This window comes from Kribbella sp. ALI-6-A, assembly GCF_001984195.1.
In the GTDB taxonomy this organism is placed as follows: Bacteria; Actinomycetota; Actinomycetes; order Propionibacteriales; family Kribbellaceae; genus Kribbella.
On sequence record NZ_MTQN01000006.1, the window covers coordinates 1 to 56,738 of the forward strand.

Sequence of the window (56,738 nt, forward strand, 5' to 3'; positions counted from 1 at the left end):
TGCTCCTTAGAAAGGAGGTGATCCAGCCGCACCTTCCGGTACGGCTACCTTGTTACGACTTCGTCCTAATCGCCAGCCCCACCTTCGACGGCTCCCTCCACAAGGGTTAGGCCACCGGCTTCGGGTGTTGCCGACTTTCATGACGTGACGGGCGGTGTGTACAAGGCCCGGGAACGTATTCACCGCAGCGTTGCTGATCTGCGATTACTAGCGACTCCGACTTCATGGGGTCGAGTTGCAGACCCCAATCCGAACTGAGACCGGCTTTTTGGGATTCGCTCCACTTTGCAGTTTCGCAGCCCTTTGTACCGGCCATTGTAGCATGCGTGAAGCCCTGGACATAAGGGGCATGATGACTTGACGTCATCCCCACCTTCCTCCGAGTTGACCCCGGCAGTCTCCTATGAGTCCCCACCATAACGTGCTGGCAACATAGGACGAGGGTTGCGCTCGTTGCGGGACTTAACCCAACATCTCACGACACGAGCTGACGACAGCCATGCACCACCTGTATAGGACCCTTACGGACCCCCCATCTCTGGAGGATTTCCCTATATGTCAAACCCAGGTAAGGTTCTTCGCGTTGCATCGAATTAATCCGCATGCTCCGCCGCTTGTGCGGGCCCCCGTCAATTCCTTTGAGTTTTAGCCTTGCGGCCGTACTCCCCAGGCGGGGCGCTTAATGCGTTAGCTGCGGCACGGAGGACGTGGAATGTCCCCCACACCTAGCGCCCAACGTTTACGGCGTGGACTACCAGGGTATCTAATCCTGTTCGCTACCCACGCTTTCGCTCCTCAGCGTCAGGTAAGGCCCAGAGAGCCGCCTTCGCCACCGGTGTTCTTCCTGATATCTGCGCATTCCACCGCTACACCAGGAGTTCCGCTCTCCCCTGCCTACCTCTAGTCTGCCCGTATCGGAAGCAGGCTCGGAGTTAAGCTCCGAGTTTTCACTCCCGACGTGACGAACCGCCTACGAGCCCTTTACGCCCAATAATTCCGGACAACGCTCGGACCCTACGTATTACCGCGGCTGCTGGCACGTAGTTGGCCGGTCCTTCTTCTGCAGGTACCGTCACTCTCGCTTCGTCCCTGCTGAAAGAGGTTTACAACCCGAAGGCCGTCATCCCTCACGCGGCGTTGCTGCGTCAGGCTTTCGCCCATTGCGCAATATTCCCCACTGCTGCCTCCCGTAGGAGTCTGGGCCGTGTCTCAGTCCCAGTGTGGCCGGTCGCCCTCTCAGGCCGGCTACCCGTCGACGCCTTGGTAGGCCATTACCCCACCAACAAGCTGATAGGCCGCGAGCCCATCCCCAACCGCCAGAACTTTCAACCCCAAACCATGAAGTCCGAAGTGATATCCGGTATTAGACCCCGTTTCCGAGGCTTATCCCGAAGTTGAGGGTAGGTTGCTCACGTGTTACTCACCCGTTCGCCGCTCGTGTACCCCCGAAGGGGCCTTACCGCTCGACTTGCATGTGTTAAGCACGCCGCCAGCGTTCGTCCTGAGCCAGGATCAAACTCTCCGTTGAAATCTATATATCCACCACAACCCCAAAAGGCCATGGAGAACAGACTACTTTGAGTGATCCTTTGAATCAGAAACAAATCAAACTGACTTGAATCCAGAAATTACATTCAAAGGAATCCGCGACAGAACAACAGACGACCCACCACCCAAAATCTCGAAGAGACCAGGGTAGAAGACACATCCGAAGCCTGTGCACGGGGTTAATGCATATTTCGGCATTGACTTTCGGCACGCTGTTGAGTTCTCAAGAATCGGGCGCACACCGCGCTCCACACTTCCGCGTGAAGCTCCGGGGCAACTCGACCAACCTTACCGATTCGCTCAAGCCCGGTCAAATCCGGCCTTTCGAACCAGTCCCCCTGCGTGTCTCAGCGACCCAAACCCGCTTACGCGTGTTCCGGCTCTAAGGACCTTCAGGGAGTTTGCCGGAGCGACCGGCCGCTTCCGCGTCCCGCACTCGCTCCAACAAGAAGAACATTACTGACATTCACGGTGAAGATGCAAATCGAGCTCCGGCCCTTCGTCAGGACCTGTACTGCGCACTGCTCGACCGCATCGGCGCGATGCCTAACGTCCCTCTGGTCACATCTGTCACCCGCGTCTCCGCGGGGCCGGCCCTCACGTCTCCGCGAGGTCCACCATCCATAGTGCCGCACCCGTTCAAGTCCGGCTCTTCAGATGGTGACGGGTGGGCGACGATCGCTCGTCACCCACCCATCGAGTACCGCACCGCCCAGCAGACGCCTCTCGGCGAGTGGCCGCTCGTAGCGGCTGAGTGTGAGGCCCGGGGGTCATGTACCAGGTGGCATCAGGTGTAACCGGTCCCCCACTCGACCTATTCCCGGCACGGAGTGACCCCTCAGCCGATACGCGAGCAGAGGGTCTGCGTGCCGTTCTGCTCGAACGCCAGCCCGTCCTCGCGCAGCCGCAGCCGAGCACTCACCATCGAGCTGGCGAACACCGTGCCGTCGATCGGCATGAACGTCATCGGCGCCTGGTGATCGAAGGTCACCTCGATCCCGCCACCCAAGCGATCGACCGTGAAGCCGAACCCGTCGCGCAGCCGATAGCTCCCGACCAGCCCGTCAAGCGCGGCATCCGTCGGGAGGTCCCAGTCGTCCAGCGGCTCGTCGTACCCACTCCACCCGTACGCCGACGCCAGTGCGGCGAATGCTCGCTGCACCACCCACATGCCGTTGGCGCCGTTCGTCATCACCGCGGCACCATGTCCGGAGTCCCGATCAGCGAGTAGATGGCACTTGAACCCCTCGTTCCCACCGCTGTGCCCGAACCGCGTCGCCTCCGCTCCGAGGAACCAGCCGAGCCCGAGGTGGTCCAGTCCTCCCAGCCGATCACTAGAGCGAATCTGCGGCGTCAACATCTCTCGCGCGAGTTCAGGTGAGAGCAACGCGCCGTCAGCACCGCCGTACGCCGCCCGCACGGCCAGCGCGAACCTGCAGAGATCGCTCGGTGTCGTCCACAACCCCGCGGCCGCCAGCTCGGGATAGCTGTGCCAGCGTCCCGGGACTACCTGCCCCTGCTCGTCGTGAGCGCTCGCCGCGCGGCCATGGAGATCCTCGGGCAGCGGCTGCGCGTAGTCGCTGGCGGCCATCCCCAACGGCTCGAGCACGAGCTCACGCATCAACTCCCGGAACGGCGTACCGGTGACGTCTTCGAGCAGTTGCTGCATCACCAGGGTCCCGCCGCCGGAGTACCGGAACTGTGCTCCGGGCACCGTGTCGACGCGGACTCCGAAGGTGTTGGCCGGCTGCAAGCCGTCGAGGACCTGGATCGTAGTCGGCAGCGGCTCGCCGTACGGGTAACCGGGGAAGCCGTGCACTGTCAGGCCGGCGCTGTGGCTGGCCAGTTGGCGCAGCGTCACGACGGGTTGCCAGTTGCCCGTCGGTGGAACGCGCCACGACGTCAACCGGCGATTCACGTCCTCGTCGAGATCGAGCAGTCCGCGGTCCACGAGCCGGAGCATCGCGAAGACGGTGACCGGCTTGCTGATCGAACATGCTTGGAAGAGCGTTTCCGACGACACCGCGTCGACGGCCCCGGCATCCACGAGCCCCGCAGCTCCGGTCCCCACGATGCCGCCACTGCCGATCACCGCCCAACTGATCCCCGGGACCGGGAAGCGTTCCAGCTCCTTGGCGATCTGCTCACCCAGCACGTCGGTCTCTGTTTCCACCCCTGCTCCTCACGGTTGTCGCTTCGGAGCCTAGGCGCGCGCGGACCCGCGTGCCTCGACACGCGCTGCACTCCACACGGCAGCACCGAACCTAGCTGGGCAAGCTCCGGCCACGGATGCCGATGCATCCGTGGCCGGGACGTGCTGGCGGTGTCGCTGAACTCGTTTACTTGGAAGGCTGCGGGGCTTCGCAGTCCACCTTCGGGTTGGCGCCGATGTAGTTCAGCGGTCCGGCGACGATGGTGACCAAGGTCGTCCCCACCTTCGCGCAGGTGGCGTCGGAACCTCCGAAGTAGTTTCGCTGCGCGGCGGCCGCAAGGCCGATCAGCAGCCAAACCACGACAACGATCGTGATGACGCGAGAACCGGTCGTAGAGGCTCTACGAGTGCGCATGTCCACCTCCTGAATGAGCACCCCCGTGGATCCACCTTCTGGTGCCCTCCGGTGACATCGCGAAAACCCCAGCCTCGTTGCCGCACGCGCGGTCATCGTTCAGAGCTGCCGGACGTCCCGCCGTCGCACCTCCGGAAGCGCGGCGTCACACCTCCCGGAAGTCGTGGTGCGGCTTGATCCGGGTGTTGATGAATCTGCCGATGCTGTCGGCTCGCACCAATCCGGCGTACGTGAACTCGGAGACGCCGTAGTACTGGTAGACGTCGCCACCCACGAACTCCACCTCGAGCGTCCCGTCGTCCCACCCGATCGATCGCACACTCGACGAGTCCACCGGCCTTCGCCGCATTGTCAGCTCCTCACCTGTAGGCCGTCCGGATCGTAGTCAGTGTGCCGAAGGCTGTTGCAGCGCGCCCAACTCGATTCGGGCCAGCAGCCGGGCCAGGTCGGTGACCGCGGCGTTGAGCTGCCCGATCGACGTTTGATCCAAGGCGATCCGTTGGTCCGGCAGACCGAGATTGGCCGTGAATCGGGTGAGTACGTCGACCGGCGCCTGCGCCAGCTCGGTGTCGAGGGCGTCCTGCAGGTAGGGGCTCGGCACCATCTCCGGCCGCTCCTTCCACTTCGTGATCGTCCGCGGTGCGACCCCGAGGCGTCCGGCGAACGACTCGTTGGTCAACCGCAGCGCCTCTCTCAGGGCATGCGCGTGCCGGCCGGTCCACTTCTCGATGACTGCCATCGCCCACTCCTTCGCTGTGTCGGTCTGTCTGCCAAGGAATGTACGAGGATCGAGCGCTCTCGGAGTGCGCAAAAAGTGCCCTGTGGATACCGGTTCAGTTCATGGTCCGCCCGGTTCGCGAAGCGTTCACTTGATCCATGACCAGCTTCCCCACCACCCGCCGCCGGCAACTCAGCCGCGCCACCAGAAACCCACCGCGCCGCTTCCACCTCGTGCGCCACGTCGACATCTCCGGGGTCAGCGGCACCGGAATCGTCGCCGAGGGCGTCGAGTGGTCCGACAGCACCGTCACCCTCCGCTGGACCGGCGACTACCCCACTACCACCGTCTGGCAAGACGGCATCCCGGCCCTCCTCGCCGTCCACGGCCACCAAGGCGCCACCGCCATCCACTGGCTCGACCCCTGACGCCCCTGATCGCGGTGTGGCCGGCGAGTTCCCCTGCACGCTGCGCCGGCCACACCGCCCGTCATCACTCCAACGAGTCGGTAGTCACGGATGTCTGGCCGTTGTGGTGGACGTCGACAACCTCGCTCAGTCTCTCGACGTGAAACTTCCGACGGATCAGACCAGCGTCCTTCGCGCAGCCGATCTCCTCGAGGATGGAAGCCACCTGTTCAGCCTTGTGCCGTCGCCCCGGCGGATCGACCAGCTCCAGAGCCTCCACGAGCCCGGCGCCAACCTTCTCGTCGGACCCCGCAGTGGCACGGCCGGTCGCGAGATCGGACAGGCGAGTCAGGACGTCGGACAACTCGACCGCGTGCTGGACGCCACTCTCGTTCCGGGAGAGCCACCAGACGATCGCGGCTTCAGGAGTGCTCAGAGCATCGTTTCTCAGATAGGACCTCACCTTGCGTTCGCGCTCGATCGTCAGTTCCCAGAGCTCGATCTCTCTGATCGCGGCCTGCTTCAGTTCCAGGTGCTTCAGGTCGGTCTTGGACAGCTCCAACCGGACGTCGGTGACACAACCCGAACCGGATCGGTGCCCGTCCAGGCGGATACGTGACAGTTCGACCGCCAGATGATGCTGGGCAGTGCCTACCTGATCCGGGCGCCAGGAGACGCTGAGACCCGCCGCCCGCCGGAGTACCGCATCGCGTGCCGCGGCCGCGCTGATCTGCCGATCATGCCATCGAACCACCGCGCAGAACCTGAAGCTCGTTCCCGTTTCGGCTGAAGGAATCTCTACGTCCGTGATTTCCGCTACCACGCTTTCACCTCTGCCCAGCCAAGCCGGCGCTTCCTTCAGGGATCGGAAAGCAAGGACGCCGACGGCGATGGCAGCGGTCTCCAGCACCAGTCCGACCCATCCGAGTCCGGCGGCCAGCCAGACGACGACAACGATCACCGGCGGCCCGAACAGAGCGAAGTATGCTGCCTTGCTGGTCGACGATGTCATCGGGAAGCCTTTCGGGGCGAGGTATCTGTCGATCTGGCGATCTCACGGATGGTCTGCTCGACCAGGATCGCTGTCCGAAGTCTGCGTTGGAGCACCTCCGCGTCAGCGGCAGCGTCGATCCATTCGCGGTTCGTGGTGAAGAGCGTGTCCAACCGAGTCGAGGCTCCTCGGCAGACTGCCGCCAGACGCCGAAGAAGCCGCTCGGCGTCGTGGGCTCGGCCCTCGTCCAAGAGATCCGCATGACAGTCCAGCCAAGCCACCAGGAAACGACCGGCCGGCCCCGCGTCGGATGCGTCAAGGACTCGCTGCCACCCGCGAACGGCGGTCGACATGCTGCCATCGTCCGTCGTCGGCAGAGTGGTCGCCACGATCGGCGGGACGACCGATGCGAAGGTCTGAGCTCGGAACCGACTGCCCTCGAGCAGCAACTGCAGCACTTCGTCGCGACGATCTTCGCGTTCAGCAAGCTTTTTCAGGGCGTCGCGGGCCTGGTACCGCACCGAGCCGTTCTCGTGCTGGGCGAGCCAACTCAATCGCACCACCGCCTGATCGAGGTACATCTCGGCCAGCACTTCAACACAAGCCGCGATGACGATCGAGGAGAGCCGTGGTGACAGCTGCCGATCCCGTGACCACCAGTAGAGGTGGTGTCGGGTCGGGGCGGCGGTCCGTTCGTCCGACAGCAAGCGGCCGAGCAGCTGATACCCCGCCGATCTCACCTCCAAGGAGCTGTGGTCGGCCCACTCTCGGGCAAGCCGTACCGCCAGTTCGGATTGCCGATTCCGAATGCATTGGTCGGCCACGCGATCCGCGATCAGTGTCAGGTCGCTGGTCCGGAGTGAAACGTCCGCGACAACCGATGTCAGCCAGTCGGCGAGTGCATTCCTCAGCCAAGGCAGCTCGTCCCAGAAGTACTCCACGATCCTCGGCGCCAGCTCCTCGTCCTCGAAGTGGACGCGGCCCCTGGGGTCGACACCGACCGACAGGTCCAGATCGGTCAGTGCCGGCACGACTCCGTCGAGTTCTATCAACGTCCGGCGGGGTTCGGACTCGTAGTCGAGATTCTTCAGCAGAAGCTGCTGGGCTGAGAAGACAGCTTCCGCGGTACCGCCTTCCAGAGTGGCGGCGGCCAGAGCGAGCGCACGACTTGGCGCATCCACTCGCCCGGCCAGGAATCGTTCGATCTGCTCGCGTCGCTGCTCATCGGCACGAAAGCCGGTCACCAGCCACCGCTCGAACGATCCCCGCGGGTCCCGTGCCCGCGCGTCCATGATCCGTTCCGCCAGCCGCTCGACGGCCGCCATACTTGCCGAGCGCAACTTCTCCCGATGGGTGATCAGATGCTCCCGCTCGCCCCGCAGGCCCGCAGACTCCAGATGGCGGGCCAGAACGCTGATCGGATCAGGGCTCCCGATTCTGACGAGGTAAGGCCGGTAGTCGGGTCTCAAGGAATCCTCGTGCTCGGCCGCCAGTACGACGACGAGCTTCGCCCGCTGATCGGCGACCGCAGGCTGCAGAGACGGCAGGAAGTCCTGCAACTCCCTGAATGCCTCGGTCCCGACCTCGGACAGGTCGAGAAGGAGCCGCTCTCCGGGCTGTACGTCGTCGCCGTTGTAGGCCCTTCGATCCGCCTCGACCGCCTGCGCCTCGAGTTCGGCAGGGAGCAGCCGGACCACGTTGCCGGCTCCGGGCTCAGGACAAAGCAACATGTGCGCCGCCGTACGCCTGCCGATGCCGGACGAACCGACCAGAAGGACCACTCCCGTCGGTTGTGCCAGCTGGTCGGCGGCTGCCAAGAAGTTGGCCGGCGCGACAAAGCGATCCCGAAGCCATTCGACTCGGAACGAGGTCACCCGTTGATCGCGGAACCGGCGTTGGCGGCCGGGCATCTCGAAGTACAGCTTGTAGTCGTTGTCCTGGCCGCCCATCGCGAACTGCGACCCGGTGCCGGTGTTCATCGGGCCACCGGCACCGATGGCGACCGTGCCGACACCCCCGTGATTCACATCCATGTGGGCCGGCGTAGCGGCAGCCACGATGTCGTCTACTGCTGCGGTCGGCTCCGTCACCGCTTCGGTGGTCATCGCCACCGTCCGTCGGTCGGCGGTCCGACGTACTGGTTGCCGCTGCCCGTGTTCAGCGGTCCATTGGAGCCATTGACCACGGTACCGACGCCACCCGTGATGCTGCTGATCCCGCCGGCGCCCGGGTCGCGCCCCTCCGCGCCCGGTCCGGCTGTTCGGCGTTCGCCGGACGCATTCTTCGGCCGGACAGCCGGCTCTTCGGGAACGAATCCCCGGATCAGGAGGTCACCCGAGGGTTTCGGAACGCGCAAGTAGGCATTGCCCTCGAAGCTCTTCACCTTGATCGGCACAGGCACGTACAGGCTGGTGGCCTCCTCCGCGTACTTCGACAGCACCGCGTCCTCGTAGGCCCGTGGTGAGACGATCCCTGCGACGTGGGTCACCTCGCTGTCCGAGCCGGCCAGCAGCTGGCGAACCGGCTGGCTGTCGAGCAGCCGGTGCAGCTCCACTCGCGCCGCGCCACTGCCGTCGCCGCTGCTGTTCGTTCCGGAGTCGTGCACCGGCCCGACGTGGATGCTGACGCGAAATCGGATCGACTGGTGACCATGACGCCGGACGCGGTTGCGGTCCTCGAGCTCGGCCTGCAGCAGTCCAAGGTACGGGTTGAGCAGCAGTGGCAGGATCTCGGCCGGCAGACCGACTGCGTATCCGTCACCCGTCGTGTTGTGGAACGTCTTCTGGGACCAGACCGATGCCAGCCCGGCTCGTTTGAAGGTCGCCTTCAGGATCTTGGGGATCTGCTGGGTCAGCTCGGTCTGGTACCGGCCGGGACTACCGCTGTAGTCCTTCATGTCGACGACCAGGAGCGATCGGTACGGCGGAAGTGCGGACACTCCGGCGAAGCCGGGATCTTGAGGGGTGGTCATGGCGTCTCCTTCTGGTGGCTGGGTGGTGCAACCAGGGTTTCGGGAGCGGGACCGAGCCGCTGTCCGGAATCGGACAAGACGGGCCGTGAAGTGGGCCACCTCTCAGGAATCGGCCCATTCGGTGAGTCGGCTCAGGTCACTGACGACCAACTGAGGGCCTGGAGCCAAGGCACCGGACCGTCGAAGCGTGGTGAGTTGGTCCGTCACTGTGCTGCGAGCCATACCCAACGCAGTGGCCAACTCTTCCTGAGTGAAGGGAATGTGCCGCGGATCCGGCAGGCCGTCAGGGGCGAACCTGACCAGATCGAGAAACAACCGCGCGATGCGCCGCACGGCCCGGCGGTGGGCCAGGTCGACCTGCCGGCCGACGGCCTGCTGAAACTTTCCGGCGATGTAGCGGTGGAACGCGCCGTGCAGGTCGTGACGGCCGAGGAACCGGTCGAATTCATACTGGGGAAGGAATCGCGCGGTGCACCGGTCGATGGTAACGACGTCCGCCGTGCGGGCGCCGTCGCTGTCGCCGGCGAGCTCGCCGAGGAGGTGGCCTCCGCCGCGGATGGTGAGGACCAGTTGAGCACCGTCCTCGGCGCTCGCGAGGAGTTTGACTCGGCCTGACTCGAGGACGAAGAGGAAGCCGCCGGGGTCACCTTGTCTGAGGATCGTTCGGCCCGGCGGAAAGCTACGGAGAGTGCCAGCGGCCAGCAACAGCCGCCAGGTCTCGGACCCGATCAACGCCTCGAAAGTCCCGTCAGTCGCCATCGATCATCTCCGCGCCTCACGTCCGCCAGAGCCACCGAAAGCTTCACACGATTCACAGAACGTAGCGGGCGGGCGCGTGTCGTCGGATCAGGGCTGATCGGGGTGATGCGGCTTTTCGGCGAAGAACTGTTCTCGGTAGTTGGTGGGGCGGGGGTCTTCGGAGTGATTCAGGGCGGTGGCGAGTTCGGCGATGGATTGGTCGGCGGCGGTGAGAGAGGGGTTGGGATGGCGGGACGGGAGTTCGTCGGTGTTGGCGACCGCGGAGAGTTGGGCGAGGGTTTCGAGGATGTCGACGGCTTGCTCGACCTTGCCCGGGTTGTTGACCAGCCACCAGACGGCGGCCGACCCCGGGGTGGCGAGGACCTCGTCGCGGAGGTAGGCGCGTTCGTCGCGTTCCATGCGGCGTTCGAGCAGGGTGGTTTGTTCGCGGCGATGGAGGGCGGCGAGGACCTGGAGGTGTTTGCTGTCGGCGTCGGGAAGGCGGAGCCGGACCTCGGTGGCCCAGGTGCGGACCTGGCCGCGGTCGTCCAGGTCCGGCTCGCCGAGCAGGGCGGCGAGGCGGTGCTGGTTGAGGGCTTCCTCGGTGGGTTGCTGGCCGGCGGTGAGGGCCTTCGCGCGGTTCAGCAAGGCGTCGACGGCCACGCTGCCGAGGTCGGCGTGGCGGGAGCCGGACAGCACCGTCGACCAGTGGACGACGGCGGAGAAGCTGAACTGGAAGTCGGGCGACGCGGACGGGAGCCGTACGTCGGCGATCGTGCGCGTCGGGGGGAGGGAGAAGACCGGGTCGAGGTCGTGGCTCGCGTGCGGGCTCGGGGCCGGCGGCGCGACCGGGGTCTGCACGGTGATCGGGGCCGGCTTGGCGACGGGCTCCTTGGAGAGCACGGCGACAGCGAGCAGCAGGACCACGGCGAGCATCACGGCGACCCAGCCGGGCAGCCCTACGACCAGAGCAAGGAGGTACAGGAAAACGACCACCGCGGCGGACAGCAGGAGGGTGTTCTTGTCGAGCTTCATCAGGGATTCCTTCAACGCAAGTACCGGCCGGCGTGCCCGGCTGGAGGAGTCCCCGCTGTTGGTCCTGGGCAGTCGGTCAGAGGCACAGAAAGTCTCACATGGTCGACGCACGGTAGCGACCGGTCTGCGTGTCGCTTCCGCTCCGTGAGAAACGAGGCGTCAACCGGTGAGGGAGCGCAGTGCGCGACGCGACGGAGTGAGCAGCACCGGCTTGTACGGGCAGCGGGCGTCGGTCAGGGTCTCGTAGGCGCTGATCGCGCGGTTGGCGGCGTCCCAGCCCTGCTCGGCGGGGCTCTTGCCGAGGCCGCGGTTGCGGATCAGGGCACCGTAGAAGGCCGAGCAGAACACCGTCGCCTCGTACCAGCCGACGACCGTGCTGGTGCCGATGTAGGTGATGTCGTCCTGCAAGCAGTCGCGGATCGCGCGCTGCCACTTGCCGATGCCGGTCTTGCAGCCGTCGGCGATCACCACGCCGCTGGAAATGCCCCACTGCCGATCCAGGAACCAGTCGGCCAGCGCGCTCAGCGAGACCTGGGTCTGCCCGTCGGTGGACAGGAACGACGGCTCCTCGCTGTGGTCCCCGTGCGCCATCACGTGCAGCACGGTCGAGGGGGTGGTCAACGCGGAGAACGCTGTCTCGTGGTCGCGGGTGCGGACGAAGTTCACGTCGATCACGGGCGCGTTCCAGCCGGCATTGACGTTGCCGACCACGCCCTGGACGAATGTCATCGACGCGTCGAAGGAGCTGTCCAGACCAAGATCCACCAGCGTGATCAGCCGGTTCCTCATCCCCAACCCCCTCGCTCCCAGGGCCTGCCTCGGTGGCCCGGAATCATCATGACCCAGGATCCCGACAGTTTGGCCGTGGGGTCCGCGGATACCGTGAGCCGAGACCGGCCAGCCGAGGAGAAGCCCGATGAGTGCTGCCCCGACCGTCACGTTGCGTCACGGCACCGCGCTGCCGCGGCTCGGCCTTGGGACGTCGCCGATGAACGACGACGAGGCCGAGCGCGCGGTCGCCACGGCGCTCGAGCTCGGGTACCGGCTGATCGACACCGCGGAGAACTACCGCAACGAGGTGGGCGTCGGCCGTGCGCTGAAGGGTGCTCCGCGCGACGAGCTGTTCGTGACCTCGAAGTTCAACAAGCGCTGGCACAGCGTCGAGGGCGCGCGGACGGCGTTCGAGGCGAGCGCGGACAAGCTCGGGCTGGACTACCTCGACCTCTTGCTCATCCATTGGCCCAATCCGGACCAGGACCAGTACGTCGACGCCTGGCGCGGGCTGATCGAGCTGCGCGAGGCCGGCCTGGTCCGCGCGATCGGTACGTCGAACTTCAAGCCGTCGCACCTGCAGCGGCTGATCGACGAGACCGGCGAGGCCCCCGAAGTGAACCAGATCCAGCTGAGCCCGATCTGGGCCAAGCAGGACAGCCGGGACTTCCATGCCGCGCATGGGATCGTCACCGAAGCGTGGAGCCCGCTGGGCAAGGGCAGCGATCTGCTGGAGCGGCCGGACGTCGTACAGCTCGCCGAGAAGCACGGGAAGACGCCAGGGCAGGTCGTGCTGCGGTGGGAGGTGCAGCTGGACGTCGTACCGATTCCCAAGTCGGCGAACCGGGAGCGGCTCGCGCAGAACCTCGACGTGTTCGACTTCGAGCTGACCGACGAGGAGATGGCCAAGCTGTCCGCGCTGGACGGGTCCGGGTCAACACCGGCCGACTCGGATCGCACAGGACACTGACCGAACGGCCGGCCCGCCCTGGAAGGGGCGGACCGGCGGTCAGTCAAAGCCCGGCAGCGTCGGACAGCCGCGATGCCGGCCGGTCGGCGCTGTGGTCAGGCGAAGCCGCCCGGTCAGCGGTGGGTGGTTGTGTGCAAGCCCCAGCCGAAGGGGTAGAGCGGGTTGTAGTTGCGGTCGCCGATGTTGATGGGTTCCTGGTCGGCGCTGCGCGGCCAGGTGTGCGACAGCTTGCCGGTGAACGGGCGCTTGCCGAACAGCACGTCCGCGACTCCCTCACCCTGCGAACCGGGCAGCCACGACGCCACCAGCGCGTCGATCGTGCCGAGCTGGGCCGGCGGGATCACCTGCGGCCGCCCGGACACCACGAGCACGACGCACTTGGCGACGGCGCCGCACACCTTGTCCACCACGGCCCTGTCCCCCGGCTGCAGGTCGAGGCTCTTCGGCTCGCGCGGTACGCCGGCGTCCTCGGGGTCCCAGGCCCACGACGGACCGCCGACATCACCGAAGCCTTCGGCGTACGGGGTCTCGCCGATTGCGACGACGGCGACGTCGCTGCCGGCCGTCGGGGCGGAACCGTCCCTGCTGTAGGTGATTTGGGCCTCCGGGGCGACCTGCCGGATGCCTTCCAGGATGGTGTTGCCGGGCAACCGGTCGCGGCCCGAAGCGCCCTGCCAGCTGAGGGTCCAGCCGCCGGCCTGGTTGCCGATGTCGTCGGCGTTGCGGCCCGCGACGTACACCTTGGCGTTCTTCTTCAGCGGCAGCAGACCGCCCGAGTTCTTCAGCAACACCTGCGACTTGGCGACCGCCTCCCGCGCCAGCGCGCGGTGCTCGGCCGATCCCACTTCGGCCAGGTGCGTCCGGTCGGTGTAGGGCCGCTCGAACAAGCCGAGCTGGAATTTCTTGGTCAGGATCCGCCGGACCGCGTCGTCGATGCGCGCCTGCGAGACCCGGCCGGCCCGGACCTCCTCGAGCAAGGTCGTGACGAAGGCGGGCGACGAGTTCGGCTCCATGAACATGTCGATCCCGGCGTTCACCCCGGTCCGCACCTGCGTCGGCCAGTCCCCCGGCAACTGGTGGATTCCTTCCCAGTCGGAGATCACGAAGCCGTCGAAACCGAGCTTGCCCTTGAGCACGCCGGTGATCAGTTCCCGATTCGCATGCATCTTGATCGGGTTGCCGATCCCGTCCTCGGTCCAGTCGACGCTGGAGAACGACGGCATCACGGTGCCGGTGTCGTACCGGCGTACGGAGGGCACGTACGGCGCCAGGTTGATCCGGGCGAAGTCGCGCCGGTTCGTCACGGTCACGCCCTGGTCGATCGTGTAGTCGCCGGCAGCCGAGCCGAACTCGGTGTCCCCGTCGCCCGCGTAGTGCTTCGCGCTCGCCAGCACACGGTCGCGGTTGTCCAGATCGCTGGTGCGCTTGCCCTGGAAGCCCTCGATGCTGGAGGCGTACCGCGTCACCAGGCCGGGGTGTTCGGAGAAGCTCTCGTACGTGCGGCCCCAACGGGTGTCGCGGGCCACGCAGACGCAGGGCGCGAAGTTCCACTGCGGACCGGTGGCGCGTGTCTCCTCGGCAACGACGTGCGCGATCCGCTCGACCAGCCGGGGATCCCAGGTCGAGCCGAGGCCGATGTTGTGCGGGAAAACTGTTGCCCCGAGCAAGTTCGCGTGGCCGTGCACCGCGTCGACGCCGTACAGGATCGGGATCTGCAGGCGAGTCTGAAGGGCGTACGACTGGAAGCGGTCGACCATGTCGGCCCACGCCTGCGGGGTGTTGGGGGTCGGGACCGAGCCGCCGCCCGACAGCAGCGACCCGAGCCGCAAACTGGTGATCAGCGAGGGGTTGTCGGTGACGGCGGCGCGCTCGGCCTGCGTCATCTGGCCGACCTTCTCCTCCAGCGTCATCCGGCGCAGCAGGTCCTCGACGCGGTGCCTCACGGGCAGTCGGTGGTTCAGGTAGGCCTGGCCGGTGTTGCGGAACAGAGTCCGGCCCGCGTGGTCAGTTGGGTACGACGCAGTCGCGGCGCTGTCGGCCGCGGTCGGAACTCCGCTGGAGTTGGTCGGCGCGACGGTCAGCACCAGGGTGACCGGAACGGCGGCGAGCAACGCGCGGCGGGCCCAACTGCGACGAGGGGATTCACTCCAACGCATGGTGTGCTCCTCGGGCGATTAGGAGATGGAGCGGTCTCCGTCACCCTCCGGCGATCCCTACCAGAGGTCAAGATTTCGTCCGGTCTGCTGCGCCCAACGGCAGAGCCACTTGCGGACAGACAGAAACTGCGGTGTGGGCGGCAGCAGCACGACAGTGCCTGTTGCCGGCCTGGCGACGCGGGCGAACGTCAGCCCATGAGGGCATTGCCACAAGGTGCAAAAAGCTTCCGCTGCCGTGGACGACGGCCGCAGACTCCTTGCGACCCACCAACAACTCCAAGGAGTACACGTGCGACGACTTGCTGCGACTGGTGTTGGCCTGGTAGCCGCTCTGGGGACGATCGGAGTTGCCGCGCCCGCCCAGGCGGCCGAAACGGCCGCGAAACCCTTCAACCTGACCTATGGTGCCAGCTACTACTCGGGCAGCGTCACCTTCTCCAGCCGTTCGGTCACGGCCACGGGCGTGCTGCACTCGGTCGCCGGAAGCGGTTGCCGATGGGTCTCAGTGGTTCCCTACGCGGGGACCACGGCGTACCCAGGCACATTGCACAACGTAGGCCAGTGCAACGGCGCGACCGGCACGGCGACCGTCGGTGCCACGATAGACCTGCCCGGTGGTCCTTCCAGTGTCGTGGTCGGCCTCTGGACCTCCAACAGCGATGGTTCGAACCTCACGCTCGTCAGGACGACGAGCCACATCGCCCGCTGAGACGCCCGCAAGAGGTCCTCTCCCGTGTCGGAGTGGACCTCTTGCGACTCATCCACCGACCACTCGTTTGCGGCCGGCGACCGCGTTCTGACAGACATCCTGATCCCCTGTGCACACAGGGGATTTCTCGTGCCCAGGCTGGTGATCACCCGCTCAGCGGCTGAGCCCAAGCCCTGGTGTCGGCTCTCACGAACGGAGCCACAGAGCCGGGTCCGATCCAGTTCGTGGCCGCCGCGGGCCGCGCCCCCGGGCTTGTCACGGTGTGCCCGGTGGCGACCCAGGTCTGCCCCAGGTGTCGGTGACACAGCAGCCTCCTCCAGCCGCCGGCTCGTGGACCGCGCCTTTGCGCGCGTGGTCGATCGCGAGCGGATGGTCATCGAGCAGGTTCCAGCAGTGGCCGGGCTGGCCGCCATGATGCCGGACTGGGGCCGGTGTCAGTCGGTGGTGACCGTGGTGCCGCCCCACTCTTCAGGGGCGATGTCCCCGAGGGGCTGGGTGAACGTCCAGCGGTGACCCGTCAGGTCTTCGGCGTTGTACTGGCGTTCGCCGTACGGCAAGGCGGTCGGTTCGGTGGTGATGCGGCGCCGTGGCGGCGGGACTGTTCGCAGTGGGCGTGGGCATCGTCGACGCGGACCATGATCGAGTGCGACGTCTCGCCGGGGCGCGGCGAATGGTGGTTGTTGTGCTCCTCCGCGATGTCGGGATAGATCAGCACCGGTACGACGGTTGCGGCCGGAATGGAGGGGTTGGGCTGCATGGGGAGCCGCCGTCTTCGCGATGTTTTTGCCGCGACTGTACGGGAGGGCGGCGAGCAGTCAGCGTACGACGGTCGCCGGTTCAGGGGATGGTGAACAGCTGAACTCTGCAACGGCTCTGGACGCGCTGCGGCCCCCGGGGAAAGTGGGAAGTTCCCGGGGGCCGCGGCGCTTTCAACCAGGTCGGGCGGCGGCAGATCTGCCGTCACCTGAGGTGGGGTCGGCTGCGGCGGACAGTGCCGCCGCAGCCTGGGTGGTGCGTCAGCTGCAGCCCGACGTGCTGCCGCAGCCTTCGCAGACGTAGCAGGAACCGCTGGGGCGCATCTTGGTGCCGCAGGTGAAGCAGAGGGGGGCGTCGACCGAGGTGCCGGTGATCAGTTCGAACATTTCGGCGGTGGTGCGGACCTCGGAGGAGACCGGCTTCGCGGCGGCGGCGTCGACCGACGCGTCCTCGACGGCGGCGGGCTTCTCGGCGACCGGCTCGACGGCCTTCAGGGACTCGGCTTCGGAGACCTCGACCGGCGCCGGCTCGTAGGAGCCGGTGTCGAGCTGGCGGGAGCGCTCGTCGGCGGAGTAGATGCCGAGGGCGGCCCGGTCCTCGAAGGGCAGGTAGTCCAGCGCCAGGCGGCGGAAGATGTAGTCCATGATCGACTGCGCCATCCGCACGTCCGGGTCGTCGGTCAGACCGGCCGGCTCGAACTTCAGGTTGGTGAACTTCTGGACGTAGGTCTCCAGCGGCACACCGTGCTGCAGCGCGATCGAGATCGCGATCGAGAAGGCGTCCATCACGCCGGCCAGGGTCGAGCCCTGCTTGCCCATCTTGAGGAAGACCTCACCCAGACCGTCGTCGGGGTAGGAGCCGGCCGTCATGTACCCCTCGGCACCGCCGACGCTGAACGACGTGGTGCGCGACGGACGCGACTTCGGCAGGCGCTTGCGGGTCGGCCGGTACTCGATGACCTTCTCGACGACCTTCTCCGCGGCGGCCTCGGTCGACGCGGTGGCCTTCTTGGCCTTGGAGTCCGACAGCGGCTGGCCGACCTTGCAGTTGTCCCGGTAGACCGCGAGCGCCTTCAGGCCGAGCTTCCAGCCCTGGAAGTAGACGTCGGCGATCTCCTCGACCGTCGCGGTCTCGGGCAGGTTCACCGTCTTGGAGATCGCGCCGGACAGGAACGGCTGTGCCGCGGCCATCATCCGGACGTGGCCCATCGGCTTGATCGCGCGCTCACCCATCGCGGTGTCGAAGATCTCGTAGTGCTCGGGCTTCAGGCCCGGGGCGTCGACCACGTGACCGTGCTCGGAGATGTACTCGACGATCGCCTCGATCGTCTCCTCGGTGTAGCCGTGCAGCCGCAGCGCGCGCGGCACCGTCTGGTTGACGATCTGCATCGAACCGCCGCCGACCAGCTTCTTGAACTTGACCAGCGAGAAGTCCGGCTCGATGCCGGTGGTGTCGCAGTCCATCATGAAACCGATCGTGCCGGTCGGCGCGAGCACCGAGGCCTGCGCGTTGCGCCAGCCGTTCTTCGCGCCGATCTTCAGCACGCCCTCCCACGCCGCGGTGGCGTGCTTCTGGACGTCCTTGTCGATCTCGTGGATGGTGCGGATCGCGTCGTTGGCCGCGGCGTGCTTGCGCATCACCCGGGTGTGCGCGTCCTTGTTGCGCTCGAAGCCGTCGTACGGGCCGACGATGCCGGCCAGCTCCGCGGACCGCTTGTACGACGTACCGGTCATCAGCGAGGTGATGGCACCCGCCAGCGCACGACCACCGTCGGAGTCGTAGGCGTGGCCGGTCGCCATCAGCAGGGCGCCGAGGTTGGCGTAGCCGATGCCGAGCTGCCGGTAGGCGCGGGTGGTGTCACCGATCGCCTCGGTCGGGAAGTCGGCGAAGCAGATCGAGATGTCCATCGCGGTGATGATCAGCTCGACGGCCTTGACGAACTTCTCGGAGTCGAACAGGTCGTCGTCGCGCAGGAACTTCATCAGGTTCAGCGAGGCCAGGTTGCACGAGGAGTTGTCCAGGTGCATGTACTCCGAGCACGGGTTCGACGCGGTGATCCGGCCGGTCTCGGGCGTGGTGTGCCAGTCGTTGATCGTGTCGTCGTACTGGATGCCGGGGTCGGCGCAGGCCCAGGCAGCGTGGCTGATCTTGTCGAACAACTCGCGAGCGTCGACGGTCTCGATGATCGAGTTGTCGATCCGGGCGCGCAGGCCGAACTCGGTCTTCTCCTCGACCGCGCGCATGAACTCGTCGGTGACCCGGACGGAGTTGTTCGCGTTCTGGTACTGCACCGAGGTGATGTCGCGGCCGCCGAGGTCCATGTCGTAACCGGCGTCGCGCAGGACACGGATCTTGTCCTCCTCGCGCATCTTGGTCTCGACGAACTCCTCGATGTCGGGGTGGTCGACGTCGAGCACGACCATCTTGGCCGCGCGCCGGGTGGCGCCGCCGGACTTGATCGTGCCCGCGGACGCGTCCGCGCCGCGCATGAAGGAGACCGGGCCGGAGGCCGTACCGCCGCTGGACTGCAGCAGCTCCTTGGACGACCGGATCCGGGACAGGTTCAGACCGGCACCGGAGCCGCCCTTGAAGATCAGGCCCTCCTCCTTGTACCAGTTCAGGATCGAGTCCATCGAGTCGTCGACGGCGAGGATGAAGCAGGCCGACACCTGCTGCGGGGACGAGGTGCCGACGTTGAACCAGACCGGCGAGTTGAAGCTGAAGTACTGGTGCAGCAGCATCCAGGTGATCTCGTGCTCGAACACCTCCGCGTCGGCGGCGGTGGCGAAGTACCCGTGCTCCTCGCCGGCCTTGCGGTAGGTCTTCACGACCCGGTCGAGCAGCTGCTTGAGGCTCCACTCCCGGTTGTCGTGGCCGACGGCACCGCGGAAGTACTTGGTGGTGACGATGGTCGAGGCGTTCACGCTCCAGAAGTCGGGGAACTCCACCCCGCGCTGCTCGAAGACCGTCTCACCGGTCTTCCAGTTCTGCTGCACGACGTCGCGGCGCTCCCACGTCACCTCGTCGTAGGGGTGCACGCCCTCGGTCGTGAAGATGCGCTCGATAGTGAGTCCCGCCGGCGCGTTCTTGCGCCCGCGGAACCCGGCCGCCGACCTCTTGGTCGACCCCGAGTGGCCGGTCACCGTCTCTGTCATGGTTGCTCCTCGCCCTGTGTCTGCCGCGGTCTGTCGGGACCGCCCCGTTGGTACTTCGTGGTGCCTGTACGGCGTACTGCCGGTGGTGCTGGTGATACCGAATCCCCGTTACGTCTGTGGAGCCACGCCCTTGGGCGCGGGCTCGGTGCCCTGCGGATCCTTCTCGGCCCGCAGCAGCGCGATCTCGGTCTCGAAGTCGTCGGCCGACTCGAACTGCCGGTAGACGCTGGCGAACCGCAGGTAGGCCACCTCGTCGAGCTCGCGCAGCGGCCCGAGAATGGCCAGGCCGACCTCGTGGGCCGGCACCTCCGGCGAGCCGCCGCCCTTCAGCGTGTCCTCGACCGTCTGCCCCAGCCGGGCCAGCGCGTCGTCGTCCACCGGCCGGCCCTTGCAGGCCTTGCCGACGCCGCGGATGACCTTCTCCCGGCTGAACGGCTCGGTCGCGCCGGAGCGCTTCACGACCGTCAGCTGCATCTGCTCGACGGTGGTGAACCGCTTCTCGCAGACCGGGCACTGACGCCGGCGGCGGATCGCTCCGCCGTCCTCGGCGACCCGGCTGTCGACGACCCGGGAATCGCTGTGCCGGCAGTACGGACAGTGCACGGCGAATCACTCCTCCCGTGGGGCGCCGAGCGACGACGCTGTGGATCGAGCTGGGGACAACCTGTGTACGACTTGTGGGTAACCAACCACTACCTGTGGAAAATTACACCCGTGTAACCACTACATCTAGGGATGCTACGTCGCTGCTCCGACAGTTTGCAAGAACGCCCAGATCCCGCGCGCGTCTCTTTGTTCCAACACTCGCGCGGGCCCGTGTAGTCCCGCGTGGCGCCGTAGCAGAGGCCCTCCGGAGGCGCAAAATACGGCCTCCGGAGGGCCTGGGAAGACACCTGCGGGCCTGGCGAGTTCGCGCCGGGCCCGGGGCGGATCAGAGACGGCAGAAGTCGAAGTCGCAGCCCTCGTCGGCGCCCAGCACATGCTCGTGGAACAACCGCCGGTACCCGGTCGCCGGGGCGGGCGGTGGCGGCGGCACGCCGGCCTTGGCGAGCTTGCCCGGGATCGGCAGGTACCCGGCCTCCGGCATCCCGGCGCCGATCGGCCCCGCGTTCTGCAGCACCAGCACATCGGACGCCGTCACGTCGAGCTCCGGGTCGTCGATCCGCTCCGCCAGGTCGGCCAGCGAGCTGAACACCACCGCCCGCCCGGTCGTCTCGAACAACGCCGGGTCGGCCGCGGACCGCTTGATCAGTGCACCGGCCGGCGCCAGTGATCCCTGCAGCCAGACCAGACCGCCCTCGGGACGTGATGGCGAGTCCAGCGGCCTGACGACCTCGCGGTCGACCCAGACCGGACCGCTGCCCAGCCGCTCCCCCAGCGTCTCGCCGGTCACGGTCAGCGCGGACAGGTCGAGCAGGTCCCGCAACTCATGCAGCACAGCGGGCAGCTCACCCGACGCGTGCAGGTCCTCCATGTAGTGCGCCCCGGTCGGCTTCAGCTCGACCAGGACCGGCGTGGTCGAGCTGATCGAGTACGGCCCGGAGAACTAGCCGGCCGGACGCCCCTGGGGAGCGTCCGGCCGGGATGGGTGTGGTTCGGCGAGATCAGCCGGCCGCGAGCGCTCGCGCCTCGGCGATGATCTGCGCCCGCTGGGCCGCGGTCAGGCCCGACGCGGCGGGCGTTCCGGCGTACACCGCGAGGACGCCGTACTGACGCCGGCCGAGCAGGGTCGTCATGGTGGAGACGGCCGGCCGCGAGGCGTTCGACGTCAGGATCAGGCCGGCCAGCCCGGTCGGCGTCGCGACGATTTGGAAGCGGGACTCGGTGAACTGCTGCCCGACCTGGGCCTTGATGACGTGCTCACCAGCAGCCAGTACGGCGGTGTCGAGCGCGCTGCCGTTCTCGACCGGCTTGCCGTCGAGAGTGATGTCGGCCGGCTCGGCGGAGGTCACCGCGATCCGAAGCTGCTGGGCGCGGTCGACCTTCTGCCCGGCAGCGGGACTGAGCACAGCGGGCTTGCCGCGCTGGAGGAACGCGGCGTTCCAGCCGTAGAGCTCGGCCGGGCGGTTGGTGATGATGCCGTCCACGCCGGCCTTCTCCAGCGCGTTCCAGCGCGTGGCGTCGTCGACCGTCCAGACGTTCACCGCGACACCTTGCGCGTGCAGCTCGGCGACGATGCCCGGGCGGGTCCGGAACGCGGCGTCCGACGGGTTGTACGCCGACAGCTCGAGGTCCTTGGCGATCGCGACCGGGTCGGGGTCGAGCGTGCTGCGCAGCAGGCCGAGCGGGAGCTCCGGGGCCAGTTCGCGCATCCAGCGCAGGTGCTGCGGCTCGAAGCTCTGGATGAAGACCCGGCCGGTCATCGATCGGTTGCGGATCTCGGCGACGATCCGGGCGACGGAGTCCTTGGTGTGCGCGCCCTTGACCTCGAGCAGCAGATTGCCGCCGCGGGTCTTCAGACCGTCCAGCTGCTCGCCGAGGGTGGGAACCCGCTGGCCGGCGAAGGCCGGGGCGAACCACGACCCGGCGTCCAGACCGGCGACCTGGGCCGCGGTCAGGCTGCGAATCGCGCCGGTGCCGTCGGTGGTCCGGTCAACCGTGTCGTCGTGCAGGATCACCGGTACGCCGTCCTTGGTCGGCTGGACGTCGTTCTCGATCCACTCCGCGCGGGCCCGGCGGGCGACCTCGTCGGAGGCCGCCGTGTTCTCCGGGGCGGCGCTCGATCCGCCGCGGTGCGCCCAGACCCGCAGCGGGTCGCCGGGCTTGCGGACGAAGGACTCCTTGCCGAGCGGAGTCACCTTGAGGTCGTCGAAGGAGACGGTCGCGCCGTTGACCAGCAGCGCCTGGACGCCGGTCGCGCTGCGGTTCACCATCGTCGTGCGCAGCGCCTCACGGCCGTCGACGAACCAAGTCGCGCGGGAGCCGCGGACCTCGACGGCGACGGCGACCTGGCGGCCGACGCCGACCGCGATCGGGGCGGCCCCGGTGTCGGTGACGTTCCAGGTGTTCGACGCGGTGCGCTGCGCGAACTCGAGGCCGTTGGCGGCGGTCGATCCGCTGCGCAGGGTCGCGATCGACCACGGAACCGTCCCGGCCGGGGCCAGGTCGAGACCGAACGCGACCCAGCGGGCGGCGTCCAGGGCGGACTCGAAGCGCAGGTGGCTCTCGATCCGGAAGTCTGTGAGCGGGGTGCCGAAGGTGATCCGGCTCTGCTGGGCGGACGTGGCCGACGTCCCGGTGAGACGGCCGTTCTGGACCTTCCAGGTGCCGTCGACGACGGTCCAGCCGGTCGGGAGGGTGGTGCCGTCGAAGGTCTCGTCGACGGTCGGTTCGGGAGCGGCCGTTCGGGTGACGGCGTGGTCGGTGGCCGGCTCGGCGACGGCGTACGGAGCGCTCAGGACGGCGGTGACAGTGGCGCTTGCGGCCAGGGCGGCCAGCACTGCACGAGGGCGGCGTGAAGTGAGCTTCATGGGCACCGACCGTAGGAAACCCACACGAACAGGACCAGAGCCAGTGATGAATTGCCTGCCAACGCGCGATGGCTCGGCCGATGGGTGAGGATGGCGGGATGAAGCCGGTCATTCTCGACGTCGACACCGGGCTCGACGACGCCTGCGCCCTGCTGCTCGCCGCCCGCCACCCGGAGCTCGATCTCAAGGCGGTCACCTGTGTCGGCGGCAACGTCGGCCTGGACGAGGTCGTGGTCAACACCTTGACCGTGCTCGACGCGGCCGGGCGCTCCGACGTACCGGTGGCTCGGGGTGCGACACTCCCCCTGCTGCAGCCCGTACGTGCGGCACCGCACGTGCACGGCAAGGACGGCCTCGGCGACCTGGACTGGCCGAAGTCGACCCGTACGCCGGACGGCCGGCACGCGGTCGAGCTGCTGCGCGCCGTCCTGCTCGAGGCGGCGGCGACGGGTGAGCTGATCACGCTGGTACCGCTGGCGCCGATGACGAACATCGCCCTGCTGCTGCGCACCTACCCGGAGGCGGCGCGGGGATTGCGCGAGATCGTGTTCATGGGCGGCGCGGCAGGCATCGGCAACGCGACCGCGTCGGCGGAGTTCAACATCTGGACCGACCCGGAGGCGGCGGCGATCGTGCTCGCCGCGGCCGGGGAGCTCGGGGTGCCGGTGACGATGTACGGGCTCGACGTGTTCTACGGCGTACCGATCACGCTGGCCGAGGCCGGCGCGCTCGGCGGGTCGCCGTCGGCGGAGCTGGCGCGACGGCTGATCCAGAAGCGCAGCGAGCTGTACCGGGCCGAGCAGGCGAGCATCGGTGACGGCGGCGCGGTGTGCGCGGTGATCGAGCCCGACGGGCTGACCACGCAGGAGTTTCCGTTGCGGGTGGAGCTGTCCGGCAGCTGGTCACGCGGCCGGACGATCGTCGACACCCGGGACTGGACCGGCGATCTCACCTCGGACCCGCACGGCGCCTCGCCGACGGTCGTCCGGGTGGCGACCGCCGTGGACGGCCGTCGGTACGCCGATCTCTGGCTGTCGGCCGTGCGCTAGCGGCTGTCAGCGCAGCGGGACCTCGAGTGTCTGGCCGGGGACCACGTCGGCGGCGGTGCGCAGGTTGTTCAGGTCGGCGATCTGCTCGACGACGGCGGCGGTGTTGCTCGACGGGTTCGTGCTCTGGGCGATCGACCACAGCGTGTCGCCCGCGCCGACCTGCACCTGCACCGTGCGGGTGAACTGGGGCTCGGGCTCGAGCGCTCCGGCGACGCGCAGTCCCAGCACGGCGATCGCCGCACCGAAGATCAGCACCGAGAGCGTCGTCAGCACCGCACGTCCCCGACGGGTCAGCTGCAGCGCCGACGGCTCGATCTCCGCGTCCTGCCGGCGACCCGCCGGCTGGTGGACCCGCGGCGTGGGCTGCACCCGGGGCTCGAGATCGGGGCCGGCGCAGGCCCGCACGGTCAGCCGGTCGGTCGTCGTACCGGCGATCCGGTGCCGGCGCGGCGCGACGGGCACGACGGGAGGGGCGCCCGCTTCCGGCGTAGCTGCGGTGGCCAGTGCCGTTGTGCTCATCGGATCCTCCAGACCCTCGTCCAGACCTCGTCGTGCGCTCTACCTTGTGTCTACCGGTCGCCGCCGACAGTTTTCGATCCGGCGGCGTCCGAACACCTGTTCGATCGAACGTCTGTACGAATGATTAACCGCAGCACGCCCGATCCGCAACTGTTCCAACCAGGACACGCCGGGGAAATTCCCGCTCTATAACCCGACACACGAACAAACGTGCGAACCGACACGCCTTCGAACAGATGTTTGAAGAATCTCAGGATTCGGTCTAACGTCGTGCTCAGTCGACCACGCAAGGCCGGGCCGAGTGACACCCAGGCGCCGGCCCCGACCCGAGGAGTTACCACCGATGGCCAGGACGAGCGGTTCCAGCAAGGGCAGCGGTTCGAGCAAGGCCAGTGGTTCCGCGCGCGGTGCCGCCGAGCCGACCGTGACCGAGCTGCCCGACGGCCCGGCCGACGCGACCGGACTCACCCCGCGCCAGCGCCGGGTGCTGGACGTCATCCGCGACTCGGTGGACAGCCGGGGCTACCCGCCCTCGATGCGCGAGATCGGCGAGAAGGTCGGCCTGACCAGCTCGTCATCGGTCTCCCATCAACTCCGCGTGCTGGAGCAGAAGGGCCTGCTGCGCCGCGACCCGAACCGGCCGCGCGCGATCGAGGTCCGCTATCCGGGCGAAGTCGCCGACGCGGCGCGGCGCGGCTCGGTGGGCTCGGTCCGCCAGACGTCGTACGACGAGACCGGGGCCGGCGACGCGCACCCGGCCGCGGCGTACGTGCCGGTGGTCGGCCGGATCGCCGCCGGTGGACCGATCCTGGCCGAGCAGGACATCGAGGAGGTCTTCCCGTTGCCCAAGGCAATGGTCGGGGAGGGCACCTTGTTCATGCTGCGGGTCAAGGGAGAATCGATGATCGAGGCGGCCATCTGCGACGGCGACTGGGTGGTGGTCCGCCAGCAGCCGACCGCGGAGAACGGTGACATCGTCGCTGCGATGATCGACGGCGAGGCGACCGTGAAGACGTTCAAGAAGACCAGCAACGAGGTTTGGCTGCTGCCGCACAACCCGGCCTTCGAGCCGATCGACGGCCACGACGCGACCATTCTCGGAAAGGTCGTAACAGTTCTGCGCCGAGTCTGACATCTCAGACGGCGCGCGAAGTCGGGCGTGTCGTGTCAGCATTGAACCATGACGACTGTCTATGACTTCAGCGCCAAACGGATCGAAGGCAATGAACAGTCTCTTGCCGACTTCCGCGACCAGGTGCTCCTGGTGGTGAACACGGCGTCGCAGTGCAGCCAGACCCCGCAGTACACGGGCCTGCAGAAGCTCTACAAGAGTTACCGGAAACAAGGATTTTCGGTCCTCGGCTTCCCCTGCGACCAGTTCGGCCACCAGGAGCCCGGCGACGAGAACGAGATCGCGAATTTCTGCTCGACGATCTATCACGTCACGTTCCCGATGTTCGCCAAGATCGACGTGAACGGTTCCAAGACCCTGCCGCTGTACAACTGGCTCAAGCGTGAGGCCGGTGGGCTGCTGGGCGGGCGGATCAAATGGAACTTCACCAAGTTCCTGATCGGCCGGGACGGAAACGTGATCGCTCGGTACGCCCCGACCAATCCGCCGGAGAAACTGGCCGACAAGATCGAGGCCGCGCTCGCCGTGCCGGCCCCGAGCACGCGGGACTCCGGCGACTGATCAGCCGTCGATGCAGGGGATCGAAGACTCGGTGGATTCGATTCCCTTCGACACCGAACGGCTCAATGTCGCAGGGTTTGCTGCTTCAGCGAACAACTGATTCAGGGTCGATGTCGAGCCGCAGACCTCGCCAGACCGGATGGCGCAGGCGGCCGTCGGCGGCCCAGCCGGAGTAGGTGACCTCGGCGACCAGCAACGGGTCGAGCCAGTGCGCGGCCCGGCGGTCGCCGCCCGGGATGCTGGAGGCGTCGAACGGCGGCCGGTCGATCTCCAGGCCGGCCAGTTCGGCGCCGAGCAGGTCGAGCATCGCGAAGTCGAGGCCGGATCCGACCTTGCCGATCAGCACCAACTCGCCACCCGGTTCGTCGTACGCGCCGCAGTAGAGCGAGCCGATCCGGCCCTGCCGGTTGCCCTCCCCCGGATGCCAGCCGCACAAAATCACGTCGCGGGTCTGGACCGGCTTCACCTTGATCCAGTCCGCACTGCGCTTGCCCGGCAGGTAGCGCGACTTGCGGCGCTTGGCCACCACGCCTTCCAGCCCGGTCGACGCGGACAGGTCAAGCGCTTGCTCGCCGTCGTCGTAGGCCGCCGGGACCTCCCAGAACGGATCGCCGATGTCGAGCGACTCCAGCAGCGCGCGGCGGTCGTCATATGTTGCCTCTAGCAAGGACTTTCCGTCGAACCGGAGCACGTCGAAGACCCGGACCGAGACCGGTACCTGGACGATCAGTTGCGTCAGCTGGCGCGGGTTGCGGACGTGCATGCGGCGTTGCAGCAGGCCGAACGACGGTGCGCCGTTCTCGTCCAGGGTGACGATCTCACCGTCCAGTACGGCGGGCAGCTGCAGCCCCGGCGCCTCGGCCAGGCCGACCAGCTCGGGATACCCGGCGGACACGTCGCGGCTGTTGCGCGACCAGAGCCGGCACCCGTCCGCGTCCACCTCGGCGATCACGCGGATGCCGTCCCACTTCAGCTCGTAGGCCCAGTCGGGTCCGGTCGGCAGCGTGCCGAGCGCGGCCATCATCGGCAGCACCGGCGGACCCCCGGCCGGACTCATGAGTCCTGCAGTCGCTTCAACGCACCGAGCACCTTCTCACGATCGGCCGTCGGCCACATCGGTGGCAAGGAGGCGCGCAGGAACCCGCCGTACCGGGCGGTGACGATCCGGGGGTCGAGCACCGCGACGACCCCGCGGTCACTGGTCCGGCGGATCAGCCGACCGGTGCCCTGGGCAAGCAACAGGGCGGCGTGCGTGGCGGCGACGGCCATGAATCCGTTGCCGCCGGCCTCGTCCACAGCACGCTGACGGGCCGCCATCAGCGGCTCGTCCGGGCGTGGGAACGGGATTCTGTCGATGATCACCAGATTGCAGGTCGAGCCGGGCACGTCGAGGCCCTGCCACAGCGACAGCGTGCCGAACAGCGACGTCTCGGGGTCCTCGATGAACTCCCGGGACAGCTCGTTGAGGTGTGCGTCGCCCTGGCAGAGGATCTTCAGGTCGGTCGCCTCGCGAACCGCCGCGGTCGCCGCCTCGGCCGCGCGGCGCGACGAGAACAGCCCGAGCGTGCGCCCTCCGGCGGCGGTGACCAGGTCGACGATCTCCTCGAACTGCTTCGGTCCGAGCCCGTCGCGGTGCGGCGGCGGCAGGTGTTTGGCGACGTACAGGATCGCCTGCTTCTCGTACTCGAACGGGGAACCGACGTCGAGCCCGCGCCACGGCAGCGGACCGGTGTCGGACTCGTCGTCGAGCTCCGGCATCTCGTCGCCGTCGGCCAGCTTGTCGGCCGGGCGCAGACCGACCTGCCGGGCGATCGCGTCGAAATCGCCGCCGAGCGTGAGCGTCGCCGAGGTCAGGATGGCGGTGCGGTCCTTCAGCACCAGCTCGCGCAGCAGACCGGCCACGGTGAGCGGCGCGATCCGCAGCTCCTTGCCGAAGCGGTCGCGGTCGATCAGCCAGACGACGTCCAGGTCGTTCAGCGCGGCGACGCGTTCGGCGACGTCGAAGATCTCCTTCACCGCGCCCTTGGCCTGCCGCTTCGCGCCGTCGGGGTCGTCGTCCTTGTCGTCGGACTTCTTGCCGAGGTCGGAGTAGACGCCGCGGGCCGCGTCGCGAACCATCGCCGCCGCTTCCAAGACGGCGCCGTGCGCGGCTTCGATCCGGCCCTCACGAGTCTGGTCGAGCGCGGCGCGCAGCGCGTCGGAGGCGTCGATCAGGTCGTCGGCGTGGTCGTCGTCGACGAACCGCCGGGCCCGCTTCGCCGCCCGCTCGACCATCTGCGGGGACAGCTCGTCGCCGGCCGCGCCGGTCACCCGGGCGGGCAGCTCGTGCGCCTCGTCGACGATCACCACGTCGTGCTCGGGCAGCACGGTCCGGTTCTCGAACGCGTCGATCGACAGCAGCGCGTGGTTGGTGATCACGATGTCGGCCTTGCGCGCCTCTTCCTTGGCCCGCTCGGCGAAGCACTCCTCGCCGTACGGGCACTTCTGCGCGCCGAGGCACTCGCGGGCAGCGATCGCGACCTGCTGCCAGGCCTGGTACTGGTGGGAGGGCGCGTGGTCGCGATCGCCGGCCTCGCCGTCGAGCAGCTGCTGCTCGGCCCACTCGCGCAGCTCGACCACCTGCTGGCCGATCGGGCCGGACGGCGGGACGTCGACCAGCATGCCGTCGTCGTCCGGCGCGCCTTCGCGAATGCGGTGCAGGCAGGCGTAGTTGTTGCGGCCCTTCTGGATCGCGTACGTCGGCCGGCGCGGGAGCAGCTTCTCGGTGGCGTCGAGCAGCGCGGGCACGTCGCGGTCGACGAGCTGCGACTGGAGCGCGAGCGTCGCGGTCGACACCACGACGCGGCGGTTCTCCACCGCGTGCACCAGCGCGGGCACGAGGTAGCCGAGCGACTTGCCGGTGCCCGTTCCCGCCTGGATCAGCAGGTGGGACCCGTCGTGCATGGCCTCGTTCACCGCCTCGGCCATCGCGACCTGCCCTGGCCGGGTCTGCCCGTTCACCCCGGAGACCGCGGCCTCCAGCAACTCGTGCACATCAACACCCACCGCAACACCCTAGCCGGGGTCGCGGACAGATTTCGCCATCGGTGTGGAGGGCTGTGGACGAGGGAGAAGGACGGGAGCTGCCACCGCAGGTGGGCGGCGATGCGGCCGGAGAGGCCGCGGGGGCTGAGGTCCGCTGCGGCCGGAAAAGACTTGGAGTGGGTCACAGGATGGTGGGGCTAGGGCTGGCGGACCCAGGCAATGAGCTGGCGGCGGAGGCGGCGGAGCAGCAGGAGTCCGGGCACGACCTCCGCCGGGCGGTCGAGGGGCGGCGCGGAGAGCGGTCGCGGACCTGCGCCGGGGGGTCGAGGGGCGGCGCGGAGAGCGGTCGCGGACCTGCGCCGGGCGGTCGAGGGGCGGCGCGGAGAGCGGTCGCGGACCTGCGCCGGGGGCGCGAGGGGCGGCGCGGAGAGCGGTCGCGGACCTGCGCCGGGGGGTCGAGGGCGGCGCGGAGAGCGGTCGCGGACCTGCGCCGGCACGATCCCGCGCCGGTCCGAGCTCGGCGTGGACCTGACGCCCGAGCAAACTGGCCGCGCCCGGCATGACACCGCCCCCGGCGGGATGCCGGGGGCGGTGGAGGCGACCTCGCGCGGCTCGGGCTCGTGGCCGGCGGCGCGGCGCATCGTGGGTCAGACGACGGCGCCGCGGTCTGGTTCGGTGTCTCGGTCTCGCTGGACTCGCTTGGGGCGAGGCGGCGGGGCCGGGAAGCGCTTTTCGAGTTCGACCAGGAGGGGGGCGGCGGTGAGGTTGGAGGAGTAGGTGCCGACCAGGATGCCCAGCAGGAGGGCGAGGGCGAAGTCGGCCAGGGAGTCGCCGCCGAGGAAGAGCAGGGCGGCGAGGATGAACAACGTCGAGATACCGGTGTTGATGGTTCTGGGCAGGACGTTGACGATCGCGGTGTCGACGACCGGGCCGAGCGCTTCGGTGGAGCGGGCGTTGCGGGTCTCCCGGATCCGGTCGAAGACGACGACCGAGTCGTTCACCGTGTAACCGATGATCGTCAGCATCGCGGCCAGGAAGATGCCGTCGACGGGTTTGCCGGTCCAGGCGAAGACGCCGACGACGACCGCGACGTTCTGCAGCAGCGCGAGCACGGCGCCCGCGCCGAACGTCCAGCGGAACCGCGCGGCCAGGTAGATCAGCTGGGCCAGCAACGCCACCCCGAGAGCGATCAGCGCCTTGTTGCGCAGCTCGCTACCGAGCGACGGGCCGATGTTCTCGTTGCGGATCAGCTCGGTCCCGCCGCCGATCCGGGAGATCGACTCGCGGATCTTCTCCGCCTCGTCGTTGCTGATGGTCACCGTCCGCACGGTGATGTCGTCGGTGCCGGACGCCTGGACGACGGCGTTCGGGTAGCCGGCCTCGGCGACCGCCGCGCGGGCCTGGTCGGGCGTGATCTGCTGAGCCGTGCTGACCTCCAGCAGCCGCCCGCCGGTGAACTCGATGCCGAGGTTCAGCCCGCGGATCGCCACGCCGGCGACGCTCACGATGATCGCGGCCACGGTGATCAGCAGCCACCGGCGGCTGTGCTTCATCAGCGCCGGCCGTTTCGCCTCCAGCCAGGTGCGGACCCGGCCGTGCCCGGCGATGCCGCTCAGTGCGGGCCGGTCCAGCACGAATTTGCGCGACACCACGAACTCCGCGAACACCCGGGTGACGACCAGCGCCGACAGCATCGAGGCGATCACACCGATGCTCAGCGTGACACCGAAGCCACGCACCGGTCCGGCGGCCAGGAAGAACAGCAGGCCTGCCGCGAGCAGCGTGGTGATGTTGGAGTCCGCGATCGCCGACAGCGCGTTCTGGAAACCGCTGCGCAACGAGCGCCGCAGTCCGTCGGTGCGACCGCCGATGTAGTCCTCGCGAGCCCGTTCGAAGACCAGGACGTTCGCGTCGACGGCCATACCGATCGCGAGCACGAAGCCCGCCAGGCCGGGCAGGGTCAGGGTGGCGCCGATCGCCGTCAGCGCGGCGTACGACATGCCGGCGTAGGTGATCAGGCCGATGACGGCCATCAGGCCGACCAGCCGGTAGACCACGACGATGAACAGGGCGGTCAGCGTGACGCCGATGATGCCGGCCAGCGCGCTGGCCTGGATCGCGTCCTTGCCGAGCGAGGGCCCGACGGTCCGCTGGTCGATCACCTCGACCGGCAGCGGCAGCGCGCCACCGGAGATCAGCGCGGACAGGTCCTTGGCCTCTTCCTCGCCGAAGTTGCCGGTGATCGTGCTGTTGTTCTCGGGCAGGCCGATGTTGCACAGCTGGTTGCCGCCGGTCGGGTCGACCTGCGGCGCGGTGAGCACCTCGTTGTCGAGCACGATCGCGATCAGACGCCCCGGCGTACCGACCGGCTGGCAGGCGGCCTTGCCGGTGATCTGGGACCAGATCTTGCCGCCGCCGTCCTTGAAGTTCAGCTGGACGATCCACCCGGCGGCGACCTGGTTCGGGTCGAGCACCGCCTCGGCGCCGCCGACCTTCTCACCGGTCATCGCCGGCTTGGCCAGCTTCAGCACACCGCCGTCCTGGCTCGGCAGGTAGAGGTCTCCGGCCGCGGGCTTGGCCGGCTTCTCCGCGACCTGCTCGAGCACCTCGTGGAAGCTCAGCTGCGCGGTCTTGCCGATCACCGCGGCGGCCTCGCGCGGGTCCTGGACGCCGGGCAACTCGACGATGATCCGCCGCTCGCCCTGCCGGGTCACGCTCGGCTCGGACACCCCGAGGGCGTCGATCCGCCGGCGCAGTACCTCCAGCGCCTTGTCGGTGTTCTCCGCGTTCGCCTTGGCCGTCGGGGAGTCGCTCGTCTCCAGCAGGATCTGCGTGCCACCTCGCAGGTCCAGGCCGAGCTCCGGCTTCGCGGTCAGGACGGTGTACGTCGACGCCGCGAGAACAAGGAACGCGAACAGCGCGCGGACCAGGGACGACCGGTTCACTACAAGCCTCCGGGAGATGGGCACCCGGGGTACGGGTGTCGTGACGCAGTGCAGACCACGAGCGTCGTGGAACGCACAGTGTACGGAGACCGGCAAGTCACCGGCCAGAAAACATCGAGACCCGATCAAACGTTCGGCTGGACGGCAGCGCAGTGCCATGGCATCAGCGAGCACCAGAACTGATTGACGCCTCAGCTGAGTTCGCCCTAACTTCTCCTCTCACTCGCTCCGTGACCACGTCAGGACCGAGTGTGATCACCCCTCCGCCCGGTGGGTGACCGAGTTCCCCGAGGAGGAACACGTGCGTCGAATCCGCCTTGCCCTGACCGCTGCCGTCGTGCCGGCGATCGTTCTCACCACCGCCGGCCCGGCCGGTGCCGCTCCGGCTCCCGACCCCGGTGACCGGATCATCCTCGTCCAGCGTGCCGCCGCCTCCCCCGGCGTCAGCGCGGTGAAGGACACCTACATCGTCGAGCTCAAGCAGGGCGTCAAGCTGAAGAGCTCGCTCGGCATCAAGCCGACCCGGCAGTACAGCAGCGCGGTCAACGGCTTCACCGCCAAGCTCACCGCGGCGCAGCTGGCGGCCCTGCAGAAGAGCCCGGAGGTGGTCGCCATCTCCGAGGACGTGTACGTCGAGAACGTGCTCGACACCACCCAGACCAACCCGCCGTCGTGGGGCATCGACCGGATCGACCAGCGCAACCTGCCGCTGTCGCGGTCCTACACCTACACCCGGACCGGGACCGGCGTGCACGCCTACATCATCGACTCCGGCGTCGACCCGAGTCACCCGAACTTCGGCGGCCGGGCGACCTTCGACTTCAACGGCCTGGACAGCAACAACACCGACTGCAACGGGCACGGCACGCACGTCGCCGGCACCATCGGCTCCACGTCGTACGGCGTGGCCAAGAACGTCCGGCTGCACGGCGTCAAGTGGCTGAACTGCAGCGGCGGCGGCACGGCGTCCGCCGCGATCGCCGCCGTCGACTGGGTCACCCGCAACGCGGTCAAGCCGGCCGTGGCCAACACCTCGTGGAACTTCCAGGCCAACACCACGCTGGAGAACTCGCTGCGCCGGATGATCAGCTCCGGCGTCTTCCTGGCCACCTCGGCCGGCAACACCGGCGCGAACTCCTGCCACCTGCTGCCGCGCAAGATCGAGACCGCCCTGGTCACCGCGGCCAGCACCAGCACCGACGCGCGGGCGTCGTACTCGAGCACGGGGTCCTGCGTCGACGTGTACGCACCGGGCTCGGCGATCGTGTCCACGCTGCCGGGCAACACCACCGGCTCCTACAACGGCACCTCGATGGCCACGCCGCACGTCGCCGGCGTCGCCGCGCTCTACCTGCAGACCAGCCCCGCGGCCACCCCGGCCACGGTGAAGTCCTACATCGAGAACTCCGCGACGCCGAACGTCGTCAGCGGAGGCACCACCGGCGGAACGGTGAACCGCCTGCTGTTCTCGAACGGCCTGTAGAAACCCACTGAGTCAGCCGCCGTACCGGACTTCCACCAGAGCCGGTACGGCGGCCTCAGGCGTCAGGCGCCGTCGTCGATGCCGTTCTCGATCGCGTAGCGGACCAGCTCGGCCCGGTTGTGCAACTGCAGCTTGCGCAGCGTGTTCTGCACGTGGTTCTCCACCGTCCGGTGCGACAGCACGAGCCGGGTCGCGATCTGCTTGGCGGTCAGCCCTCGCGCGACCAGGCGCAACACCTCGGTCTCCCGCTCGGTCAGCTGCGGAACCTCCGGACCGGCCCCGAGCCGCCGGTACTCCCCCAGCAGCAACCCGGCCAGCCCGGCCGAGAACACCGCGTCCCCTTCCGCAGTACGCCGTACCGCCGCGTCGAACTCGTCCAGGGACGCCGACTTCACCAGATAGCCAGAGGCGCCGTTCTTCACCGCAGCCAGTACGTCGCTCTGCTCGGCGCTGGCCGACAGCACCAGCACCCGGGTGTCCGGCAGCGCGTTGGTGATCTCCCGCGTCGCATCCACCCCCGAGCCGTCGCCGAGCTGCAGATCCATCACCACCACGTCGGGCCGGGTCGCCAGCGCGATCCGAACTCCACCGGCCACGTCGGAGGCCGTCGCGCACACGTCGTACCCGCGGCTCTCCAGATCGCGGGCGACGCCCTCGCGCCACATCGGGTGGTCATCGACGATCATCACGCGGGTACTCAAGATCTCGTCACCGTCATCTCCCACTCGGTTCCTTCACCGGGCGCCGTCCGGACCGTCACGCTGCCGCCGAGATCGGTGATCCGGCCCCGGATCGACTGGCTGACCCCCAGGTGCCCGTCCGCGCGGGCCGCGTCGAGCCGGTCGGGGGTGGTGCCGGCTCCATCGTCGCGGACCGACACCACGACGTCGGCACCGAGGTCCTCCACCACCACCCAGGACCGGGCGTCCGGACCGGCGTGCTTGGTCACGTTGGTCAGGGCCTCCTTGACCGCGGCCACGAGTTCGTTGACCACACCGACCGGCAGCACGACCGGGCCCGCCGGTACGACGACGTCCACGCGGGTCGTGGCCAACGGCAACAAAGCGCTGCACAGGTCGACCTGGCCGCGCAGCTCCGGCACCGGCCGGGACGCCATCAACGACCGCAACGCGACCTCCTGCTCGGCGGCCAGCGCGGCGAGCTCGACGGCCTCGCCACCGATCGCCGTACCGCGCCGCTGCACCTGCGCGAGCACCTGCAGTACGCCGTCGTGGATCGACCGGCTGAGCCGCAGCCGTTCCGCAGTCGCGCTCTCCGCGGCGATTGCCTCGCGCAACCTCACGTTGGCGCGGCGCATCGCGGTCGCGGCGTACCCGACGACCAGACCGGCGACCAGCAGCAGCTGCACGTTGCTGAGGATCTTGGACACGTTCTCGACGCCACGCAACGAAAGCAGAGCGAGACTGACCGTGATCGCGCCGACCAGTCCGCCGTCCCGGCCGCGTGAAATCGCGAGCGCGATCACCGGTCCGGCCGCCCAGACCGAAGTCAGCACCGATGCTCCCGCCCGGATGTCGAGCAACGGCTGGGCGAACAGCGTCGCGTACATGCAGCCGACGGTGACGACCAGGTCCGCGACCGCGAGCCGGGTGTTGCGGCGGCCCCAATGGCGGCTGTAGCCGATCGAGGCGATCACCGTCCACACACCCATCACGGCCAGCTGCAGGACGGCGCCGGACGGGCGGTGGATGCCGTCCCACCGCGTCCACACCCCGAAGCAGGCGAAGCCGAAGGTGATCACCCGGAACACGACCAGCGCCCGCCACAACGGCAGCAGCAGGTCCGCGGTGTCGCCGTGGCGCCGGTCGGGGTCCATCCCGACAGTCTGCCAAGGTGACGGGCCGCGACGCTGCGTCGTCGTACTCCAGTGGGTTGAGTGGTATTACCCCTTGCCCGGACGGAGGATTCCCCGCCTTTGTCGAAGGATTTGATCAGAACTACTTCAGCATCAGCGATTTTCCCCGTACTCTCGCGCAGAAGTTCCACGCTCGGGGGAGCACGTGGTCACGCTGCGTCAAGTCACAAGCCGCGCGTAGCGGACCTTTCACACGCAGGAGGGGAATCGTGCGCAAAGTATCTGCCGGGCTGTTCAGCCTGGCTCTGGCGGCGACGATCGGACTGAGCTCTGCCTCGTCCGGTACCGCCGCACCGCCGCAGGCGGGTCCGGCCGTCACCGGCAACGAGCAGTCGACGTCCGACGAGCTGCCCAGCCCGCTCGAGGACAAGCGCCGCGAGCTGCGCCAGGAAGCACTCACCAAGGTGCTGAACGGGTCGGCCAAGCCCGAGAAGCGTGGCGCCAGCACGGTCGTCAAGCTGGGCAAGAAGACCGCGGCCGCGAAGGGTCAGCGGACCGCCAAGGCCAAGGTCGACCAGTACGTCGAGCTGTCGCGGGAGAAGACCGACCGGATCTTCGTCGTGCTCGCCGAGTTCGGCAACGAGCGGCACCCGAGCTACCCCGACCAGGACACGGCACCGAACGTGCCCGGCCCGGCGACGTTCGAGGGGCCGCTGCACAACGCGATCCCCGCGCCGGACCGCTCGGTCGACAACTCGACGGTGTGGCAGGCCGACTACAACCGCAAGCACTACGAGGACATGTACTTCGGCTCCGGCAACTCGGTGAAGAAGTACTACGAGAAGCAGTCCTCGGGCCGCTACTCGGTCTCCGGCACGGTCACCGACTGGGTCAAGGTCCAGTACAACGAGGCCCGCTACGGCCGGTCCAACGGCTACCCGTGCACCGGCAACGTCTGCAACAACACCTGGGCGCTGGTCCGGGACGCGGTGAACCAGTGGGTCGCCGACCAGAAGGCGGCCGGCCGCACGACGGCGCAGATCACCGCCGAGCTGAAGACGTTCGACCAGTGGGACCGTTACGACTTCGACGGTGACGGCAACTTCAACGAGCCCGACGGCTATCTCGACCACTTCCAGATCGTGCACTCCGGTGGCGACCAGGCCGACGGTGACCCGCACCAGGGCGAGGACGCGATCTGGTCGCACCGCTGGTACGTCGGTCTGGCCGGTGGCCCGGCCAACAACCCGGCCGGCGGCGCGCAGCTGGGTGACACCGGCCTGTGGGTCGGCGACTACACGATCCAGCCGGAGAACGGCGGGATCAGCGTCTTCGCGCACGAGTACGGCCACGACCTCGGTCTGCCGGACCACTACGACACCTCCGGGCCGGCGATCGAGAACCACGTCAACTGGTGGACGATCATGGCGCAGAGCCGGGTCGGCAAGCCGTCCGACGGCGGTATCGGCGAGCAGGCCGCGGACCTCGGTGCGTGGGACAAGCTGCAGCTGGGCTGGCTGGACTACGAGATCGTGAACGCCGGCCAGAACCGGACAGTCGAGCTCGGCCCGCACGAGTACAACTCGGCCAAGGCCCAGGCGCTCGTGGTTCCGCTGCCGAAGAAGTCGGTGACGTCGCAGCTGCGGCCCCCGGCCGTGGGCAGCAAGTCGTGGTGGAGCGGCGAGGGTGACGAGTTCACCCGGACGATGAACCGCCAGGTGACCCTGCCGGCCGGTGCCGCGACCCTGACGTTCCAGGCGAACTGGGACATCGAGGACTGTGGCACCACCGCCTGCGACTACGCCTACGTCGAGGTGAACGACGGCACCGGCTACAAGCCGATCGCCGGCAACATCACCCAGGCCGGCGAGGGCAACGGCATCGACGGCAAGAGCAACGGCTGGGTGCCGGCCACCTTCGACCTGTCCGCCTACGCGGGCAAGACGATCGGCCTGCAGTTCCGCTACACCACCGACGCCAACACCGGTGGCTTCGGCTTCCACGCCGACGCGATCAAGCTGACGTCGGGCGCCACCACGGTGTTCGAGTCGGGTGCCGAGACCAGCCCCGAGGGCTGGACGCTGAACGGCTTCAGCTCTGTCGGCGCGACGCAGACGACGCTGCACGACAACTACTACCTCGCATCGCACATCAACTACATCTCCTACGACAAGCACCTCCGGACCGGGCCGTACAACTTCGGCTGGGCCTCTTCGCTGCCGGACAAGGTGGAGCACTTCCCGTACCAGGACGGTCTGCTGCTCTGGTACTGGGACACCTCGCAGCGCGACAACAACACCAACGTGCACCCCGGTGAGGGCCTGGTCCTGCCGATCGACTCCCACCCGGTGCCGATCAACCGGATCGACGGCCAGCTCTGGCGGCCGCGCGTGTCCGGGTACGACGCTCCGTTCGGGCTGGAGAAGGCCGACTCGTTCACGCTGCACGTGAACGGCCAGCCGAGCTACATCCGCGGCCAGGACGGCGTGCGGACGTTCAACGACAGCAAGACCTACTGGTACCCCGAGCAGCCGATGGCCGGCGTCAAGGTGCCGAACAACAAGGTCAACATCAGCGTGGTCTCCCGGACCGGGACCACCATGAAGGTGAAGGTGTCGAGCCGTAACTGATCGGCCGGCAACGCCGAAGGGCCCCCGAGGAGCGATCCTCGGGGGCCCTTCGTTCGTACGTCGTCAGGTCGCGGTGCGTCAGTTCGCCGCGGCCACCTGGTACGGCGCCAGCTCGCCGGCCAGCTGCGGGTGCACCCGGGCGGTCAGCCTGGTCCCGTCGCCGGTGTGCTCCAGCGAGTCGACCGAGCCTTCGGAGTGGACCCGGGAGACCAGGTCGCCCCGGTCGTAGGGCAGCAGGGCCTCGACCGCGACGTCCGGCTGCGGCAGCGCCGCCTCGACCTGCGCCTTCAGCTTGTCGATGCCCTCGCCGGTCCGGGCCGAGACCACGATCGCGCCGGTTTCGCGGTGCAGGATCGGGGCCAGCGCCATCGGGTCGGCCACGTCGCCCTTGTTGATCACGATGATCTCCGGAACGTCGACCGCGCCGATCTCGCCGAGCACCTCGCGCACCGCCTGGATCTGGGCCATCGGGTCCGGGTGGGACCCGTCGACCACGTGCAGCAGCAGGTCGGCGTCGGCGACCTCCTCCAGCGTCGAGCGGAACGCCTCGACGATGTCGTGCGGCAGGTGCCGGACGAACCCGACGGTGTCGGTGAAGGTGTAGACCCGGCCGTCGGACGTGGTGGTCCGCCGGGTGGTCGGGTCCAGGGTCGCGAACAGCGCGTTCTCGACCAGCACGCCCGCGCCGGTGATCGCGTTCAGCAGCGAGGACTTGCCGGCGTTGGTGTAGCCGGCGATCGCCACCGACGGCACCGAGTGCCGGCGGCGCTCCTGGCGCAGCGTGACGCGGGTGCCCTTCATGTCCTTGAGCTCGCGGCGCAGCTTGGAGATCTTGGTGTTGATCCGGCGCCGGTCGGTCTCGATCTTGGTCTCACCGGGACCACGGCCACCGATACCGCCACCGGCCGCACCGACCCGGCCACCGGCCTGGCGGGACAGATTGCCACCCCAACCACGCAGCCGCTGCTTCATGTACTGCAGCTGGGCCAGCTCGACCTGGGCCTTGCCTTCCTTGCTCTTCGCGTGCTGGGCGAAGATGTCCAGGATCAGCGCGGTCCGGTCGACCACCTTCACCTTGAGCCGGTCCTCCAGGTTGCGCAGCTGCGCGGGGGCCAGCTCACCGTCGGCGATCACCGTGTCGGCACCCAGCGACGCGACCAGGTTGCGCAGGTCGGCCACCTTGCCGGAACCGATGAACGTCGCCGGGTCGGGCTTCTTGCGACGCTGGATCACGCCGTCCAGCACCTCCGAGCCCGCGGTCTCGGCGAGCAGCTTCAGCTCGGCGAGCGAGTTCTCGGCGTCCTCGGCGCTGCCCTCGGTCCACACCCCGACCAGGAGCACCCGCTCCAGCAGCAGCTTGCGGTACTCGACCTCGCTGATGTCGGTCAGCTCGGTCGACATACCCACCACGCGCCGCAGCGCCTGGCGTTCCTCGAGCTCGAGGCCTTCCAGGCCCGGGCTCTCGCGGTCGTAACCCGTCGACGAAGTCTCCTCGTCGTCGAGCGCGTCGTCCTGGATCAGGTCGAGGTCGACGTCTTCGGTCTCTTCGTATGCGTTCGAGTGGGTCGTCATATACCTTCCATCGTGGCACGCCTCACCCGTACGGGCGAGCCGATTTCAGTGTTCAACGACGTGGCCCGGCGCTGAATTCCCGTTCAGGCGGGCAGCCAGCCCCGGTCGAACTCCCCGCGGGCGTGCACCACGGCGGGTCCGCGCAGCTCCAAGTGGTTGTCCGCGCGCCAGGTCACCGACACCTCACCGCCCGGTACGCCGACCCGGTACGTGACCGGTCGCTGCTGCCGCGCGGCCAGCGCGGAGGCCACCGTGACGGCGCAGGTCCCGGTGCCGCAGGACCGGGTCTCCCCCGCGCCGCGCTCGTGCACCCGCATCTCGACGTCGTACGGGCCGTTGCGGACGACGAACTCGACGTTCACGCCGGCCGGGAAAGCGTCTTCCGGCGACCAGCCCGGCTGGTCGACCAGGTGCCCCGGCTCGCGCAGGTCGTCGACGAAGGCGACCGCGTGCGGATTGCCCATGTCGACGTGCGTCGCGGGCCACTGGTGCCCGTTCGCCTCGACGACGATGCCGGCCGGGCCGGGCAGCCTGGGCTCACCCAGGTCGGCGGTGATCGTGCCGTCGTCGTGCAGCACGACCTCCTTGACCCCGGCCCGGGTCCCGATCCGCACCGGCTTGGCCGCGGTCAGCCCCTCGTCGACCAGGTACCGGACGAAGACCCGGATCCCGTTGCCGCACATCTCCGCGGTCGAGCCGTCGGCGTTGCGGTAGTCCATGAACCACTCGCCGCCGTCCTCGACATAGCTCTGCTTCGATCCCTCGATCACCCGCAGCACCCCGTCGGCCCCGATCCCGGCGTGCCGGTCGCACAGGAACCGCACCACCGCCGGGTCGAGCTCCCCGTGGATCGAACCGTCGGGGTCGGGCAGCAGCACGAAGTCGTTCTCGGTGCCGTGCCCCTTCAGCCAGGCGAAGGTGCTCATGGGGCAATCGTAGAGCTAACGGACCGGGTAACAGGTGCGGATCACTTCGGTCCACACCTCCTTCGGCCAGCCCTTGGCCCCGGGCGGCGGCACCTCGATGGTCGCCGTCGGCGCGAAGTCCCGCGGCTGCGACATGGGCCACCCGAACCACATCCCCGGGACAGACTCCCCATCCACCGCCGGCTCCGTCTGCCGGGGGAAGTCCCCCAGCCGCAGCCCAATGCCGTCCGCGTTGTGCTCGCCTGGCTGCGGCTCGTGCTTGGTTCGCTCGATGCGGTGATCCGTGACCAGCTGCGCACAGGTCGTCGGGCCCGTGGACGGTCCCGCCCCAGCGGCCACCGGGGTATCGCCGGCCGACGGCAATCCGAGGGCCCACCCGCCGGCACCGACAGCCACCACGGCCGTCGCGGCCGCCACGGTCAGCCCCCGACGTCGCCGGCTCCGCCGTCCGAGGATCACGGCCCTGGACAAGTACGCGTCGGTCAAGGGCAGCTCAGGCCCAGCGGCTTCGTCGAGCATCTTCTTCAGGTCGGTCATCGCACACGCTCCAAGTTGTCCAGCGGGTCGTCGATGAGATCGCGGAGCTTGCCCAACGCACGAGCCGTCTGGCTCTTGACCGTGCCCTCGCTGCACTCCATCACCATGGCCACGGTCGCCACGTCCAGGTCGCGGAAGTAGCGCAGCACAACGACCGCCCGCTGCCTGCGGGGCAACCGGGTCAGGGCGTCGAGCACGGTCAGCCGGTCCGCGTGGTCAGGACCGCTGACCGGTGTGGCGTCGAGCAGCTCGGCCGTGGCCGTCTCCCTGCGCCGCCAGAACCGCCGGCGCTCGTCGATGAAGACGTTGATCAGGATCCGGTCGGCGTACGACGCGGCCCCATCGCCCTGACGGACCTTGCCCCAATGCACGTACAGCTTGGTGCACGCGCTCTGGACCAGGTCCTCGGCCCAGTGCACGTCGCCTCCGGTCAGCAGGCGCGCTGTGCGCAGCATCCGGCCGTAGTGACCGCGCAGGTACTCCGCGTACTCGTCGTCCCGGCTCATCGATCTCCCACTCCGTCGTGATCTCACCCTGAACTACAGGCCGAGCCACCGATCGGTTGCACGTAGATTTGCTCTCATGGAGATCGCGTACTTCTGGGAGCGCGAGGACGCCGAGGCGGTCGCCGAGCGGCTCGAGGGCGATGTGCGGCGGGGACGGTTCCACGGGGAGGACGACGACGAGGACCACCCGTGGATGGTCGTGCTGCCCGCCGGCGCGGACCCCCGTGTCGTGGACGAGTACGACGGGTGGCTGGAGCCGGTCGCGGACGAGCCGGCTCCAGCGCCACCGCCGTTGCCTACGGCGCCGAAGCGGTTGAAGAAGGGTTAGGGCGCGTTAGCGCGGCCAGAGCTGGTGGACGGTGGCCGCCGATCCGCCGCCGCGGCGTTTCGGTTCGGCCGCGGCCAGGTAGCCGCCGCCGGGCAGGACCTCGAGCGCGGCGACCGCGCCGATCTCCGCGGCCGAGGTGAGCGCGTCACCGGCGAGCACCAGCTTGTGCCCGTACGGCGTGAGGTCGTCCTCGTACGCCTCGATGAAGGCCGGTTCGGCGGTCACGTTCGCCGTGTTGCGCTGCGACGCCCGCGGGGCGGCGACCGCCCGCGGCAGCGTCATGCCGCGGTCCAGCCGGTTGGTCAGCGTCTGCAGGACCGTGGTGATGATGGTCGAACCGCCCGGCGAGCCGAGCGCGAGGAACGGCTTGCCGTGCCGGAGCACGATCGTCGGCGACATCGACGAGCGCGGCCGCTTGTTCGGCTCGATCCGGTTCGGGTCGGCCGGGTCCGGGACGGCGCTGAAGTCGGTCAGCTCGTTGTTCAGCAGGAAGCCGCGGCCCGGAACGGTGATGCCGGAGCCACCGGTCTGCTCGATCGTCAGCGTGTAGGACACCACGTTGCCCCACCGGTCGGCGGCGACCAGGTGAGTCGTCGACAGGCCTTCGGTGTCCGGCCGCTCGGTCGTGGCCACGCCCGGCGCGCAGGGCGTGTACGAGCCGTCGGGCGAACCGGGCTTCACCGGCTTGACCGCGGCCGTGTCCGGGTCGATCTGGCAGGACCGCTCGGCGCCGAACCCCTTCGACAGCAGCTCCTCGGTCGGTACGTCGACGAACGCCGGGTCACCGACGTAGGCGTTCCGGTCGGCGAACGCCAACGCCGACGCCTCGAGGTAGTTGTGCAGCGCGTCCGGGGTCGACAGCTTCGACAGCTTCTTCGGCGTCAGGATGTTCAGCGCCTCACCGACCGTCGTACCGCCGGAAGACGACGGCGCCATGCCGTAGACCTCCAGGCCGTCGTACCGGACCTTGGTCGGGTCCTGCTTCAGCACCTTGTACTTCGCCAGGTCGCCCGGGGTCAGGTATCCGGGGAACATCGGCAGCGTCGCGCCGGGGGCCTTCGGCGGGTTCTTCACCACCGCCGCCATCTCGGCCGCGAGCGGGCCGCGGTAGAACGCCGAGGGGCCCTGCTTCCCGATCAGGTCGTACGTACGGGCCAGCTCCCTGTTCCTGAAGACCGTGCCGACTTGCGGTGCGTCGCCACCGGGCAGGAACAGCTTGGCCGTCGGCGTGACCTGCGCGAACCGGGCCTTGTTGTCCAGCGTCTGGCTGCGGAAGGTCTGGTCGACGACGAAGCCCCGGTCGGCCAGCTCGGCCGCCGGCTTGATCGCTTTCCTCAGCGACAGCGAGCCCCACGACTTCAGCGCCGAGTCCCAGGTCGCCAGCGTCCCCGGTACGCCGACCGACAGGCCCGAGGTGACCAGCTGGGCGAAGGGATGCGGCTGGCCGGTGGCGTCGTTCATGAACGCGTCACCGGGCATCGCCGCCGGCGCGGTCTCGCGGCCGTCGATCGTGTGCACCTTGCGGGTCTTCGCGTCGTAGTAGACGAAGTAGCCGCCGCCACCGATCCCGGCCGAGTACGGCTCGGTGACGCCGAGCGCGGCGGCGGTCGCGACGGCAGCGTCGACGGCGTTGCCGCCACGGCGGAGCACGCCGATGCCGACGTTGGTGGCCTCGGGATCGACCGAGGCGACGGCACCGCCGTACCCGATCGCGGTCGGGTTCTTCGCCGGTGGTCGCGGGGCGTGGGGCCGCGACTCGGTGGTCGCCTGGGCGGGGACTCCCCCGGCCGTCAGGCCGGTCAGGACGAGCGCACTCGCCGTCAGCGTTGCGGCCAGCTTCTTCGGTGTCACCGTGGTCCTCCGCAGGGGTCGGCGTACAGGGACAGCCCCTGCCTACCCGACCCGGGCGGTGCACGCCAGTCTTGGCGCGTCAGGAAACCGTGCAGGAATCCAGGAAGCGGCGGACCAGGTCGTCGTTCCAGTCCTGGTGCTCGATCGGCAACCGGGCGATCAGCCAGCTCCCGCCGAGCTCGACCTGACCGACCGCGCGGCCGTCGACATTGCCCAGGTGGAAGACCTTGCCGCCGGACTCGACCGCGCGGACCCCGCTCAACGACTGCGGCGCGTCGGCCGCGAACAGTTCCAGCTGTGCGGCCGCTTCGGCCGTGCGCGCGCTCGGCGGGGTCAGGACGACCCGTTTGCCGTCGGTCCGCGGGGAGGCAGTCCAGCCCCGCGGACTGAGGGTGCAGGCGATCGAGTTCCAGGGCTCCGGGTTGCTGACCAGTTGAACCCCCGCCTTCGAGAACGTCGTGACCTTGCCGCCGTCGGTCGCCGTCGAGGGTGCCGCCGAGCCCGCCGTCGCGGCACTGGGCTTCGGCGGCGGCGTGGTGGCATCGGTGGCGACCTCCGTCTCGCCACCGCCCCACCACTGCGTCTGGTCACCGGCCACCAGGACGGCGGTGGTCGCCGCGGCCACGCACAGCACACCGGTGACCCGGCGGCGCGCCTTGATCCGGCGCAACGCCCGGCGCCCGCGGGCCACGTCCGCGTCCACGTCCGCCGGGGGCAGGCCGTCGGCCGTTCGGTCGGCGAACTGCTCCAGCAGCCTCTTCACGTCGTCCACGTCAACTACTCCCCGTCGCAGGGTCCGAGGCCTGGTCGTCGGCCATCAGTTCCCTCAGTCTCTTCAGCGCTTTCGCGGTCTGGCTCTTCACGGTGCCCTCGGTGCACTCCAGGATCCGTGCGCAGGTCGCCACGTCGAGATCCTGGAAGTAGCGCAGCACCAGCACCGCACGCTGCCGTGGCGCCAGGTCCAGCAGCGCGCTCCGGACCGCCAGCAGGTCCGTGTGATCGGTGACGTCGGACTCCCGCGGCTCGAACGGCTCGGCCGTCATCACCTCGGGATGGCGCCCACTGCGCCGGCGTTCGTCCAGGAACGCGTTCACCAGGATCCGGTGCGCATACGGCCCGGCGCCCTCGTGCCGGATCCGGTGCCAGTGCACGTACACCCGGGTGCACGCGGTCTGTACCAGGTCCTCGGCGGTGTGCACATCCCCCGCGGTGAGCAGCAACGCCGTTCGCAACAGTCTGGTGCGGTCCGCGAGCACGTACTCACGGAACTCGGCCTCGCGGTCACCCCCTCGCATCCACAGCCCCCAGGCTTTCTTCCATCCCGTCTACGTCCTGGGTGCCCTTTTGGTTGCCTTCGAGGGCACGAATTGCCCGATCGACCAGATCGGGGGCGTCGTACGGGAGCCAGATGATCCTCGGGTCCTTGCGGAACCACGAGTCCTGCCGGCGGGCGAAGCGGCGGGTCGCCTGGGCGGTCTGCTCGCGGGCCTCGGTTTCGGACAGCTCGCCGCGCAGCAGAGCGATCACCTGCGGGTAGCCCAGCGCGCGGTTCGCCGTACGGCCGTCGAGCAGGCCCTGGTCGATCAGCCCGCGCACCTCGTCGACGAAGCCCTGCTCGAACATCCGGTCCACCCGCCGGCCGATCCGCTCGTCGAGCTCGGGGCGCGGCACGTCGAGCCCGAGTTGGACCGCGCCCGGATAGATCGAGGTGTGCCCGGGCAGCGTCGCGGCGTACGGCGCTCCGGTGATCTCGATGACCTCCAGCGCGCGGACGATCCGGCGGCCGTTGCTCGGCAGGATCTGCGCGGCGGCCGCGGGATCGCGCTCGGCCAGCCGCTGGTGCAGTACGCCGGAGCCGTGCTCGGCGAGCTCCTGCTCGAGCCGGGCCCGGAGCTCCGGATCGGTGCCGGGGAACTCGAACTCGTCGAGGATCGCGCGGACGTACAGCGCCGAACCGCCGGCCAGGACCGGCACCACCTGACGGCGCAGGCAGTCGTCGATCGCCGACCGGGCCAGCTGCTGGAACTCCGCGACCGTCGCGGTCTGCGTGACGTCCAGGACGTCGAGCAGATGATGCGGTACGCCGGCCCGCTCGGCCGGGGTGATCTTGGCCGTGCCGATGTCCATCCCGCGGTAGACCTGGTAGGCGTCGGCGCTGACCACCTCACCGCCCAGGTGCTTGCACAGAGCAACGGACAGGTCGGACTTGCCGGCCGCGGTGGGACCGACGACGGCGACGACGAGTGGTGCGGCCATCGGTCCAGTGTGACAGTGCGCGGGCCGGTGCCGCCCGCACGGCGTGAACTCTGGGACAAGAGCGACGGGTGGGGGTTGTGGAGAACCGGTTCGTTCGGTAGGAACAGGAGCAGTTCAGACCACCAACCGGGAGGGAATTCGCAGTGACGAACCAGTTCGAGGAAGAGACCGCGGCGGCCAAGGACGCGCTGGACAACGGCCCGCAGCTGAGCGGCGGTGACGTGGAACTGAAGGGCACCAAGGGCGGTGACTCCGGTGGTGACCTCGAGAGCGGTGGCGACGTCGAGAGCGGTGGGGACGTCGAGAGCGGCGGCGACGTGGAAAGCGGCGGCGGGAACTGAAGCACCTCCCACAGGTTCGGCCTCGCAGGTGCGATGATCCCGCTAGCTGTCTGTAAGCAGTTCACTACGCTAGGAACGGGAACCCAGATGGGCATCTTCGACAAGTTCAAGGGCAAGGCCGAGGACCTGAAGGACAAGGCGACCGACCTGGTCGATCAGCACGGCGACAAGGTCGGCGGCGGACTCGACAAGGCCGGCGACTTCGTTGACGACAAGACCGGTGGCAAGTACGGCGACAAGATCGACCAGGGTGTCGACGTCGCCAAGGACCGTCTCGACGGTCTGGACGGTCAGGACGACGACATCACCAACAGCCCGAAGCCGGCCTGATCCCGGGAGCAGACGAAGGGCCGCAGGAGTTTCCTGCGGCCCTTCGGCACGTTTCGGGTGCCCTGGGCAAGCATCGGTCCGGGCCGCGCGGACCGGACTGTCGCCGGTGACGTCTAGGGTTCTCGACGTGGAGCGATTTCAGGTGGTTCCGGCGGCGTACGTCGTCCTGCGGCGCGGTGACGAGGTGCTGATGCTGCTGCGGGCCAACACCGGCTACATGGACGGCTACTGGGCCGTCCCCGCCGGGCACGTCGAGCGAGGCGAGTCGGTGCTGGCCGCGGCAAGGCGCGAGGTGCTCGAGGAGGTCGGGGTCGACATCGATCCCGCCGACCTGCTCCCGCTCACCGCGATGCACCGCACCGGCGGCAACGGCGACCCGATCGACGAGCGGGTCGACTTCTTCTTCACCGCCACCCGCTGGACCGGCGAGCCGACCTCGATGGAGCCCGGCAAGGCCGATGCGCTCGGCTGGTACCGGCTCGACCAGCTGCCCGACCCCGTCGTCCCGCACGAGGCGCGCGTCCTGGAGGGGCTGCGCACGGGCGATCTCCCTGCGGTGATCGCCGAGGGCTTCGCCGACTGATCCACCCGCCCCCGCCGGTTCGCCCGCTGTTCACCGGGCCGGAGGCAACCACCTCTACAGTTCCTGCGTTGTCAGTGAACTCGTGGAGGCATCGATGGACCAGCAGTACGACGGAACCAGCCGCAGGCGGATCCTGCAGGCGGGCGCGCTTGGCGCCGGCGCAGCATTGATTCCCGGGGTCGCCGCGGCCGAGCCCTCGGTCGGCGCGACCGACTCAGCGGCCGGGGGCCGGGGTGCCGATCCGGACAACCCGCGGTTCACGCTGGCCGTCGTACCGGACACGCAGTATCTGTTCGATCTCGACCGGGGCGACGCCGCGCCGCTGACCGCCAGCTTCCGGTACCTGGTCGAGCACCGCGCGGCCGAGAACGTCGTGTTCACCGCCCACCTCGGCGACGTGGTCGAGAACGCGCAGGCCTCGGAGTTCGCACAGGCCGACCCGGTCTTCGGCGTTCTCGACCGGGCCCGGCTGCCCTACAGCGTGCTGGCCGGCAACCACGACATCGACGCCTCGAAGGACGACCAGCGCGGCGATTCGCCGTACCTGCACGTGTTCGGTCCGCGGCGCTTCCGCCGGATGAGCACGTACGGCGGCTCGACGCCGGACGGCTACAACTCGTACCACGTCTTCCGCGCGGGTGGCCGGCAGTGGCTGCTGCTCGCGATGGACTGGCGCCCGTCCGACGCCGGCTTCGCGTGGGCCCGCCGGGTGATCGCGGACCACCCGCGGCTGCCGGTCATCCTGACCACCCACGACATGGTGTACGCCGACGCCGGTGACCCGGTCGCGAAGTTCTCCGCCCACGGCAACCGGGTCTGGGATCAGCTGGTGAAGGACAACGACCAGATCTTCCTCACGCTGAACGGTCACTACTGGCCGTCCGGCCGGGTGGTCCGGCAGAACGCGGCCGGCCACGACGTGCACCTGCACATCACGAACTACCAGGACCGCTACTACGGCGGCAGCGGGATGATCCGGCTCTACCACTTCGACCTGGCCCGCAACGTGATCGACGTCGAGACGCTGTCGCCGTGGGTCCTCGCGCAGGACCCGGCCCGGCGCAGTCTGCTGGCCGAGGACGAGATCGAGCTGACCGACGACACGAACCGTTTCAGTGTGCCGATCGACTTCGCCGAGCGGTTCGCCGGGTTCGCGCCGGTACCGGTCCGTCCGGCGCGGCCCGCGTCGAAGCTGGTGATCCCGGGCACGGTCGCGTACTGGCGGTTCGACGGGCCGGTGCAGTCGCGGGTGACGGACCACTCCGGACGCGGCAACCACCTGACCACGGCGTACCTGCCGGGCAGTCCGGCCGGCAGCCTGCGCGCTTCGGACGAGCACCACCCCGAGCAGCCCGGGCACGCCAGCTGGTTGTTTGCCGGAGGCAAGAAGCCGGCGCGTGGTGGTTACCTGGCGACGGCCGCCGACGCACCGCTCAACCGGCAAACCTTCCGCGGCGGCTACACGATCGAGGCGTTCGTGAAGCTGCTCGACGACGGCGCCGACCACTCGTGGATGGGATTGCTCAGCCGGATGGGCACCGGCACGGACGCGGGCAAGACCGGCAGCGACCCGTCCGAGCCGGTGGTCAACCTCGCCTTCTCCGGCGGGCGTCAGGTGCAGTGGGCGGTCTACCCGCTCGACCGCAACGACACCTTCACCAACTGGGGCCACGAGCAGGTCGCCGGGACGTGGTTCCACCTCGCGGTGGTGAACGACGGCCGCCACACCACCCTGTACGTCGACTCGTCGCCGCTGCTCCGCAACCCGTCGACCCGCTCCAACGGCCTGGCCACCGCCAACCTGCCCTGGCTGCTCGGCGCCAACCACTACGACAACACGATCGAGCAGGCCTTCGCCGGGCACATCGGCGAACTGCGCATCGTCGAGCGAGCGCTGCAGCCGCGGGAGTTCCTGACCGCCTAGAGCAACGAACGGATGAGCTGGTCCTGCTGCGGCAGCAGGGCCAGCTCTTCGGGGGTGAGCGTGACGTTGCGGCCGCGCGAGGCCAGCGCCGCCGGGAGCTGCGGGGTCGGGTCGATCGAGTTGCCGAGGTAGCTGCTGAGCGCCGCACGCAGCAAGGGAGAGAGCTCGGCGAAGGCCGGGGCGAGCGCGACCTGGGCGAAGATGATCGCGGTCATCGCCACGTCGAACTCCGGCGGGCCTTCCGCGGCGTTGCGCCAGTCGATCACCACTGGGCCGTCGGCTGTCAGCAGCACGTTCTCCGGGTGCAGATCGCCGTGCATCACGACCCGGCCCGCCGCACCACTCGGCGCGGGGATGGCGTGCAGGCGCCGATGCAACTCGGCGTGCAGCTCACCGACCTCCACCGGGCCAACCTCCCCCGCGACCGCCGCGGCTGCCAGCGTCGGCCCTTCGAGCCGCTGGATCACCATGTCGGCACCGTCGACCCGATCCACCGCCGGCACCGGATACCCGTGCCGGCCGACCCACCGCATGAACTCGGCCTCGTCCCGCACGGGATGCCCGTTGCGGTACCGGCGCAGGACCCAGTTGTCGTCGATCGCGTAGACGTCGGCGTCCCGCCCGGAGGCGAACGGCTCGGCCTCCGGGGACGACATCAGTTGACCTGGCAGCCACCGGTGACGGGCGCGAGCGGCGCGGGCTGACCGATGGTGGGCAGACCGAGCATGACCCCAGGAGCAGCCGAGGCCGGCGTCTCCTGCGCGCGCTCCCACGCGTCGCCGGCCCGCGTACGGCGTACCGAACCGAAGACGTCGGCGACCAGGTGGTGCGGGGCTCCGTAGGTGACCTCGACGGTGGCCATGTCGCCCGGGCGCGGACGCTCGACGCCCTCGGGCAGCGCGAAGTGCACCAGGCGGTTGTCGCGGGCGCGGCCGGACAGCCGGTGGGTGGTGGCGTCCTTGCGCCCCTCGCCCTCCGCGACCAGGACCTCCAGCGACCGGCCGACCAGGGCCTTGTTCTCGGTCCAGGCCATCTCGTCCTGCAGCGCGACCAGCCGCTCGTAGCGCTCCTGGACGACCTCGCGCGGGACCTGGTTGTCCATCGACTCCGCCGGAGTGCCCGGGCGCTTGGAGTACTGGAACGTGAACGCCCCGGCGAACCGCGCCTGCCGGACCACGTCGAGCGTCCCCTGGAAGTCCTCCTCGGTCTCCCCGGGGAAGCCGACGATGATGTCGGTGGTGATCGCCGCGTCCGGCATCGCCGCGCGAACGTCGGAGATGATCTTCAGGTAGCGGTCCCGCCGGTACGAGCGCCGCATCGTCTTCAGGATCTGGTCCGAGCCCGACTGCAGCGGCATGTGCAGCGAGGGCATCACGTTCGGCGTCTGCGCCATCGCCTCGATCACGTCGGCGGTGAAGTCGCGCGGGTGCGGCGAGGTGAAGCGGACCCGCTCCAGCCCGTCGATCTGCCCGCAGGCGCGCAGCAGCTTCGAGAACGCGTACCGGTCGCCGAACTCGACGCCGTAGGAGTTCACGTTCTGGCCGAGCAACGTCACCTCGAGCACGCCCTCGGCGACCAGCGCCTCGACCTCGGCCAGCACGTCACCCGGCCGGCGGTCCTTCTCCCGGCCGCGCAGCGCGGGCACGATGCAGAACGTGCAGGTGTTGTTGCACCCGACGCTGACCGAGACCCACGCCGAGTACGGCGACTCGCGGCGGGTCGGCAGCGTCGACGGGAAGACGTCCAGGGACTCCAGGATCTCGACCTGGGACTCCTCGGCGATCCGGGCCCGCTCCAGCAGCACCGGCAGGGAGCCGATGTTGTGGGTGCCGAACACGACGTCCACCCAGGGCGCCTTCTTCGTGATGGTGGCCTTGTCCTTCTGCGCCAGGCAGCCGCCGACGGCGATCTGCATGCCCGGCTTCTTGGCCTTCACCGGCGCCAGGTGACCGAGGTTGCCGTACAACTTGTTGTCGGCGTTCTCCCGGACCGCGCAGGTGTTGAAGACGACCACGTCGGCCTGGTCGCCCTCGGGCGCGCGGACGTAGCCGGCGTCCTCCAGCAGCCCGCGCAGGCGCTCGGAGTCGTGCACGTTCATCTGGCACCCGTAGGTGCGGACCTCATAGGTACGCATAACAGCCACCAAGCGTACGTCCCGGGGTGGACATTTCCCTACCTGGGCTGGCTGCCTGCACCCCCTGACCCGGATGCTCCGGGCCGGGACAGTGAGAGGCATGAACAGCTCTCGCCGTCAGTTCCTCGCCCGTTCCGCTGCCGGAGCCGCCGCCGTCGTCGCCGGCGGCACCTTCACCGCCTCCTCCCCCGCCGCCGCGCTGGTCGCCCCGCTGGCCACCGTCGGGACCAACCGGATCACCGCCCTCACCGGTGTTACCGTGATCGACGTCGCCACCGGGCACCGCGCCCGCCGGCAGACCGTGCTGATCAGTGGCGACCGGATCATCGGCGTCGGCCGTATCCCGGTGCCGCGCGGCGCCACCGAGCTCGACCTGACCGGGAAGTTCGTCGTCCCCGGCCTGGCCGACATGCACGTGCACAGCCTCGGCGACGAGCACGTCTCGCCGCCGCTGTACCTGGCCAACGGCGTGACCACCGTTCGCGAGATGGCCGTGACGGATCCGGTGCTGTACGGCTGGCGCGACCGGATCGACGCCGGCACGTTGCTCGGGCCGCGGATGGTCGTGGCCAGCCAGATCGTCGACGGCGACCCGACGCTGTGGGACCCGAACCTGCTGCACGTCCTGGTGGTGAACGACGAGGCGGGCGCGCGGGCCGCCGTACGGCGGGTGAAGGCGGAGGGCGCCGACTTCGTCAAGGTGTACTCGCGGCTGGGGCCGGCGGCGTACCGGGCGATTCTGGACGAGGCGCGGCGGGTGGGGCTGACCGTGCACGGCCACGCGCCGGACCAGGTCTCGATCCAGGAGGTCAGCTCCGGCGGCCAGCGCAGCATCGAGCACATCCACGCGCTGGCCCTCTCGGTCTCCAGCCGCGCGGCCGAGGTCCGCCGGATGCAGCGCGCCATCACGATCAGAACCGGCGACTACAACAGCTGGTTCCGCCAGGTGCATCCGATCGAGTGGATCGCCGCGAACTCCTTCAGCCCGGCCCGGGCCGCCGAGGTCTTCGGGCTGCTGCGCCGCAACCGAACCCGGATCACGCCGACGCTGACCATGCACAACGTGCTGGACCGGCCCGACTTCACCGGGCTCGACCGGCCGTCGCCAAGTACCTGAGCGCGGACTCGATCGCCACGTACGAGTACGTGCTGGCCGAGCTCTACACCGCCAACCGCCCAGCGGAGGAGATCGCCCGGCAACAGCGGATGTGGAACTACCGGCAACGCTTCGTCGGCCAACTGTTCGCCCACGGCGTGCCCGTCCTGACCGGCACCGACACCGGCACGCCGTGGACGGTGCCCGGCTTCGCCCTGCACGACGAACTCGAGCTGCTGGTCGGCTCCGGGGCCACCCCGCGCCAGGCCCTGTACGCCGCGACCGTCGAGCCGGCCCGGTTCCTCGGCCTGAGCGACGATCTGGGATCGGTTGCCCCACGCAAGCTCGCCGACCTGGTCGTGCTGGACGCCGATCCGCTGCTCGACATCCGCAACACCCGCCGGATCCACACGGTGGTCACCCGCGGCCGGGTGATCTCCCCCGCGGCCCGCGCGCGGATGCTGACCGACGTCGAGGCCGCCGTACAGGCTCCGCCGGCCGGACGGGCGCTCGCGGCGGGCGGGTGCTGCGGCGGGCACCGACCCGAGCGGTGAGACCGAATCCGGACAGCAAGTCCTGACATCGAGCGACAACGCGCGGACTGTGACCACCGCGTCACAGTCCGCGCTCACCGTCGCAGATCGTTACCTCCGTGGAATCGGGGGGCCGTGCGAGGCAACCCCCGCCTCGGCTAGGTTCACGCCATGAACGATTCCGTCACCTCGACGAACACCGTTCCGGTGAAGACCGGCCTGGTGTCCCTGACCGGCGTCAACAAGCACTTCGGGGACCTGCACGTGCTGAAGGACATCAACCTGTCCATCGGCAAGGGCGAGGTCGTCGTCGTGATCGGTCCGTCCGGGTCCGGCAAGTCGACGCTGTGCCGCGCGATCAACCGGCTGGAGCCGATCGACACCGGCACGATCACACTGGACGGCCAGCCGCTGCCCAGCGAGGGCAAGGCGCTGGCCAAGCTGCGCGCCGACGTCGGCATGGTCTTCCAGTCGTTCAACCTGTTCGCGCACAAGACGATCCTGCAGAACGTCACGCTCGGCCCGACCAAGGTCCGCGGCCAGTCCCGGGCGGAGGCCGAGAAGAACGCTCGGGCCCTGCTCGAGCGGGTCGGCGTCGCCAGCCAGGCCGACAAGTATCCGGCCCAGCTGTCCGGTGGCCAGCAGCAACGAGTCGCGATCGCCCGCGCGCTGGCGATGGACCCGAAGGTGATGCTGTTCGACGAGCCGACCTCGGCGCTGGACCCGGAGATGATCAACGAGGTCCTCGACGTGATGGTCGGACTCGCCAAGCAGAACATGACGATGGTCGTGGTCACCCACGAGATGGGCTTCGCCCGGCGGGCCGCCGACCGGGTCGTCTTCATGGCCGACGGACAGATCGTCGAGGAAGCCGAGCCGGAGAAGTTCTTCACCGACCCGCAGACCCAGCGGGCGCAGGACTTCCTGTCCAAGATCCTCACCCACTGACCGCCGCCCGCAGTTCCCGAGCAGTATCGAAACACTGGAGGAGAACCACCATGCGACAGCGGATCATCGCTGCCCTCGGCATCACGGTCCTGGCCGCGACCAGCCTCACCGCGTGCGGTGACGACACCGGCGCCGGTGGCTCCGGGTCGAGTGGTGACAAGATCACCATCGGCATCAAGTACGACCAGCCCGGCCTCGGTCTGAAGGAGGGGTCGAACTACACCGGCCTCGACGTCGACGTGGCCAAGTACGTCGCCAAGGAGATGGGCTTCGAGGAAGGCAACATCGAGTTCAAGGAAGCGCCCTCGCCGCAGCGCGAGACGCTGCTCGGCAACGGCCAGGTGAAGATGATCTTCGCCACCTACTCGATCACCGACAGCCGCAAGGAGAAGGTCTCCTTCGCCGGCCCGTACCTGGTCGCCGGGCAGGACCTGCTGGTGAAGGCCGACGAGACCTCGATCACCGGACCCGAGACGCTGAACGGCAAGAAGCTGTGCTCGGTCACCGGATCGACCTCGGCGCAGAAGGTCGCCGACCAGTTCGCCAAGACGGTGCAGCTGCAGAAGTACGACACGTACTCCAAGTGCGTGGAGGCGCTGGCCAGTGGCGCGATCGACGCCGTCACCACCGACAACACGATTCTGGCCGGCTACGCCGCCCAGGCCGCGAACGCCGGCAAGTTCAAGGTGGTCGGCAAGACCTTCTCCACCGAGCGCTACGGTGTCGGTCTGAAGAAGGGCGACACCGAGACCTGCACCAAGGTCAACGACGCGCTCAAGAAGATGATCGACTCCGGCGAGTGGCAGAAGGCGGTCGACAAGAACCTCGGCCCGGCCGGGCTGAAGCTCGACCCGGCGACGAACCCGGCGAAGACCTTCGAAACCTGCGCCTGACCTGACGATCCGGTGGGGAGGGACCGGCGACGGTTCCTCCCCACCGGCGGGTCTCGACCTCGATCCCCAGCGGGAGCACCATGGATGTGATCTCCGAGTTCTTCTCCGAGTACGACGGCCTCGGAGCCTTCAGGCAGACGATCTACCTGACGTTGGTGTCGGCGCTGCTGGCGCTCGTCATCGGCACCGTCGTGGCGGTGATGCGGGTCTCGCCGATCCGCGTGCTGCAACTGATCGGCACCGCCTACGTCAACATCGTCCGCAACACCCCGCTCACGTTGGTGATCGTGTTCTGCAACCTGGGCCTGTTCCTGCAACTCGGGATCTCGCTGGCCGACCAGAACTCCCCGACGTCGATCGACGACAACAACTTCCGCCTCGCCGTGCTCGGACTGTCGGTGTACCACGCCGCGTTCGTCGCCGAGGCGATCCGTAGCGGGGTCAACACAGTCCCGCTCGGCCAGGCCGAGGCGGCCCGTGCGATCGGACTGCCGTTCCTCAAGACCTTGCGGTACGTCGTGCTGCCGCAGGCCTTCCGGGGGGCGATCGCGCCGCTCGGCAACGTCCTGATCGCGCTGACCAAGAACTCGACGGTCGCCTCCGTCATCGGTGTCACCGAGGCGTCGGCGGTGATGAAGGTGATGATGGAGAACCGGCCCGACGTGATCTTCGTGGTGTTCGGCATCTTCGCCGTCGGCTTCGTCATCCTCACCCTGCCGGTCGGCATCTTGTTCACCTCGTTGTCCAAGCGGTTGGCGGTGAAGCGATGAGCTCCAGTGTCCTGTTCGACGCACCGGGCCCGCGGGCGCGCCGGCGGTACGCGGTGATCGGCGTCGCCAGCATCGTCGGCCTGCTGCTGGTGCTGTGGTTCGTGATCGACAAACTGAACGAGAAAGGCCAGCTCACCGCGGCGAAGTGGGAACCCTTCCTGACCGGGGAGATCTGGACCGAGTACCTGATCCCCGGCCTGGTCGGCACGCTCACCGCCGCGGCCATCGCGATGGTGCTGGCCTTGACACTGGGCGGGCTCCTGGGCGTCGGCCGGCTGTCCTCGGCAGCCTGGATCCGCTGGCCCTGCAGCATCGTGGTGGAGTTCTTCCGCGCCGTTCCGGTGCTGCTGATGATGCTGTTCACCTACGCGCTGTTCGCTTTCTACGAGACGTTCCCGCCGGACCGGCTGGCGCTGGCCGCGGTCATCACCGGCCTCACCCTGTACAACGGATCGGTCGTGGCCGAACTGGTGCGCTCCGGGGTGCACTCGTTGCCGAAGGGCCAGAACGAGGCGGCGCTGGCGGTCGGCCTGACGACGGGCAAGACGATGCGGCTGGTTCTGCTGCCGCAGGCGGTCACAGCGATGCTGCCGGCGATCGTCGGCCAGCTGGTGGTCGTGCTCAAGGACACCGCCTTGGGCTACATCATCACCTACGAGGAACTGCTCCGTAAGGCCGAGCAGATCGGCAACTACAAGAGCAACCTGCTGCCGGCCCTGATCGTGGTCGGCGCGATCTTCGTGCTCGTCAACTGGATGCTCGGCTCCCTCGCCGTCCGCGTCGAGCAGCGCACCCGCCGCCGCGGCCGCTCGGCCGGCGGCCCGATCGCCCCGGACCAGGTCGACCAGGGCACGGCGGCGAACGCCGCCGCCGCGGCGGTGCCCACCACACCAGGGCACGTCTGACCGGATCCACAGCTTTGTCACAGGCACCCGTACGTCAGGTACGGGTGCCTGTTGCGTTTTCGTCTCGGCCGTTGTGACAATCTGCCACTTCCTGCAATCACGGCGGCGCCGCGTGGACAGCTTTAGTTGCCTATGACAACACTGAGCGGATCAGTCCCGACCGAGAGGACGAAACGCATGCGAG

The 56,738-nt window shown here is 68.7% G+C and carries 52 protein-coding genes and 1 rRNA gene (1 of these 53 running past the window's edge); 20 read left to right on the forward strand and 33 right to left on the reverse strand.

The window, feature by feature from the left end; genetic code table 11:
• Positions 1-10: 10 nt before the first annotated feature.
• The 5 genes from BWI15_RS02515 to BWI15_RS02535 all read right to left on the reverse strand — a co-directional run bounded on the left by BWI15_RS02515 (position 11) and on the right by BWI15_RS02535 (position 4,854).
• A 16S ribosomal RNA gene (locus BWI15_RS02515) occupies positions 11-1,528 on the reverse strand.
• 858 nt (positions 1,529-2,386) lie between these two features.
• On the reverse strand, positions 2,387-3,721 hold the full coding sequence (locus BWI15_RS02520) for a serine hydrolase domain-containing protein (protein WP_077012638.1): 1,335 nt from the start codon (positions 3,719-3,721) through the stop codon (positions 2,387-2,389).
• Between the two features lie 166 nt (positions 3,722-3,887).
• Positions 3,888-4,115: a hypothetical protein gene (locus BWI15_RS02525; RefSeq protein ID WP_077012639.1), complete on the reverse strand. Its 228-nt coding sequence runs from the start codon at positions 4,113-4,115 to the stop codon at positions 3,888-3,890.
• A 145-nt stretch (positions 4,116-4,260) separates the two neighbouring features.
• A complete protein-coding gene (locus tag BWI15_RS02530) occupies positions 4,261-4,464 on the reverse strand; it encodes a KTSC domain-containing protein (RefSeq protein ID WP_077012640.1) in 204 nt (67 codons plus the stop codon).
• 36 nt (positions 4,465-4,500) lie between these two features.
• A complete protein-coding gene (locus BWI15_RS02535) occupies positions 4,501-4,854 on the reverse strand; it encodes a helix-turn-helix domain-containing protein (RefSeq protein WP_077012641.1) in 354 nt (117 codons plus the stop codon).
• 137 nt (positions 4,855-4,991) lie between these two features.
• Here BWI15_RS02535 and BWI15_RS02540 point away from each other — a divergent pair, with 137 nt between their 5' ends.
• On the forward strand, positions 4,992-5,261 hold the full coding sequence (locus BWI15_RS02540; protein WP_077012642.1) for a hypothetical protein: 270 nt from the start codon (positions 4,992-4,994) through the stop codon (positions 5,259-5,261).
• A gap of 64 nt (positions 5,262-5,325) precedes the next feature.
• Here BWI15_RS02540 and BWI15_RS02545 read toward each other — a convergent pair whose 3' ends face one another.
• The 6 genes from BWI15_RS02545 to BWI15_RS02570 form a co-directional block, all read right to left on the reverse strand.
• Positions 5,326-6,252, reverse strand: a complete 927-nt coding sequence (locus tag BWI15_RS02545) for a hypothetical protein (RefSeq protein WP_077012643.1) — start codon at positions 6,250-6,252, stop codon at positions 5,326-5,328.
• Positions 6,249-8,336 carry a hypothetical protein gene (locus tag BWI15_RS02550; RefSeq protein WP_143465378.1) on the reverse strand — a complete coding sequence of 696 codons (2,088 nt, stop codon included), beginning with the start codon at positions 8,334-8,336 and terminating at the stop codon, positions 6,249-6,251. The genes BWI15_RS02545 and BWI15_RS02550 overlap by 4 nt, the downstream gene beginning before the upstream one ends.
• The gene (locus BWI15_RS02555) at positions 8,333-9,202 is read right to left on the reverse strand and encodes a hypothetical protein (protein WP_077012645.1); all 870 of its coding nucleotides are present in this window, start codon (positions 9,200-9,202) and stop codon (positions 8,333-8,335) included. The genes BWI15_RS02550 and BWI15_RS02555 overlap by 4 nt, the downstream gene beginning before the upstream one ends.
• Before the next feature lie 102 nt (positions 9,203-9,304).
• The gene (locus BWI15_RS02560; RefSeq protein ID WP_077012646.1) at positions 9,305-9,961 is read right to left on the reverse strand and encodes a Crp/Fnr family transcriptional regulator; all 657 of its coding nucleotides are present in this window, start codon (positions 9,959-9,961) and stop codon (positions 9,305-9,307) included.
• A gap of 87 nt (positions 9,962-10,048) precedes the next feature.
• Positions 10,049-10,975: a hypothetical protein gene (locus BWI15_RS02565; RefSeq protein WP_077012647.1), complete on the reverse strand. Its 927-nt coding sequence runs from the start codon at positions 10,973-10,975 to the stop codon at positions 10,049-10,051.
• Positions 10,976-11,134: 159 nt separating this feature from the next.
• Positions 11,135-11,764: a hypothetical protein gene (locus BWI15_RS02570; protein WP_077012648.1), complete on the reverse strand. Its 630-nt coding sequence runs from the start codon at positions 11,762-11,764 to the stop codon at positions 11,135-11,137.
• 127 nt (positions 11,765-11,891) lie between these two features.
• On the opposite strand from BWI15_RS02570, the gene BWI15_RS02575 reads away from it, so the two are divergent.
• Entirely contained in the window at positions 11,892-12,716 is an 825-nt protein-coding gene (locus BWI15_RS02575) for an aldo/keto reductase (RefSeq protein ID WP_077012649.1), read from the forward strand.
• 113 nt (positions 12,717-12,829) lie between these two features.
• Here BWI15_RS02575 and BWI15_RS02580 read toward each other — a convergent pair whose 3' ends face one another.
• Positions 12,830-14,872, reverse strand: a complete 2,043-nt coding sequence (locus tag BWI15_RS02580; RefSeq protein ID WP_077012650.1) for a glycoside hydrolase family 3 protein — start codon at positions 14,870-14,872, stop codon at positions 12,830-12,832.
• Positions 14,873-15,161: 289 nt separating this feature from the next.
• Here BWI15_RS02580 and BWI15_RS38645 point away from each other — a divergent pair, with 289 nt between their 5' ends.
• Positions 15,162-15,581 carry a hypothetical protein gene (locus BWI15_RS38645; protein ID WP_143465379.1) on the forward strand — a complete coding sequence of 140 codons (420 nt, stop codon included), beginning with the start codon at positions 15,162-15,164 and terminating at the stop codon, positions 15,579-15,581.
• A 517-nt stretch (positions 15,582-16,098) separates the two neighbouring features.
• Here the strand turns inward: BWI15_RS38645 and BWI15_RS38260 are convergent.
• The 5 genes from BWI15_RS38260 to BWI15_RS02610 form a co-directional block, all read right to left on the reverse strand.
• Positions 16,099-16,338 (reverse strand): hypothetical protein, encoded by a 240-nt coding sequence (locus BWI15_RS38260; RefSeq protein ID WP_202817559.1) that lies wholly within the window; start codon positions 16,336-16,338, stop codon positions 16,099-16,101.
• Between the two features lie 259 nt (positions 16,339-16,597).
• Positions 16,598-19,492 carry a vitamin B12-dependent ribonucleotide reductase gene (locus BWI15_RS02595; RefSeq protein WP_077012653.1) on the reverse strand — a complete coding sequence of 965 codons (2,895 nt, stop codon included), beginning with the start codon at positions 19,490-19,492 and terminating at the stop codon, positions 16,598-16,600.
• A gap of 108 nt (positions 19,493-19,600) precedes the next feature.
• A complete protein-coding gene (nrdR, locus tag BWI15_RS02600) occupies positions 19,601-20,095 on the reverse strand; it encodes a transcriptional regulator NrdR (protein ID WP_077012654.1) in 495 nt (164 codons plus the stop codon).
• A gap of 328 nt (positions 20,096-20,423) precedes the next feature.
• A complete protein-coding gene (locus BWI15_RS02605; RefSeq protein ID WP_083750526.1) occupies positions 20,424-21,020 on the reverse strand; it encodes a dihydroxy-acid dehydratase domain-containing protein in 597 nt (198 codons plus the stop codon).
• A 76-nt stretch (positions 21,021-21,096) separates the two neighbouring features.
• Positions 21,097-22,962, reverse strand: a complete 1,866-nt coding sequence (locus BWI15_RS02610) for a glycerophosphodiester phosphodiesterase (RefSeq protein ID WP_077012656.1) — start codon at positions 22,960-22,962, stop codon at positions 21,097-21,099.
• A gap of 98 nt (positions 22,963-23,060) precedes the next feature.
• On the opposite strand from BWI15_RS02610, the gene BWI15_RS02615 reads away from it, so the two are divergent.
• Positions 23,061-24,011 carry a nucleoside hydrolase gene (locus BWI15_RS02615; RefSeq protein ID WP_083750527.1) on the forward strand — a complete coding sequence of 317 codons (951 nt, stop codon included), beginning with the start codon at positions 23,061-23,063 and terminating at the stop codon, positions 24,009-24,011.
• Between the two features lie 6 nt (positions 24,012-24,017).
• On the opposite strand, the gene BWI15_RS02620 is transcribed toward BWI15_RS02615, so the two are convergent.
• A complete protein-coding gene (locus BWI15_RS02620; RefSeq protein WP_077012658.1) occupies positions 24,018-24,530 on the reverse strand; it encodes a LysM peptidoglycan-binding domain-containing protein in 513 nt (170 codons plus the stop codon).
• Positions 24,531-24,873: 343 nt separating this feature from the next.
• Between BWI15_RS02620 and lexA the strand changes: the two genes are divergently transcribed.
• Together lexA and BWI15_RS02630 are read left to right on the forward strand one after the other, a co-directional pair.
• Positions 24,874-25,662: a transcriptional repressor LexA gene (gene lexA / locus BWI15_RS02625; protein ID WP_077012659.1), complete on the forward strand. Its 789-nt coding sequence runs from the start codon at positions 24,874-24,876 to the stop codon at positions 25,660-25,662.
• Positions 25,663-25,710: 48 nt separating this feature from the next.
• Positions 25,711-26,223 (forward strand): glutathione peroxidase, encoded by a 513-nt coding sequence (locus BWI15_RS02630; RefSeq protein WP_077012660.1) that lies wholly within the window; start codon positions 25,711-25,713, stop codon positions 26,221-26,223.
• An 85-nt stretch (positions 26,224-26,308) separates the two neighbouring features.
• On the opposite strand, the gene ligD is transcribed toward BWI15_RS02630, so the two are convergent.
• The 3 genes from ligD to secD all read right to left on the reverse strand — a co-directional run bounded on the left by ligD (position 26,309) and on the right by secD (position 32,192).
• Entirely contained in the window at positions 26,309-27,280 is a 972-nt protein-coding gene (gene ligD / locus BWI15_RS02635) for a non-homologous end-joining DNA ligase (protein ID WP_077012661.1), read from the reverse strand.
• Entirely contained in the window at positions 27,277-29,190 is a 1,914-nt protein-coding gene (locus BWI15_RS02640) for an ATP-dependent DNA helicase (protein WP_237771114.1), read from the reverse strand. Before BWI15_RS02640 ends, ligD begins: the two co-directional genes overlap by 4 nt.
• 704 nt (positions 29,191-29,894) lie before the next feature.
• Positions 29,895-32,192: a protein translocase subunit SecD gene (gene secD / locus BWI15_RS02645; protein ID WP_077012663.1), complete on the reverse strand. Its 2,298-nt coding sequence runs from the start codon at positions 32,190-32,192 to the stop codon at positions 29,895-29,897.
• A 301-nt stretch (positions 32,193-32,493) separates the two neighbouring features.
• On the opposite strand from secD, the gene BWI15_RS02650 reads away from it, so the two are divergent.
• A complete protein-coding gene (locus tag BWI15_RS02650; RefSeq protein ID WP_077012894.1) occupies positions 32,494-33,675 on the forward strand; it encodes a S8 family peptidase in 1,182 nt (393 codons plus the stop codon).
• A gap of 62 nt (positions 33,676-33,737) precedes the next feature.
• On the opposite strand, the gene BWI15_RS02655 is transcribed toward BWI15_RS02650, so the two are convergent.
• Both BWI15_RS02655 and macS read right to left on the reverse strand, forming a co-directional pair.
• Positions 33,738-34,361, reverse strand: a complete 624-nt coding sequence (locus BWI15_RS02655; RefSeq protein WP_143465390.1) for a response regulator — start codon at positions 34,359-34,361, stop codon at positions 33,738-33,740.
• A gap of 11 nt (positions 34,362-34,372) precedes the next feature.
• Positions 34,373-35,512, reverse strand: a complete 1,140-nt coding sequence (macS, locus tag BWI15_RS02660; protein ID WP_077012664.1) for a MacS family sensor histidine kinase — start codon at positions 35,510-35,512, stop codon at positions 34,373-34,375.
• A 248-nt stretch (positions 35,513-35,760) separates the two neighbouring features.
• Here macS and BWI15_RS02665 point away from each other — a divergent pair, with 248 nt between their 5' ends.
• Positions 35,761-38,121 (forward strand): immune inhibitor A domain-containing protein, encoded by a 2,361-nt coding sequence (locus BWI15_RS02665; RefSeq protein ID WP_077012665.1) that lies wholly within the window; start codon positions 35,761-35,763, stop codon positions 38,119-38,121.
• Positions 38,122-38,199: 78 nt separating this feature from the next.
• Here BWI15_RS02665 and hflX read toward each other — a convergent pair whose 3' ends face one another.
• The 4 genes from hflX to BWI15_RS02685 form a co-directional block, all read right to left on the reverse strand.
• Positions 38,200-39,693, reverse strand: coding sequence for a GTPase HflX (hflX, locus tag BWI15_RS02670; protein ID WP_077012666.1), 1,494 nt, complete (start codon positions 39,691-39,693; stop codon positions 38,200-38,202).
• An 83-nt stretch (positions 39,694-39,776) separates the two neighbouring features.
• On the reverse strand, positions 39,777-40,619 hold the full coding sequence (gene dapF, locus BWI15_RS02675; protein ID WP_077012667.1) for a diaminopimelate epimerase: 843 nt from the start codon (positions 40,617-40,619) through the stop codon (positions 39,777-39,779).
• Between the two features lie 15 nt (positions 40,620-40,634).
• Positions 40,635-41,156: a hypothetical protein gene (locus BWI15_RS02680; protein ID WP_077012668.1), complete on the reverse strand. Its 522-nt coding sequence runs from the start codon at positions 41,154-41,156 to the stop codon at positions 40,635-40,637.
• Positions 41,153-41,662 carry a SigE family RNA polymerase sigma factor gene (locus tag BWI15_RS02685; RefSeq protein WP_077012669.1) on the reverse strand — a complete coding sequence of 170 codons (510 nt, stop codon included), beginning with the start codon at positions 41,660-41,662 and terminating at the stop codon, positions 41,153-41,155. Before BWI15_RS02685 ends, BWI15_RS02680 begins: the two co-directional genes overlap by 4 nt.
• 76 nt (positions 41,663-41,738) lie before the next feature.
• On the opposite strand from BWI15_RS02685, the gene BWI15_RS02690 reads away from it, so the two are divergent.
• Positions 41,739-41,990 (forward strand): hypothetical protein, encoded by a 252-nt coding sequence (locus tag BWI15_RS02690; protein ID WP_077012670.1) that lies wholly within the window; start codon positions 41,739-41,741, stop codon positions 41,988-41,990.
• 6 nt (positions 41,991-41,996) lie between these two features.
• Here the strand turns inward: BWI15_RS02690 and ggt are convergent, their stop codons facing one another.
• From ggt to miaA, 4 genes are all read right to left on the reverse strand, one after another.
• Positions 41,997-43,841, reverse strand: coding sequence for a gamma-glutamyltransferase (gene ggt, locus BWI15_RS02695; protein ID WP_077012671.1), 1,845 nt, complete (start codon positions 43,839-43,841; stop codon positions 41,997-41,999).
• 79 nt (positions 43,842-43,920) lie between these two features.
• On the reverse strand, positions 43,921-44,613 hold the full coding sequence (locus BWI15_RS02700; protein WP_077012672.1) for a hypothetical protein: 693 nt from the start codon (positions 44,611-44,613) through the stop codon (positions 43,921-43,923).
• Between the two features lies 1 nt (position 44,614).
• On the reverse strand, positions 44,615-45,136 hold the full coding sequence (locus BWI15_RS02705) for a SigE family RNA polymerase sigma factor (protein ID WP_077012673.1): 522 nt from the start codon (positions 45,134-45,136) through the stop codon (positions 44,615-44,617).
• Positions 45,123-46,097: a tRNA (adenosine(37)-N6)-dimethylallyltransferase MiaA gene (gene miaA, locus BWI15_RS02710; RefSeq protein WP_077012674.1), complete on the reverse strand. Its 975-nt coding sequence runs from the start codon at positions 46,095-46,097 to the stop codon at positions 45,123-45,125. Before miaA ends, BWI15_RS02705 begins: the two co-directional genes overlap by 14 nt.
• Positions 46,098-46,240: 143 nt before the next feature.
• Here miaA and BWI15_RS02715 point away from each other — a divergent pair, with 143 nt between their 5' ends.
• The 4 genes from BWI15_RS02715 to BWI15_RS02730 all read left to right on the forward strand — a co-directional run bounded on the left by BWI15_RS02715 (position 46,241) and on the right by BWI15_RS02730 (position 49,275).
• A complete protein-coding gene (locus tag BWI15_RS02715) occupies positions 46,241-46,438 on the forward strand; it encodes a hypothetical protein (RefSeq protein WP_077012675.1) in 198 nt (65 codons plus the stop codon).
• An 87-nt stretch (positions 46,439-46,525) separates the two neighbouring features.
• A complete protein-coding gene (locus BWI15_RS02720) occupies positions 46,526-46,768 on the forward strand; it encodes an antitoxin (RefSeq protein ID WP_077012676.1) in 243 nt (80 codons plus the stop codon).
• Positions 46,769-46,895: 127 nt separating this feature from the next.
• Positions 46,896-47,351, forward strand: coding sequence for an NUDIX hydrolase (locus BWI15_RS02725; RefSeq protein WP_077012677.1), 456 nt, complete (start codon positions 46,896-46,898; stop codon positions 47,349-47,351).
• Between the two features lie 94 nt (positions 47,352-47,445).
• A complete protein-coding gene (locus tag BWI15_RS02730; protein ID WP_077012678.1) occupies positions 47,446-49,275 on the forward strand; it encodes a LamG-like jellyroll fold domain-containing protein in 1,830 nt (609 codons plus the stop codon).
• Here the strand turns inward: BWI15_RS02730 and BWI15_RS02735 are convergent.
• Entirely contained in the window at positions 49,272-49,931 is a 660-nt protein-coding gene (locus BWI15_RS02735; protein WP_077012679.1) for a phosphotransferase, read from the reverse strand. The two genes, BWI15_RS02730 and BWI15_RS02735, sit on opposite strands and share 4 nt — an antisense overlap.
• Positions 49,931-51,409 (reverse strand): tRNA (N6-isopentenyl adenosine(37)-C2)-methylthiotransferase MiaB, encoded by a 1,479-nt coding sequence (gene miaB, locus BWI15_RS02740; RefSeq protein ID WP_077012680.1) that lies wholly within the window; start codon positions 51,407-51,409, stop codon positions 49,931-49,933. The genes BWI15_RS02735 and miaB overlap by 1 nt, the downstream gene beginning before the upstream one ends.
• A gap of 100 nt (positions 51,410-51,509) precedes the next feature.
• Here miaB and BWI15_RS02745 point away from each other — a divergent pair, with 100 nt between their 5' ends.
• The 7 genes from BWI15_RS02745 to BWI15_RS02770 all read left to right on the forward strand — a co-directional run.
• Entirely contained in the window at positions 51,510-52,526 is a 1,017-nt protein-coding gene (locus BWI15_RS02745; RefSeq protein WP_237771098.1) for an amidohydrolase family protein, read from the forward strand.
• A 29-nt stretch (positions 52,527-52,555) separates the two neighbouring features.
• Positions 52,556-53,059, forward strand: a complete 504-nt coding sequence (locus BWI15_RS40000; protein WP_237771099.1) for an amidohydrolase family protein — start codon at positions 52,556-52,558, stop codon at positions 53,057-53,059.
• A gap of 198 nt (positions 53,060-53,257) precedes the next feature.
• Entirely contained in the window at positions 53,258-53,986 is a 729-nt protein-coding gene (locus BWI15_RS02750) for an amino acid ABC transporter ATP-binding protein (protein ID WP_193432131.1), read from the forward strand.
• Between the two features lie 50 nt (positions 53,987-54,036).
• A complete protein-coding gene (locus BWI15_RS02755) occupies positions 54,037-54,879 on the forward strand; it encodes a glutamate ABC transporter substrate-binding protein (protein ID WP_077012682.1) in 843 nt (280 codons plus the stop codon).
• A gap of 80 nt (positions 54,880-54,959) precedes the next feature.
• Complete coding sequence (locus BWI15_RS02760) at positions 54,960-55,649, forward strand: amino acid ABC transporter permease (RefSeq protein ID WP_077012683.1); 690 nt, start codon at positions 54,960-54,962, stop codon at positions 55,647-55,649.
• The gene (locus tag BWI15_RS02765) at positions 55,646-56,554 is read left to right on the forward strand and encodes an amino acid ABC transporter permease (RefSeq protein ID WP_077012684.1); all 909 of its coding nucleotides are present in this window, start codon (positions 55,646-55,648) and stop codon (positions 56,552-56,554) included. The genes BWI15_RS02760 and BWI15_RS02765 overlap by 4 nt, the downstream gene beginning before the upstream one ends.
• Positions 56,555-56,731: 177 nt before the next feature.
• Positions 56,732-56,738, forward strand: partial view of a hypothetical protein gene (locus BWI15_RS02770; RefSeq protein WP_143465380.1) — the beginning only. It continues 425 nt past the right edge of the window; the window shows 7 of its 432 coding nt (coding positions 1-7); it begins with the start codon at positions 56,732-56,734; its stop codon lies off the right edge, out of view.

Bases quoted from the DNA above. Each gene is read 5' to 3' on its own strand.
- BWI15_RS02525 (WP_077012639.1), bottom strand. From the start codon at position 4,115: ATGCGCACTCGTAGAGCCTCTACGACCGGTTCTCGCGTCATCACGATC.
- BWI15_RS02530 (WP_077012640.1), bottom strand. From the start codon at position 4,464: ATGCGGCGAAGGCCGGTGGACTCGTCGAGTGTGCGATCGATCGGGTGG.
- BWI15_RS02535 (WP_077012641.1), bottom strand. From the start codon at position 4,854: ATGGCAGTCATCGAGAAGTGGACCGGCCGGCACGCGCATGCCCTGAGA.
- BWI15_RS02540 (WP_077012642.1), top strand. From the start codon at position 4,992: ATGACCAGCTTCCCCACCACCCGCCGCCGGCAACTCAGCCGCGCCACC.
- BWI15_RS02545 (WP_077012643.1), bottom strand. From the start codon at position 6,252: ATGACATCGTCGACCAGCAAGGCAGCATACTTCGCTCTGTTCGGGCCG.
- BWI15_RS02550 (WP_143465378.1), bottom strand. From the start codon at position 8,336: ATGACCACCGAAGCGGTGACGGAGCCGACCGCAGCAGTAGACGACATC.
- BWI15_RS02555 (WP_077012645.1), bottom strand. From the start codon at position 9,202: ATGACCACCCCTCAAGATCCCGGCTTCGCCGGAGTGTCCGCACTTCCG.
- BWI15_RS02560 (WP_077012646.1), bottom strand. From the start codon at position 9,961: ATGGCGACTGACGGGACTTTCGAGGCGTTGATCGGGTCCGAGACCTGG.
- BWI15_RS02565 (WP_077012647.1), bottom strand. From the start codon at position 10,975: ATGAAGCTCGACAAGAACACCCTCCTGCTGTCCGCCGCGGTGGTCGTT.
- BWI15_RS02570 (WP_077012648.1), bottom strand. From the start codon at position 11,764: ATGAGGAACCGGCTGATCACGCTGGTGGATCTTGGTCTGGACAGCTCC.
- BWI15_RS02575 (WP_077012649.1), top strand. From the start codon at position 11,892: ATGAGTGCTGCCCCGACCGTCACGTTGCGTCACGGCACCGCGCTGCCG.
- BWI15_RS02580 (WP_077012650.1), bottom strand. From the start codon at position 14,872: ATGCGTTGGAGTGAATCCCCTCGTCGCAGTTGGGCCCGCCGCGCGTTG.
- BWI15_RS38260 (WP_202817559.1), bottom strand. From the start codon at position 16,338: ATGCAGCCCAACCCCTCCATTCCGGCCGCAACCGTCGTACCGGTGCTG.
- BWI15_RS02595 (WP_077012653.1), bottom strand. From the start codon at position 19,492: ATGACAGAGACGGTGACCGGCCACTCGGGGTCGACCAAGAGGTCGGCG.
- BWI15_RS02610 (WP_077012656.1), bottom strand. From the start codon at position 22,962: ATGAAGCTCACTTCACGCCGCCCTCGTGCAGTGCTGGCCGCCCTGGCC.
- BWI15_RS02615 (WP_083750527.1), top strand. From the start codon at position 23,061: ATGAAGCCGGTCATTCTCGACGTCGACACCGGGCTCGACGACGCCTGC.
- BWI15_RS02620 (WP_077012658.1), bottom strand. From the start codon at position 24,530: ATGAGCACAACGGCACTGGCCACCGCAGCTACGCCGGAAGCGGGCGCC.
- lexA (WP_077012659.1), top strand. From the start codon at position 24,874: ATGGCCAGGACGAGCGGTTCCAGCAAGGGCAGCGGTTCGAGCAAGGCC.
- BWI15_RS02630 (WP_077012660.1), top strand. From the start codon at position 25,711: ATGACGACTGTCTATGACTTCAGCGCCAAACGGATCGAAGGCAATGAA.
- ligD (WP_077012661.1), bottom strand. From the start codon at position 27,280: ATGAGTCCGGCCGGGGGTCCGCCGGTGCTGCCGATGATGGCCGCGCTC.
- BWI15_RS02640 (WP_237771114.1), bottom strand. From the start codon at position 29,190: ATGGCCGAGGCGGTGAACGAGGCCATGCACGACGGGTCCCACCTGCTG.
- BWI15_RS02655 (WP_143465390.1), bottom strand. From the start codon at position 34,361: ATGATCGTCGATGACCACCCGATGTGGCGCGAGGGCGTCGCCCGCGAT.
- macS (WP_077012664.1), bottom strand. From the start codon at position 35,512: ATGGACCCCGACCGGCGCCACGGCGACACCGCGGACCTGCTGCTGCCG.
- hflX (WP_077012666.1), bottom strand. From the start codon at position 39,693: ATGACGACCCACTCGAACGCATACGAAGAGACCGAAGACGTCGACCTC.
- dapF (WP_077012667.1), bottom strand. From the start codon at position 40,619: ATGAGCACCTTCGCCTGGCTGAAGGGGCACGGCACCGAGAACGACTTC.
- BWI15_RS02680 (WP_077012668.1), bottom strand. From the start codon at position 41,156: ATGACCGACCTGAAGAAGATGCTCGACGAAGCCGCTGGGCCTGAGCTG.
- BWI15_RS02685 (WP_077012669.1), bottom strand. From the start codon at position 41,662: ATGAGCCGGGACGACGAGTACGCGGAGTACCTGCGCGGTCACTACGGC.
- BWI15_RS02690 (WP_077012670.1), top strand. From the start codon at position 41,739: ATGGAGATCGCGTACTTCTGGGAGCGCGAGGACGCCGAGGCGGTCGCC.
- BWI15_RS02705 (WP_077012673.1), bottom strand. From the start codon at position 45,136: ATGCGAGGGGGTGACCGCGAGGCCGAGTTCCGTGAGTACGTGCTCGCG.
- miaA (WP_077012674.1), bottom strand. From the start codon at position 46,097: ATGGCCGCACCACTCGTCGTCGCCGTCGTCGGTCCCACCGCGGCCGGC.
- BWI15_RS02720 (WP_077012676.1), top strand. From the start codon at position 46,526: ATGGGCATCTTCGACAAGTTCAAGGGCAAGGCCGAGGACCTGAAGGAC.
- BWI15_RS02730 (WP_077012678.1), top strand. From the start codon at position 47,446: ATGGACCAGCAGTACGACGGAACCAGCCGCAGGCGGATCCTGCAGGCG.
- BWI15_RS02735 (WP_077012679.1), bottom strand. From the start codon at position 49,931: ATGTCGTCCCCGGAGGCCGAGCCGTTCGCCTCCGGGCGGGACGCCGAC.
- miaB (WP_077012680.1), bottom strand. From the start codon at position 51,409: ATGCGTACCTATGAGGTCCGCACCTACGGGTGCCAGATGAACGTGCAC.
- BWI15_RS02745 (WP_237771098.1), top strand. From the start codon at position 51,510: ATGAACAGCTCTCGCCGTCAGTTCCTCGCCCGTTCCGCTGCCGGAGCC.
- BWI15_RS02755 (WP_077012682.1), top strand. From the start codon at position 54,037: ATGCGACAGCGGATCATCGCTGCCCTCGGCATCACGGTCCTGGCCGCG.
- BWI15_RS02760 (WP_077012683.1), top strand. From the start codon at position 54,960: ATGGATGTGATCTCCGAGTTCTTCTCCGAGTACGACGGCCTCGGAGCC.
- BWI15_RS02765 (WP_077012684.1), top strand. From the start codon at position 55,646: ATGAGCTCCAGTGTCCTGTTCGACGCACCGGGCCCGCGGGCGCGCCGG.